Origin of the sequence: Inquilinus limosus DSM 16000, assembly GCF_000423185.1 — a bacterium.
Lineage (GTDB): Bacteria > Pseudomonadota > Alphaproteobacteria > DSM-16000 > Inquilinaceae > Inquilinus > Inquilinus limosus.
This window is the reverse complement of record NZ_AUHM01000002.1, coordinates 300,478-355,001: the sequence shown is the minus strand read 5'-3', so window position 1 is coordinate 355,001 and position 54,524 is coordinate 300,478. Positions and strand designations below refer to the sequence as shown.

Sequence of the window (54,524 nt, the reverse complement as noted above, 5' to 3'; positions counted from 1 at the left end):
GGATGTGGCCGCAGATGACCCCGTCCACGTTGCGCCGCTTGGCCTCCTCCACCAGCGCGAGCTCGAAGCGGCCGACATATTCGACCGCCCGCTTCGCGCGCTGCTTCATATAAGCCGAGAGCGACCAGTAGGAGAAGCCGAGACGGCGGCGCACCAGGTTGAGCAGGGTGTTGGTGTGCAGCAGCAGCTCGTAGGCCTTGTCGCCGACATGGGCCAGCCACTTGGCGTAGCGCACCACCACGTCGAACTGGTCGCCGTGGATGACCAGGAAGCGGCGGCCGTCGGCGGTCTCGTGGATGCAGTCGTCGGCGACGTCGACCTCGCCGAAGCTCTGGCCGACGAACTGCCGCGCGGCCTCGTCGTGGTTGCCGGGGATGTACAGCACCCGCGTGCCCTTGCGGGCCTTGCGCAGCAGCTTCTGGATCACGTCGTTGTGCTGCTGCGGCCAGTACCAGCTCTTCTTCAGCCGCCAGCCGTCGACGATGTCGCCGACCAGGTACAGCGTGTCGGAATCGGTGTGCTTCAGGAAATCGAGCAGGAGGGTGGCGTTGCAGGCCCGGGTGCCGAGATGGACGTCCGAGATCCAGATGGTGCGATAGCGCGTCACCTGTTCCATGGGCGTCGGTCCTTCGGCGGTCATATACCGTCCGTATAACCGAGCCGCCTTTTGCAAACAACATGTTGATGTCGTCTGCCATCTCGCAGGTGCAAAACTTAATAAAACGGTCACGGATGCTTCGGCTCTTCGCCGTTCGGCCGCCGTTGTTCGGTCCTGCCGCGGCCGGAATGTGACTTTTTTCTGAAAAGGCCGGCCCGGGTCCGCAGGTAGAAAGCCCGCCCTCCCCTGGTTGCGGACAAGGGAGAGCGGGCCCGCCGGCGGCGCTGTGGCTGGAGGCCTGCGGCCGCCGGCGTCTGGCGACATCGCCGGGTCCAGGCTTGACGAAAGATTGCGCAAAATCCGTGGCGGTTCGAGGGCGTTCCCGCGTCGCGGCGAAGAACGCAAGAAAGCGCACAGGCCGATGCAACTAAGTTTCCCGCGATCCGTATCGGTTCATCGGTCAGAACCGGCGGCCGCTCCGGCCTACCGCCCCGCCACCATCATGCCGTCGATCCGCACCGTCGGCGCGTCCATGCCGTAGCGCAGCACCAGGTCGTTCGCCGGCACCAGCGCCCGGTACATCTCCTTGAGGTTGCCGGCGATGGTGACCTCGTTGACCGGGTGGGCGATGCGGCCGCGCTCGATCCAGAAGCCATGGGCGCCGCGGCTGTAGTCGCCGGTGACGCCGTTGACCGACGACCCCATCAGCCCGGTGACGTAGAGACCCTCCTGGATGTCGGCCATCAGCTCCGCCGGCGTGACCGTGCCCGGGGCGAGATAGAGGTTCGACGGGGCGGCGCCGGGCGGGCCGCTGGTGCCGCGCACCGCATGGCCGGTCGGGGCCAGGCCGAGCTGCCGGGCCGAGCGCAGGTCGAGCAGCCAGGTGGTCAGGCGGCCGTCCTCGATCACGGCGCGGCGGGTGCAGGCCACGCCCTCGCTGTCGCAGGGGCGGGAGCGCAGGCCGCGGCGGATATGCGGGTCGTCGATCACCGCGATGCCCGGGGCGAACACAGCCTCGCCCATCTTCTCCTTCAGGAAGCTGGTGCCGCGGGCGATGGCGGCGCCGTTGACGGCGCCGGCCAGATGGCCCAGCAGGCTGCGCGCGGCGCGCGGATCGAACACCACCGGCACCCGCGCCGTCGCCGCCTTGCGCGCGCCCAGCCGGGCGACGGCGCGCTCGCCGGCGCTGCGGCCGACCGTCTCCGGCGCCTGCAGGTCCCCGGCGTGCACGGCGCTGGAATGGTCGTAGTCGGTCTCCATCCCGGTGCCTTCGCCGGCGATGGCGGAGACCGAGACGCTGCTGCCGGTCGAGCCGGTGATCCGGGCGAAGCCGTTGCTGGCCACCATCGCCGCCAGGCTGCGGCCGAAGCCGGCGCTGGCGCCTTCCGAATTGGTCACGCCCGCGACCGCCAGCGCCGCCTCCTCGGCCGCCCGGGCGCGGTCGGCCAGCACCTCGGTCGACGGCTCGACCGGGTCGATCAGGTCGAGGTCCGGCAGCTCGGTGGCCAGCTCGGAGGGATCGGCGATGCCGCAATACGGGTCCTCCGGCACCAGCTTGGCCATGGCGACGGCGCGCTCGACGATCTCGTCCAGCGCCGCTTGCCGGCGGTCGGAGGAGGAGACGATCGCCATGCGTTTGCCGATGAAGACGCGCAGGCCGAGATCGCCGCCCTCGGACCGCTCGACATGCTCGAGCTTGCCGAGCCGGTAGCTGATCGAGATCGAGGTGCTGTCGAACAGCACCGCGTCGGCGGCATCGGCCCCGGCGCGCCGGGCGCGGTCGATCAGGCCGGACAGCAGGTCGAGGGTCTCGTCATGGGAATCGGGCATCGTCCGGTCCGTCGGTTCCTGGGCTTCGACTGATGTAGCGACGCCGCCCCCGCCGCGGCAAGGACGAAGGGCGGATGGCCGCAGCCGCAACAGGCTTCATCTCCGGCGCCGACAGGCGCATTCTGGCGGAGCGAGTCGGGGGCACGGAGGGGTGCATGATCGGGACACGGATCGGGGCGGCGCTGGCCGCCGCCTGGCTGCTGCTGGGGGCCGCGGGCTCGGCCGGGGCGGGGGAGGAGGATCTTCCCTGGGCCCATGTCCGGCTGCCGACGCAGGGCCCGGCGCAGGTGGTGGGCACCTATTCCAACGGCTGCATCGCCGGGGCGGTGCAGCTGCCGCCGGAAGGGCCCGGCTATCAGATCATCCGCCTCAGCCGCAACCGCAACTGGGGCCATCCGAACCTGGTCGCGACGCTCCTCGATCTCGGCCGACGGGCCGAGGCCGCAGGCCTGCCGCCGCTGCTGATCGCCGATATGGGCCAGCCGCGCGGCGGCCCGATCACCGACCATGCGGCGCATGAGAACGGGCTCGACGCCGACATCTGGCTGCGGCTCGACCTGCCGCTGCTGGCGCGGGACCAGCGCGAGTCGCTGAAGCCGGTCTTCGTCACCGGGGCCTGGACCGACTTCGTGCCGCGCGGCGGGCTGACGCCGCAGCAGGCGCAGCTGATCCGACTGGCGGCGACCGAGCCGCGGGTGGAGCGGATCTTCATCCACCCGGCGATCAAGCGCGAGCTGTGCGCGATGTCCTGGGACGACCGCTCCTGGCTGCACAAGGTGCGGCCCTGGACCGGCCACAACGAGCATCTGCACCTGCGCATCGGCTGCCCGGCCGACAGCCCGCTGTGCCGCGAGCAGGACCCGGCGCCGCCCGGCGACGGCTGCGGCGCCGACCTGATGTCCTGGTTCCCGATGCGGGCGCCGGTGCCGCGGAAGTCGGACAGGCCGGCGAAGCCCTATGTCCCGCCGCCGATGCCGGCCGCCTGCACGGCGGTGCTGAACGCGCCGGCGATGGTGGCGCAGCCTTAGGGGCGAGGCCGGTCGGCGCCCGGGCGCAGCTCCGCTCTGCTCTGCTATAATCATGCTCATCCGCTTCGATGGAGGCGTCCATGAGCGTGACCTTTCCGAATGAAAGTCCGGAGTATCGCGCCGCTCGCGACAGGCTGCTGCGGCGCGAAGTCGCCCTGAGGCGCGAGATGGAGTCCGTGGCCGCGGAGATCCGGGCGCTGCCGTCGGGCGGGGCCGTTCCGGAGGATTATGAATTCGACCATATCGATGCCGAAGGGACCGCGGCGAAGGTGCGGCTGTCCGAACTGTTCCGGCCCGGCACCGAGGCGTTGATCCTCTACCACTACATGTTCCCCCGGCACCGCGGCGACGACCGGCGGGGGCCGGGCAGCGGGCCGACGGCGGAGCTGCCGATCGAGGAGGGGCCATGCCCGTCCTGCACCGCCCTGCTCGACAACTGGGAGGGGGCGGTCCCGCATGTCGAGGGCCTGGGCGTGAACATCGCTGCCGTGGCCAAGGCGCCGATCGAACGCGTCGCGGCCTTCGCGGCGCATCGGGGCTGGCGCCATCTGAAGCTGCTGTCCGCCGCCAACAACAGCTTCAAACGCGACTATCACGGCGAGGACGAGGAGGGGCAGCAGGTGCCGATCCTCACCGTGTTCCACAAGGGCGCCGACGGCGTCGTCAGGCTGAGCTGGGCCTCCGAGCTGCTGTTCCAGCCGCCCGAGCCGGGGCAGGACCCACGCCATGTCGGCACGGTCGAGCCGATGTGGACCCTCCTGGACCTCACGCCCGGCGGGCGGCCGGACGCCACCGAGCAGTTCGATTACGACTGCTGCCGGCCCGGCACAGCCGGGGGTTACAGGCTCGCATAGACCGCCGGCCCCTCGAAATCCTGCTTGCCGAGCTCGACGCCGGCGTGGCGCAGGATGGCGTAGGCCATGGCCACGTGGAAATGCAGGTTCGGCAGGGCGTAGTGCAGCAGGAAGGGCAGGCCGGCAAAGCGGCGGGTGCGGCCGCCCATGGCGACGTCGATCACCCGCTCCTCCGACCCGTCGATCTGCTCCGGCCGCAGCGCCTGCAGATAGGCGAGGGCGGCGTCGATCCGCGCGGCCAGATCCGGCAGGCTCGCGGCGCTTGACCCGAAGCGGTGCTGGAAGCCGCGGTTGAACACGGCGAAATCCTCCGCCTCCGGCCCGGGCAGCGCCTGGCCGGCCAGGCGGGCCGCGGCGCCACGGGCACCGTCCGCCGCGATCTGGACCTGGCGGTGCAGCGGGAACATGTCGGGCGCCAGCCGGCTTTCCAACAGGATCGCGGGATCGAAACCCCTGGCCGCGGCATGCGCCTCCGCCTTCCTCAGGATGCCGGCGCAGCTGGTCAGCATGCGCACGAAGGCCGGCACCGAGGCCTGGTACATCGAGATCGTCATGGTCGTGCCCTCCGGCCCTCTGATATCAGCGAGCCCGCAAAGAGATCGTCATTGCGAGCGCAGCGAAGCAATCCAGGGCGGCAAGAGCGGAAGCATGGATTGCTTCGTCGGCTTCGCCTCCTCGCAATGACGGTTCTTTTTTGTTCCGCCTTGTCCGCCTAGCGTGGCCTGAGCGCCACGGCGTAGACCAGGCTGTCGGCCTCGGCGCCGCGCAGATGGGGGGCTCGGTCGTCCTCGTCGGTGACGACCGCGGTCTCGCCTTCGGTCACCGCCAGATGGCGGCCGATGTCGATCACCGCGGTGCCGCGCAGGACGTAGAACAGCCAGACCGGCGCCGGCTCCAGCATCGCATCGGCGTCGTCCAGCGCGGCGACGCGATGGTCGATCTGCAGCGACCGGTCGGCGATGACGTTGAGGTCGCGCACCGGCCCGGCGATCAGCTTGCAGCTGGTCGCGGCCTCGCCGTCGAAGTCGAAGGGCTCGTGCGGCCGGTCGAGGCGGACCGTGCGGGGCGGGGCGCCGGGCTCGGCGATGGTGAGGTCCATGCCGCGGCCGGACAGCAGCATGATGGTGCGGAAGCAGCCCGGGAAGGCGGAGAAGGGGCCGTCCGCCTCGACCTCGGCCAGGCTCAGCCGCCAGAGGAAGCCGCACGGCGTGTCGCCCGGCTCGACCGCGATCTCGGCCGTCCGTCCCCCGCCGTTGCGCCAGGGCATCAGGCGGTGCTGGGCGGGCGGGATGATGCGGGTCGGCATGGGCGGCGCAGTCTCGAACGGCAGGAACCGAACGATAGCACAGGACGGCCCGGGTCCACCCGTGCTTGCAGCGTCACCTGCCGTCGCGGGCGCAGCCGTCCGGGCGGGGCCTGGGGCCGCGGCGGTCGGGCGGTACCTTGCAGTTGTCCACCCGCTGCTCGTCGCTGGCCTTGTCGCCCAGGCGCTCCTTGCCGGTCTTGACGGGGGCCGCCCCTGCGCGGCGTGCTCTGCGCACAGGCGCCGGCAGCGCACAGCGCCAGGCCTGCCGCCACGATGCCGCGAAGGATCCGGGTCATCCGACCCTCCCTCACCGGGCGTCGTGGAAGATGATGCCGAGCGTGTGCCGGCGGCCGCTGCGCAGCCGGCTGACGCCGTGCCGCAGATTGACGCGGTAGTCGCCGCGCGTGCCCGCGACCGGCCGGTGATGGACGGCGAAGGCCACGCCGTCGCCCTGGCCCAGCGGCACCACCTCCGGCCGCGACTGCATGCGCGGGCGCTGCTCGGTCAGCACGAACTCGCCGCCGGTGAAGTCGCGGCCCGGCTCGGACAGCAGGATCGCGACCTGCAGCGGGAAGGCGAGGTCGCCGTACAGATCCTGGTGCAGGCAGTTGTAGTCGCCCGGCTCGTATCGCAGCAGCAGCGGCGTCGGCCGGGTCTGGCCGGCCTCGTGGCAGGCCTTCAGGAAGGCCTCGTGCTGCGCCGGGTAGCGGGTGGAGATGCCCATGCGCCGGTTCCACTCATTGGCGACCGGCGCCAGCCGGGGATAGAGGGCGGCGCGCAGCCCGGCGATGGGTTCGGGCAGCGGGTAGCCGAAATACTTGTACTCGCCCTGGCCGAAGCCGTGCCGGGCCATCACCACCCGGCTGCGGAACGGCTCGTCTCGCGGGTAGAGCGCGGCGATGGCGCGGCATTCCTCCGGCGTCAGCAGGGCGGGCAGAACCGCCGCGCCGTACCGGTCCAGCTCCGCGGCGGCTTCGTCCCAGTCGAGCCGGGCGACCCGCTCGGCGGGGGTGGGGCTGGTGTCGTCGCGGCGGAGGAGAGTGCTGCGGGGCATCGGGAGGCCCTCCCTGGTCATCGCTGTCATGACAACAAGGTGGCCTTTCGGGTTCCGGCGTACACTCCGGCCCTTGCTTTCAAATTGCGGCGAGACGCATTCTCAAACTCCCTCCCTGTTCCATAGCTGTCATGCCCGGGCTTGACCCGGGCATCCAGGAATCTCGATGCCGCTCTGGGTGGCCCCTGGATCGCCGGGTCAAGCCCGGCGATGACAGGAAAGGGGTATCGAGGTGCCTTCTAGCCCTTCGGCACGGGAGTGTAGGTCACCAAGCGCAGGTCGGGCGCGCCCTCGACCAGGAAGGTGGCGTGGGCGAATTCGAGCTCGCCCAGGGTATCGTGCCGGATCCGCTTCAGGCCCTCGCTGCGCTCCGCCACGTCCTGGCGCGGCCACCAGCGGCGGAATTCGGGGCTGGCCGCCTTCAGCCGGTCGACCAGCCCGGCGAAGGCCGGGTCGCCGCCGGCACGGCCGTGGTCCAGGCGGAACTTGGCCAGGACGCGGCGGGCGCCCTCCTCCCAGTCGGGCATCATCCGGCGGTAGCGCGGATCGGTGAAGATCAGCCACAGGCTGTTGCGCTGGTCCGGCGGGATCAGCGCGTAGTCGCCGAACAGCGCGGTGGTGGCGGCGTTCCAGGCCACGATGTCCCAGCGCGCGGTCTTGATGTAGGCGGGGTTGGGCAGGCTGTCCAACAGCGCCTGCAGGATCGGCGACACCGTCGGCAGGCCCGGCGCCGCATGCGGCGGCGGCCGGTGCTGCGCCAGGGCGTAGAGATGCGCCCGCTCGGCCTCGCTCAGCCGCAGCGCCCGGCACACCCGCTCCAGGAAATCGGCGGAGACCTGGATGGCGCGGCCCTGCTCGAACCAGGTGTACCAGGTGACGCCGATGCCGGCGAGCTGGGCAACCTCCTCGCGCCGCAGCCCGGGCGTGCGGCGGCGCGGGCCGGCGGGCAGCCCGACCGCCTCCGGTGCGATCCGGGCGCGGCGGTCACGCACGAAGTCGGACAGGGCGCGGCGATCCTCGACGCGCTGCAGGCTGGACACGGCCATAGGCTGTTACCGCTACTAATAGGATAAGAACTTATCTTTTCCTATTATAGGCCCGCACCCAATCTCTGTCGCGTGCGAACGGACCCGCCGTTCCGCGATGGAGATCCCGCATGACCGATGTGACCTGTCCCGCCGGGGCCGCCCGCCCGGCGATCCCGGCGCGACTCCGGCTCGCCCTGGCCGTGATGCTGGCGGGCCCCTTCATGACCGTGATGGACGTGATGATCGTCAACGTGGCGACCCCCAGCATCCGGCGGGGGCTCGGCGCCAGCTACGCCGAGGCCGAGCTGGTGGTGGCCGGGTACGGCCTGGCCTATGCGGTGGCGCTGATCACCGGCGGTCGCCTCGGCGACCTCCATGGCCGGCGGCGGATGTTCGTCGCCGGCCTCGCCGGCTTCACCCTGACCTCGGCCCTGTGCGGCCTGGCGCCGACGGCAGAGACGCTGATCCTGTCCCGGCTGCTGCAGGGCGTCGCCGCGGCGCTGCTGTTCCCGCAGGTGTTCTCGCTGATCCGGCTCACCTTCCCCGAGCCGCGGGCCTGCGCCAGGGCCTTCGCCGCGCTCGGCGTCGTGCTGGGGCTGGCCTCGATCGCCGGCCAGGTGCTGGGCGGCGTGCTGGTGGCGGCCGACCTCTGGGGCCTCTCCTGGCGACCGGTCTTCCTGGTCAACGTCCCGATCGGCCTCCTGGCCGTGGTGGCGGCGTCGAGGCTGATCCCGGCGGACCGCGTGTCGCCCGGGCGGCGGCTCGATCTCGCCGGCGTCGCCCTGAGCGCGCTCGGCCTCGGCCTCCTGCTGTATCCGCTGGTCGAGGGGCGCGAGGCCGGCTGGCCCGGCTGGTCGCTGGCCCTGCTCGCCGCCGCGGTGCCGGTGCTCGCGGTGTTCGCCCTGCACCAGCACGGCAAGTCCCGCCGCGGCGCCGGGCCGCTGCTCGAGACCGCGCTGTTCCGCGACCGCGCCTTCACGGTCGGCGTGCTGCTGGTGCTGGTGCTCTATTCGACCCTGAACTCGGTCTATCTCTCCTACGCCTTCCTGGTGCAGCTCGGGCTCGGCCGGTCGCCGCTGGTCTCGGGGCTGGTCTTCGTTCCGGCCGGGATCATCTTCATGGCCGCCTCGATCGCCGCGGGCCGGGTCGCCCCCGAGCGCCGGCGGGCGGTGCTCGCCGCCGGCGCCGTGATCGCGGCCGCCGGCAACCTCGCCGCGGCGGCCACGGCCCTCCTGGCCGACCCGCTGCGGGCGGAGGCGCTGATCCCGGCTCTGGCGCTGCTCGGGCTCGGCCAGGGATTCCTGATGACGCCGCTGCTGAACACGGTGCTCGGCGGCATCCGCGACGGCGACATCGGCTCGGCCTCCGGCGTGCTCAGCACCATGCAGCAGGTCGGCGGCGCGTTCGGCGTGGCGCTGGTCGGAATCCTGTTCGCCGCGGTGCTCGACCGGGCGCGCGCCGCCGGGGTGGGCGAGGCCGTGGCCTATGCCCGCGCCTTCGCCGCCGCGGCGGGCTATGGGGCGCTGGCCAGCCTCGCCATCCTCGGGCTGCTGTCGGCCCTGCCGAGAATTGCACCGCGGCAAGGGTGACGATTCCGCGCTTTGGGCCGGCGGCCGGCTGTGGCATGACTTTCCGGCTGACTCCCCTTTGGCCTCCTCGAGCACAGCCGCCGCCATGCAGCCCTTCACCACGCTCACCGCCGTCGCCGCGCCGCTGCCGATCGTCAATGTCGACACCGACATGATCATCCCGAAGCAGTTCCTGAAGACGATCAAGCGCACCGGCCTCGCCGCCGGCCTGTTCTACGAGCTGCGCACCGACGAGCAGGGCAACCCGAAGGATTTCGTGCTCGACCGGCCGGCCTATCAGAAGGCCCAGATCCTGGTCGCCGGCGACAATTTCGGCTGCGGCTCGTCGCGCGAGCACGCGCCCTGGGCGCTGCTGGACTTCGGCATCCGCTGCGTCATCGCGCCCAGCTTCGCCGACATCTTCTACAACAACTGCTTCAAGAACGGCATCCTGCCGATCGCCCTGCCGCAGGAGCAGGTCGACCTGCTGATGCAGGACGCCGAGAACGGCGCCAACTCGACCCTGACGGTCGATCTGGAGAAGCAGGAGATCACCCGGCCGGACGGCCAGACCATCCGCTTCGAGCTGGACCCGTTCCGCAAGCACTGCCTCCTGAACGGGCTCGACGACATCGGCCTCACCCTGCAGCAGGCGAGCGAGATCGACGCCTTCGAGGCCAAGCGGAAGTCGGCCCAGCCCTGGCTCGCGGCTTGACCCGCCGCTCTCAGCACCGAAGAACGAAGAGGAACCGACGTGTCCAAGAACAAGAAGCTCCTCGTCCTGGCCGGTGACGGCATCGGCCCGGAGGTGATGGGCGAGGTCAAGCGCGCCGCCGAATGGCTGGGCAGCCACCGCGCCGTCGGCTTCGATATCGAGGAGGAGCTGGTCGGCGGCTGCTCGATCGACGCCAACGGCGTGCCGGTCACCGACGCGACCATGGAGAAGGCGCTGGCGGTGGACGCCGTGCTGCTGGGCGCGGTCGGCGGGCCGAAATGGGACGGCGTCGACTTCTCGATCCGGCCCGAGGCCGGCCTGCTGCGCCTGCGCAAGGATCTGGAGCTGTTCGCCAACCTCCGCCCGGCGCTGGTCTACCCGGCCCTGGCCGACGCCTCGACCCTGAAGCGGGAGGTGGTCGAGGGGCTCGACATCCTGATCGTGCGCGAGCTGACCGGCGGCGTCTATTTCGGCGAGCCGCGCGGCATCACCGACCTCGGCAACGGCGAGCGCCGCGGCGTCAACACCCAGGTCTACACCACCTCGGAGATCCGCCGCGTCGCCGCCGTGGCCTTCGAGCTGGCGCGCAAGCGCGGCAACAAGGTCTGCTCGGTCGAGAAGATGAACGTCATGGAATCGGGCCGGCTGTGGCGCGAGGAGGTGACGAAGCTGCACCAGGAGCAGTATTCGGACGTCCAGCTCAGCCACATGCTGGCCGACAACTGCGCCATGCAGCTGGTGCGCAACCCCAAGCAGTTCGACGTCATCGTCACCGACAACCTGTTCGGCGACATGCTGTCGGACGAGGCGGCGATGCTGACCGGCAGCTTGGGCATGCTGCCCTCGGCCTCGCTCGGCGCGCCCGACGCCACCGGCCGCCGCAAGGCGCTGTACGAGCCGGTGCACGGCTCGGCCCCGGACATCGCCGGCCAGGGCAAGGCCAACCCGATCGCGACGCTGCTCAGCTTCGGCATGATGCTGCGCTATAGCTTCGACCTCGGCGCCGAGGCCGACCTGCTGGAGGCGGCAGTGTCGGACGTGCTGGACCGCGGCATCCGCACCGCCGACATCGCCGGCACCGGCGCCACCCAGGTGGTGTCGACCGGCGACATGGGGACCGCGATCCTGGAGGCGATGGCCGCGCGGTCTCGTTGAGAGCCGCGATCGCGCCTCCAAAGACCGTCATGGCGAGGCGCGGAGCGCCGTGGCCATCCAGGGTCGGTGCCGCTGGGGATGGCCGCGCCCCTTCGGGGCTCGCCATGACGGTTTTTTGTTTGCGCCGTTGGCTCTGAACCATCCAGTAATTTGTGCAGTGCGAAGGGGCGGGGCCGCGGGTCCCGCCCCTTTTGTCTGGCATTTCGCCAGTCCCGGTGCATAACCGAATCAATTTTGCGCGATTCGCGTCCACCGCCGGACCCGACAGTTGCCGACTGTTCTGTCCGGCGGCGCTTCTTTCGGCCGGTTGACGTAGCGTCCGGCTGGTCTTCGACCCGGCGCAGGGATTCAATCTCATCGAGACCTTGAACAGTGCTTGACGGCGTGCCGCTTGCGCGTTGACCTAATGTTACAAACGCAACATTGCGCAACATAGGTCGACGACCAGGGGGGATACGTCGAGATGAAGCAGGGGATCATCGGGACCGTTTCGCGCTTCGCGCTCGCGGTGGCGGGCCTCTCCGCCGCGGCGGGGCTCGGGGCCGGATCGGCGCAGGCGGCCGGCTTCTACATCCAGGAGCAGAGCGTGACCGGCCTCGGCCGCGCCTTCGCCGGCAGTGCCGCCGCGGCCGACGACGCCAGCACCATCTACTTCAACCCGGCCGGCATGGGCTTCCTGAAATCCGGCGAGATCATGATCGGCGGCAGCCTGCTGATCCCGGATTCCCGGCTGAAGGACGACGGCTCGACCATCGACTACCCGGCCTTCCGCACGCCGCTCGGCATCCTCAACCCGCCGGCCGCCGCCATCTCCGGCGACAGCAAGAGCGGCAATCCGTACGATCCGACGCTGGTGCCCAGCGGCTATGTCGCCGTGCCGGTGCCGAACACCGAGAACCGCCTCTGGTTCGGCATCGGCCTCGGCGCGCCCTTCGGCCTGGAGAGCGACTATGGCGGCGACTGGTTCGGCCGCTACGACGCGACCAAGACCGAGCTGCAGGTGTTCAACTTCGCGCCGTCGGTGGCCTATCGGGTGAACGACTGGCTGTCGATCGGCGGCGGCATCGACATCTCCTATGCCTGGGCCAAGCTCGAGAGCAAGGTGCCGAACCCAGTTGCCCCCATCGCGCCGGCCTTCGCCGACGACGGCGACCTGACGATCAAGGGCGACAGCTGGGCCATCGGCTACAACATCGGCGCCATCGTCCAGCCGATGGAGGGCACCCGGATCGGCGTGCATTTCCGCTCCGGCGTCGACCACATGCTGGACGGGCGGGCCAAGCTCGACGGCATCGACTTCCCGCCCCTGCCGGGCCTGCCGGCGACGGCCGACTTCGCCACCGGCGGCCGCGCCAAGCTGAACCTGCCGCCGATCCTGTCCTTCGGCATCCGGCAGGAGGTCACGCCGCAGATCGCGCTGCTGGGCGGCGTCACCTGGTACGGCTGGTCGTCCTTCAAGGAGATCCGGGTCAAGCGCTCGGACGGCGGCGACGACCTGGTGAACGAACAGCGCTACCAGGACACGGTCGGCCTGTCGATCGGCGGCGAATACTACTGGAACGAGGACCTGACGCTGCGCGCCGGCTTCCAGTACGACCCGACGCCGACCAAGGCCGGCTTCCGTTCCAGCCGCACCCCGGACGGCGACCGCTACTGGCTGTCCGCCGGCCTCAGCTACGACGTGATGGAGAACCTGTCGGTCGACTTCGCCTACACCCACATCTTCATCGACGCCCGCAAGATGGACGCCGAGCGCGACTTCTATATCGGCACGCCTCTGGAGACCCATGTGGACTACGACGCCAAGAACGAAGGCAGCGTCGACATCGTGGCGCTGGGGCTGCGGTATAGGTTTTAAGGGCCATTCCCTCGGTTCCAACTGTCATGCCCGGGCCTGACCCGGGCATCCAGACGGTCGCGACGCTCTCTGGATTGCCGGGTCAAGCCCGGCAATGACAGCAAAAGGGAACCTTGTTCCTTTTCTACGAGCCTACCCCCGCCCGGCGCAGCTCGTCGCCGAGCCGGCCGGTGACCCAGAGACCGTACATGCGGAAGTCGCTGACCAGCGACCACAGCGGATAGGTGAAGGTGGCCGGGCGGTTGCGCTCGACGAAGAAATGGCCGATCCAGGCGAAGAGATAGCCGGAGACCACGGCCGCCAGCAGCCACCACCAGCTGCCGGTCACGATCAGCAGGAGAAGGCAGAGCAGCGCCAGGGTGGTGCCCAGGAAATGCAGCGCCCGGGTCCGCGGCTGCGCGTGTTCGCGCAGGTAGTAGGGCCAGAAAGCAGAGTAGCTGGGCAGCGTTTCGGCCATTCCTGATCCCCCCTTGTCCAGCCGCCAGCCGGCACCTGGCGGCATGCTCGCCGCGCGCTCGACGCATGGCTGTGCCATTGCGCCCGGATCGGCATACATTCTACCGAGTGCGTCCCCAACAGCAATCGAACAGCCGGATCATCGTCATGGGCTATCGGGTCGCGGTCATCGGAGCCACCGGCAATGTCGGTCGCGAGATGCTCTCCATCCTCGCCGAGCGGAACTTCCCGGTCGACGAGGTCGTCGCGCTCGCCTCCGAGCGGTCGGTCGGGCGCCAGGTCTCCTTCGGCGAGGACGATGTCCTCGACGTGCAGGACCTCGCCAAATTCGACTTCAAGGGCATCGACATCGTGCTGTCCTCGCCGGGCGCCAAGGTCTCGGCGGTGCATGGGCCCCGCGCGGCCAAGGCCGGGGCGGTGGTGATCGACAACACCTCGCATTTCCGGATGGATCCGGACGTGCCGCTGGTGGTGCCGGAGGTCAACCCGGAGGCGATCGCCCAGTTCCGCAAGAAGGGCATCATCGCCAACCCGAACTGCTCCACCATCCAGATGGTGGTGGCGCTGAAGCCGCTGCACGCGCTGGCGAAGATCCGCCGCGTCGTGGTCTCGACCTACCAGTCGGTGTCCGGCGCCGGCAAGGAGGCGATGGACGAGCTGTTCAACCAGACCCGCGCCGTCTATGTGAACGACCCGATCGTCAAGGAACGCTTCACCAAGCAGATCGCCTTCAACGTCATCCCGCATATCGACGTCTTCATGGACGACGGGTCGACGAAGGAGGAGTGGAAGATGGTGGCCGAGACCAAGAAGATTCTCGACCCGGCCATCAAGGTCGTCTCGCATTGCGTGCGGGTGCCGGTCTTCATCGGCCATTCCGAGATGGTGAACATCGAGTGCGAGAACCCGATCTCGGCCGAGGAGGCGCGGGCCGCGCTGAAGCGGGCGCCGGGGATCTCGGTGGTCGACCACCGCGCCAATGAGGGCTACGTCACCCCGGTCGAATGCGCCGGCGAGGACCTGGTCTATGTCAGCCGCATCCGCGAGGACAGCACGGTCGAGAACGGCCTGTCCTTCTGGGTGGTCGCCGACAATCTCCGCAAAGGCGCGGCGCTGAACGCGGTCCAGATCGCCGAAGTCCTGGTCAAGGACGGCCATCTGCGCAACGCCGCCTGATACGTCCGACTATTGCCGAGGAAGGGGATCCCGGTCGGTATCCCCTTTCGCTTTGCTGGCGCGGACGTGTCCTAATCGATTTTGGCTTAGGTCCGTTTCGATATAGACAATTTTATCTAATCTTCATAGATAGGGGTGTCGTCCCCCCTTCCGGATCGGCGCATGAGCTGCCTGACCGCCTGTGAGATTGAACGCTCGGCCCGCATCCTGCTGCGCCGGCACGGCCCGGCCGCGCCGCAGGAGGCGCGGCGGCAGGCGGAGACATGCGCCGGCGGCGGCCAGCGCCACTGGGTGGCGACGTGGCTGCTGATCGCGGAGATCTGCGAGGAGCTGCTGTCCTCCGGCGCCGGGCCGGTCACGCATCCGGCAGGGTGAAGACGGCGCAGGGCGCCGCGATGCCGCGCAGCGCGTGCTGGCCCAGCGGCACCAACGGCGCCGCGGTCTCGGCGGCGACCGCGCCCGAGACCAGCACCGGCCGGCCGAGCGGCCGGCACAGCCCCTCCAGCCGGCTGACCAGGTTGACGGCGGGGCCGATGGCGGTGAAGTCCAGCCGGTCGGCGGCGCCGATATTGCCCCAGGTCACCTCGCCGAGATGCAGCGCCGCGCCGAAGGGCAGGGGCGGAAGCCCCTGGGCCTGCCGCGCCGTGTCGAGATGGGCCATGCCGGCGCGGGCGGCGGCGACCGCGCGCAGCGCCGCGTCGCAGGCCTCGGCCGGCGTGCCGGTGACCGGGAAGATCGCCAGCACGCCGTCGCCCATGAACTTCAGCACCTCGCCGCCGAAGGCGTGCACCGCCCCGGCGACGCGGTCGAACCAGGCGTCGAGCGCGGCGATCACCTCGGCCGGCGCCGCCGCCTCGGACAGGGCGGTGAAATCGCGCAGATCGGCGCAGAGCAGGGCGGCGCGGATGGTCTCGCCGGCGCCGCGGCGCAGCGCCCCCGCCTGCACCCGGGCGGCGCTGCGCCGGCCGAGATAGGCCTCCAGCAGGGCCGCCAGCCCCGCCCGCGACGCCAGCGCCGCCAGCGGCGCCGCGGCGAAACGCGCGGCCTGGCGCAGCCGGCCGGCCTCCTCGCGATCGAACGGCCGGGTCCCGGCCCAGGCCAGCACCGCCGGCCCGGCGGTCTGCTCCTGCACCGGGCCCGGCCCCAGCCCGGACAGCCAGTCGCGGCCGCCCCGGCCGGGCGGGCCGGCCGCCGCCAGCGGCATGCCGGCGAAGCCCAGCGCCTCGATCACTGCCCCGGTTCCGGCCCGCCACAGCCAGGTGCGGCGGGCGACGATCGGGTGCGGCACGGCGAGCGTCAGGGCGCCGCCGGCCAGCGGCAGACCGTCGGCCGCGAGGCGGCCGCCGAGCTCGGCCAGGAAACGGTCCGGTCCGGGTGCGGCGGCGGCATCGTCCACCAGCCAGGCGAGGGGCGCGGGCAGGTCCATGCCGCGATCATGCCGCCGCGGCCCCGGCCCTGTCATCCGCGGCGGTGGAGACGCCCGGCCGCGTGCCGTGCTATTTTGCCGGGATCGGCGGCAGGGGGAGGCACGATGGACGACACGACCGTCTTCCGGCGCGAGATCCGCGTTCCGGCGCCGCCCGCCACCATCTTCGCCTTCCTGACCGACCCGCAGCAGATCCTGCGCTGGATGGGCCGGACCGCGACGCTGGAGCCGCAGCCCGGCGGGCTCTACCTGCTCGACGTCGACGGCATCAACATCGTGCGCGGCGCCTTCCGCGAGGTGGTGCCGGTGCACCGGCTGGTCTACAGCTTCGGCTGGGAGGGCAATGCCGAGGTGCCGCCGGGGTCGAGCCTGATCGAGATCGACCTGATCGAACAGCCGGACGGCACGCTGATGCGGATGACCCACAGCGGCCTGCCGCCGTCGGCCGTGCCGGCCCATGCCAGGGGCTGGATGCATTATCTCGAACGGCTGGCGGCCGTGGTGGCCGGCGGCGATCCGGGCCCCGACCCGCTGCCGCCCTGCGACCACCGCGAATCCTGACCCTCCCGCCCGCCGCCGCAACCGTGGAGGAGACCGAATGCCAGACGATCTCGTCGTCCGTCGCGAGACCCACATCCCGGCGCCGCCCGCGGCGGTGTTCGCCCTGCTGACCGATCCGGAGAAGATCCTGCGCTGGATGGGCACCGAGGCGCAGATCGAACCGCAGCCGGGCGGCCTCTATCTCGTCAACGTCACCGGCGCCCGCTTCGCCCGCGGCGCCTTCCGCGAGGTGGTGCCGGTGCACCGCCTGGCCTACAGCTTCGGCTGGGAGGGCAGCGAGGTGGTACCGCCGGGGTCGAGCCTGGTCGAGATCGACCTGATCGAGCAGCCGGACGGCACGCTGCTGCGCCTGACCCACACCGGCCTGCCGAGCGCCGAGCAATGCGCCGGCCATGCCGAGGGCTGGGCCCACTATCTCGACCGCCTGGCCGCGCATGCCGGTGGCCGCGACCTGGGTCCGGACCCGTGGCTCGGGCGGGACGGGGGGCAGGACTAGCCCGCCCCTCCGCCGCTGCCGCTTCCGCGGCTTCCCGCGGGCTCAGCGCCATCCCTGCAGGCGAGCCGGACTTCCTGCGGAGGACCAGCCGCGCGTGGAGCCGGGCCGGGATTGCGTGAGGTTGTGGAGCTTGTAGGCGACCTCCGTGCGGTTCCGGGCCTGCAGCTTCTTCATGATGCTGCGGATATGCACCTTCACCGTGCTCTCGCAGAGATTCAGCTCATAGGCGATGATCTTGTTGGCCTTGCCTCTGGCGACCGCCTCGGCGACGGCCGCCTGCCGCTCGGTGAGCAGAGTCTCCAGGGGCGCGACGCCCTGAGGCGGTTCCGAGGAAAGCCGCTGGACCTGCATCAGGCTGCCGGCCGGCACGAACAGGCCGCCGGCCCGGGCCAGCGAGATCGCCTCGACGGCGACGGAGAGGCTGACGCTGGTCGGGATGTACCCGCGGGCGCCGTGGCCCAGGATCCTGAGCACATGGGACGGGTCCTCGATGTCCCCTATCACGATCGTGGGGATATGGCCGAACTCCCGCGCCAGGAGCTGGAGGTCCGCCGCCAGGCCTTCGTCGTCCGCATCCATCGCCCCGATGCCCAGCAGGATTGCGGCCGTGCCCTCGCGGACCGGCCCGTCCTGCAGCCATTCGTCGAGGCGGGCGAAGCAGTGGTTACGGAACCGGCATTCGGTCGCCTCGAGCGCCCGCGCCAGGCTGTCGCGGCCGAGGGTGCGGGGATCGATGATCGCGATCAGCGGTGTGCGTGCGTCCGACGGCGGCGAGCTCACGGCCGCGGCAGCATCCACAGGATGGTCGATGCCATGGGCCGGCTGGGCGGAAGCCATCTCTCCGGAAGTGGTGTCGTCGATCGCGTCGAACGGAGTTGCCTTATAAGCAATCATGATAATTCCTGCTAATTTTGTGAGTCTCTGTAATTTTTCGGCAGTTTCGTCTTTCTTATTATAGGTGCTTTTCTTGTTTTGGGTTCTGGAGGTTCGTGTCGTTTCACTATTTTGGTGGATCCTGACCATTCATGAGGATGGGAGGATCAGCCGCTGGGAAAATTAAAACATGACAACGCCGGGGAGAGTCAAACGTATTTATAAAATTTTATATACAATTTAGACTAATCGGATCTAGCCCGTTTGGGTAGGTCGTTTCCGCGAAAGGCTGTCGTCCGGCCACCATTGCGTGAGTGCAGCAGGGGCGCCTGAATCGCGGGGAGCGACGTTGTTCCCGACCGGGGACGGCCATATCGCACCGGGCGGCGCCGGTCTCGCATCCGGTTCTCGACGCGGTCAGTCCTCGCCCTTGCGGGCCAGGCGTCCCTCGCGGGCATCGTTGATGTACTGGGCGGCGACCAGCCAGCCCTTCAGCGGCCGCAGCAGCGCCAGGCAGCCGCCGATCAGCATCGGTGCCGAGGTCAGGAGATGCACCCAGAACGGCGGCTCATAGGTCAGCTCCAGCCAGGCGGCGAAGGCGATGATCGGGAAGCTGACGATCGACATGACGAAGAAGGCCGGGCCGTCCGCCGGGTCGGCGAAGCCGTAGTCGAGGCCGCAAACCTCGCAGCGCGGCGCCAGGGTCAGGAAGCCGCGGAACAGATGGCCCCTGCCGCAGCGCGGGCAGCGCGCCCGGATGCCGACCTCGAAGGGCTTCAGAGTCGGGTGGCTGGGCTGGGCCATGGCGAGTCCTCGGCGATTATTGTATGGTCTTCATGATCTGATATTTCCATACACTATTGAGAAGTGTATGGTGATGCGATGGACCGTCGCACCACCGAGCCCGTTCCGAAATACCTGGCCATCGCCGCCGGATTTGTGGATCTCATTCGATTCGGCGACCTTCCGGCGGGCACGCGGCTGCCGCCGCAGCGGCGGCTGGCTGCGGAGCGGGGTGTCGACCTCACCACAGTGACACGGGCATACGATGAGCTGAAGCGTATGGGGCTGGTCGAGGGCCGCCCCGGCAGCGGCAGCTTCGTTCGCGCCGCCGCGCCCGGCGGGGCGGCGGGCTTCGATCTCAGCATGAACGTGCCGCCGCAGCCCGCGGGCCTGGGCGACCGGGTCGCGAAAGGGATCGCCGATCTGCTGGCGGCGCCCGGCGGCGCCGCCGGCCTCACCTACCAGCCCGCCGGCGGCGTGCCGCAGGACCGCGCCGCCGGGGCCGGATGGCTGGCGCGCCGCCTCGGCCGGTTGCCGCCGGAGCGGGTGATCGTGGCCGCAGGGGTGCAGAGCACCCTCTTCGCCCTGCTCGATCTGCTGCTGCGCCCCGGCGAGACCCTGGCCTGCGCCGCGCTGACCTATCCCGGCATGAAGACGATCGCCGCGCAGCGGGGCTTCGATCTCGTCGGATTGGCGCATGATGCCGAGGGGCTCGACCCCGACGCCTTCGCGGATCTGTGCCGGGCGGCCCCGCCGAAGGCGCTCTATCTGGTGCCGACGATCGGCAACCCGACCACCGCCACGCTGCCGCCGCCGCGGCGACAGGCGATCGCGGCCACCGCACGGCGGTACGGCGTGGCGCTGATCGAGGACGACGCCTATGGCGCGCTGCCGGAGGCCGGACCGCCGCCGCTGGCGGCCCTGGCGCCGGAGATCACCTGGCATCTCGCCACCCTGTCGAAATGCGCCACCCCGGCGCTGCGCATCGCCTATGTCGCGGCGCCGGATGCCCGTCAGGCGTCGCGGCTGGCCGCCGGGCTGCGGGCCGTCAGCCTGATGGCGTCGCCCCTGACCGCCGCGCTGGCGACACGCTGGATCGGCGACGGCACCCTGGACGGGCTGGCGGCGGCGATCCGGGCGGAGAACCGGGCGCGGCAGCAGCTCGCGCGCGAGATCCTGGGGGAGGCGTCGATCGCGGCGCAGCCGGACGGCAATCACCTCTGGCTCGGCCTGCCGGCCGGCCGGGGGCGCGCCGGGCTGGTCGCCGCCGCCCGCGAGTCCGGGCTGCTGGTGGTGGCGAGCGATGCCTTCGACGTCTCCGGCTCGCCGCCGGAGGCGGTCCGCCTCTCGCTCGGCGGGGTGCCGGACCGGGCGCGGCTCCGCCAGGCCCTAACCCTCCTCGCCGGCCTCCTGGCCGACCCCGGCGCCGTGCCTGCGATCGTCTGAGCCCGCTCACCCCGCCGGCAGCGCCTGCCGGCTGGCGACGGCTCACTGTCCGGCGGAACTCCCGGCATCGCGGCCCCCGACATCCCTCACGGCGTCGATGAAGGCGCGCAGCGCCGGCGCCATCTGCCGCTGCTGCGGGTAGCACAGGAACAGGCCCGGGAACGGCGCGGACCATTGCTCCAGCAGAGGGACGAGGCGGCCGGCGGCGATATCGCCGGTGACCGTCTGCTCGACGGCGAAGCCGATGCCGATGCCCCGCAGGGCCGCGCGTCGCGCCATCTCCTTGTCGTCGACGATGAGCGGGCCGTCGACCGCGACGGAAAACCAGCGGCCGTCCTCGCAGAACTCCCAGGCATAGGGCGCGGCATGCCCGGGCCAGCGCCAGCGGACGCAGCGGTGATGCACGAGATCGCGCGGATGCTCCGGCCGGCCGCAGGCGGCCAGGTATTCGGGCGAAGCCACCGCGATCTGGCGCATTTCGGGCCCGAGGCGCACAGCGATCATGTCGCGCTCGATCACCTCTCCGATGCGGATCGCCGCATCGAAGCCGCCGGCGACGATGTCGACCACCTCGTCATCGAGCGTTATGTCGAGCACGACATCCGGGTAGGACCGCACGAAATCGGGCAGAATCGGCTCGATATAGCTCTCGGCGGCCGAGCGGAAGGCGTGGATGCGGACGGTGCCGGCCGGCCGCTCGCGATAGCGCCGCACCTGCCCGATCGCTTCGCCGAGCTCCGACACGACGGGCCGCACGCGACGGAACAGGTTCTCGCCTGCCTCCGTCAGCGCCACGCTGCGGGTCGTGCGGTTCAGCAGCCGCACCCCGACGCGCTCCTCGAAACCGCGAACCATCTGGCTCAGCGCCGATGGCGACACGCCGAGCACCTCCGCCGCGCGGCTGAAGCTGAGCAACTCGCCCACGGCGACGAAGGCCCGCAGCTGATTGTAGTCGCTGCCCGACAGAAGGGAGACCATGGCGCCATCGCAGCATTTTTTAGCTGAACTCACAAGTTCTGTCAGAATCGCAACCATTCTGAACCTGGTCGGCCGGGCCTATCTCGGGGTTCGCAACGGAGACCCCATGAAGGAGACCCCATGACGACGTGGTTCATCACCGGCATCTCACGCGGCCTCGGGCTCGCCCTGGCCAGGGCGGCGCTCGCCGAGGGCGACACCGTGATCGGCACGGTGCGGAGCGGCACGCCCGATCTCGACCCCGGACCCGGAACACTGCACGTCCTGACCCTCGACCTCGCGGACGGCGCCGCCATCGACGTTACGGTCGAGCGGGCCTTCGCGCTGGCCGGGGCGATCGACGTCATCGTCAACAACGCCGGCTACGGCCTGCTCGGCGCCGTCGAGAAGGCGACGGACGCCGAGGTGGCGCGGCTGTTCCAGGTGGACGTGTTCGGCCCCTTCGCCATCATCCGCGCGGCGCTGCCCCGGCTCCGGGCGCAGGGGGCCGGACATATCGTCAACATCACGTCGATCGCCGGGCGCGCGCCGACGATCGGCACGGCGCTGTATTCCGCGGCGAAATACGCCCTCGAGGGCCTGTCGGCGAGCTTGGCCCAGGAGATCGCGCCGCTCGGCATCAAGGTGACGGCGGTGGCGCCGGGCGCCTTCCGCACCGACTTCCTCTCCGCTCATTCGATCCGCAAGAGCGAGGTGGGGGACGAGGCCTATGCGGCCGGCGTCCGGCGCAGCGCCGCGGCTTTCGATGACATGGCCGGCAAGCAGCTCGGCGATCCGGACCGCGCCGCCCGGGCGATCATCGCGACCGTTCGCGCGGACGAGCCGCCGCTCCACCTGCTGCTCGGCACCGATGCCCTGCGCCGCGCCAGGGAGAAGCTCGACGCGGTCATCGCGGAAATGGACCGCTGGGAGGATGTGACCCGCAGCACCGATTTCCCCGCGGCCGCGTCCGTCTGACTCGGCGGGTCCGTGGAGTTCCAGGCGGCACGGACCCGTTCCGGCCTTCGATGGGAGATCGCGAACGCGCGCGAGCGAGTGCCGACGGCGCCCGCCGGTTCACCCCGCCGGCAGCGCCTGCCAGCGGCCCTTCACCTTCTCGAAGCTCTGCGCCGGCATCGGGGTGAAGCCGGCGCCGTCCCAGCGCCGCGGCTCCAGCGTCAGCCGGTCGCCCTCGATCAGGATGCGGTTGTAGGCGTTCGGCTCGTTGCGCCGCCGGCTGGAGGTCGCGGTCGCCGCCTGCGCCACCAGGATCGGGCGGCGCACCTTGCCGTGATAAGTGGTGACCTCGCCGTAGAAGCCCCGGTGCAGGTGGCCGGTCAGGATCAGGTCGACCCCGGCGGTGGCGAAGAAGCGCAGCGCCGTCTCCGCCCGCCCGATCAGCTTGGTCCCGGGGGCGTCGGGCGGCGGCAGGAAGGGATGATGCGCCACCACCACCTTCAGCATGCTGCGGGGCAGGGCGCGCAGCGTCTCCCGCACCCGCTCGATCTGCCCCAGGCTGATCGATCCGTGCGACCAGTTCCAGTGCGCCACCAGCCGCCGGGCGGTATTGACGCCGATCAGCACGATCCCGTCCTCGACCAGCAGCGGGGCGGTGTCCGGGGTGATGTAGCGGCGGTAGCGCGAGAACGGCTTGGTGAAGCGCGACAGCAGGTTGTGCCGCGGGATGTCGTGATTGCCGGGGACCACGATGTAGGGGGCCGGCAGCCGGTCCAGGAAATCCCGCGCGGCCGCGAATTCGGCGCTGCGCGCATCCTGGGTCAGGTCGCCGGAGACGGCGACGACCGAGGGGGCGAGCGCCTTCAGCTCGGCCAGCAGGGCCTCGACCAGCGCCGGCTCGGTGCGGCCGAAATGCAGGTCGGAGATGTGGGCGACGCTCTTCATCACTCCGGCGCTTCGGGCGTGTCGGGATCGGCGCGCGGCACCAGCACGGTCAGCGCCTTGGGCAGGATGCGATAGCGCAGGGGCGTCGCCAAGAGGTGGTTCTCGCCGTCATTCGCGACCCACAGCCGCGCCCGGCGCGAGATCACGGTCACCCGGCGCGCCTGCAGCGCCGCCGCCGCCGGGTCCTGCTGCCAGGTGCCGGCGACGATGCGCGCGATCAGGCGCCACAAGTCGAGCCGGCGGCCGATCCGCGCGGCGTAGACGCCCAGCGTGCCGCCGTCCAGCCCGGTGCGGCTGTGGATCGCGGCGAAGCCTTCGGCCAGCGGGTTGTTGGTGACCGCGAGGGTGCGGGTGATCAGCCGCAGCGGCCGCCCGTCGGCCTGCAGCACGACATGCAGCCGCGGCCCGCGGTCGTAGCCGCGGAGGAAGGCGCGCACCAGCCGCAGCCATTTCATCGGTCCCGGATCGTGCCGCATTCGTTCCCGCTGCAGCACCATCCGCGGGGCGATGCCGGGCAGCGAGCTGTTCAGGAAGATCCGGTCGTTGACCAGGCCGACATCGATCCGCCGGGGCGTGCCGGCCAGGAGGGTCGCCACGGCGGCCTCGGGCGACAGCGGGAGGCCGAGGTCGCGGGCCAGCAGGTTGGCGGTGCCGAGCGGCACGATGCCGAGCGGCCGGGCGGCGCCGGACCGGTTCTCCGGCAAGAGACGTTCGGCCGCGGCGATGATGGTGCCGTCGCCGCCGCCGACCAGGATCGCCTCCGCGTCGGAGGCGACGGCGGCGTCCAGCGCCCGGCACAGCGCGATCCCTTCGGCCACGGCCACCAGCGGCTCGGCCCCGGCCTCGGCCAGGATGCCTTCGAGCCGGGCCGCGATCGCCTCGGGAGGCTGGCCGAGAAGCGCGCCCGCGGCGCCGTTCAGCACCAGCGCGACACGCATCCGGCAATCCTCAGCGGGCGGTGCCGGTGACGCCGCCCTCGCAGGTGCAGGCGGTGCTGGGGATCGTGCCGCCCGGAAGCGGGCAGCTGCCGACCATCGTGACGCAGCGATAGGCGGCGCCGACCGACGGCGCCGGCAGCAGCGGCGTGCTGGGCACCTTGCGGCTCAGGCTCTCCGCCTCGCGCGGCGCCGGAACCGGCTGCGGCCGGAACGGCGCCAGCTGCGGCGGCCTGAGCTGCCCGGGCGGCGTGATCGGCTGCGGGGCCAGGCGCTGGCCCCCCCGGATCGGCGGCGATCCGACGCCGCCGGCGCAGGGGCTGCTGATCTGCGACGGGTTGACGATGCATTGCGCCATGGTGGGCACCGTGGCGGCGGGGGCGGCCGCCACGGCGAGGCCGGCGGCGAGCGCCAGGCGGATCAGCGGGCTCATGCTGATGACATGTGCGGGGGGCCGGTTTCTTCAATGGCCGGAGGGCGCGATGTTTCGCTGCGCGACCTTCGCGTTTCGTTCTAAGCTGTGGCGAGAATCGGAAGTCGGGCGCGGTGTCGGGCCATTGCCGGCCGGCGGAGCGCAGCCGAGCTTCGAACACGTCGTAGATCCTGTCGATAGACGGAACCGGCCGCCCAGCGCGGCCGGCCGCGTCCCATAAGCCCCAGCCACCCGAGAGGCAGCCATGGCTTTCACCCTCAAGATCAACGGCACCCCGCACGAGGTCGATGTCGACGGCGACACCCCGCTGCTGTGGGTGCTGCGCGACGTGCTCGGCATGACCGGCACCAAGTTCGGCTGCGGCCTGGCCCTGTGCGGCGCCTGCACCGTGCATGTCGACGGCCAGGCCGTGCGCTCCTGCCAGACCCCGGTCGACAGCATCGGCGACAGCGCCGTCACCACCATCGAGGCGATCGGCGAGACGCCGCAGGGCAAGGCGCTGCAGCAGGCCTGGCTGGAGCTGGAGGTGGTGCAGTGCGGCTACTGCCAGTCCGGCCAGATCATGTCGGCGGCGGCGCTGCTGGCGGAGACGCCGAAGCCGACCGATGCCGATATCGACGCCGCCATGTCCGGCAATGTCTGCCGCTGCGGCACCTATCAGCGGATCCGCGCCGCGATCCACAAGGCCGCGGCCTGAGGGGAGGAACAGACCATGCCTGATGGTTCGCAGACCCTCGACCGCCGCGGGTTCCTCAAGGTCGGCGCCGCCATCGGCGGCGGCCTGGCCCTCACCGTCGCCCTGCCGCCGGCGCTGCGCCCGGCCCTGGCGGAGACCCAGGTGTCGCACCGCTTCGTGCCGAACGCCTTCATCCGCATGGATCCCAAGGGGCTCGTGACCCTGGTCATGCCCTCGGCCGAGATGGGGCAGGGCATCTACACCGCCGAGGCCATGCTGCTGGCGGAGGAGCTGGAGGTCGGGCTCGACCAGGTCCGGCTCGAGCATTCGCCGCCGGACGACGCGGCCTATGGCAACGCGCTGCTGGGCAGCCAGGCGACCGGCGGCTCGACCTCGATCCGGGCCTTCTGGACGCCGCTGCGCCAGGCCGGCGCAGTCGCCCGCACCATGCTGATCGCGGCCGCGGCCCAGCAATGGAACGTCGATCCGAAGACCCTGAAGGCCGAGCGCGGCGCGGTCACCGACGGCAAGCGCAGCCTGAGCTATGGCGAGCTGGTCGACCTGGCCGCGACCCTGCCGGTGCCGGATCCGAAGGACGTGCCTCTGAAGGACCCGAAGGACTTCACCCTGCTGGGCACCCCGGCCAGGCGCATCGACTCGCCGGACAAGGTCAACGGCAAGGCCGAGTTCGGCATCGACGTGAAGCTGCCGGGCATGAAGGTCGCGGCGATCGCGATCTCGCCGGTCACCGGCGGCAAGCCGAAGACGGTCGACGAGGCCGCGGCGATGGCGGTCAAGGGCGTGCGCCAGGTGGTGAAGACCGACGCGGCCGTGGCCGTGGTCGCCGACCATATGGGCGCGGCCAAGAAGGGGCTGGAGGCGGCGGCGGTGCAGTGGGACGACGGCCCCAATGCCAATGTCAGCAGCGCCGACATCGTCCGCCAGCTCGAGGAGGAATCGAAGAAGCCCGGCGCCGTGGCCCGCAACGAGGGTGACACGGAGAAGGCGCTGGCCGGCGCGGCGCAGCGGCTGGAGGCGATCTACCAGGTGCCGTTCCTGGCCCATGCGACCATGGAGCCGATGAACTGCACCGTCCATGTGCGCAAGGACGGCTGCGACATCTGGGTCGGCACCCAGGTGCCGACCATGGCCCAGGGCGTCGCCGCCGAGATCACCGGCCTGCCGAAGGAGAAGGTGCGGGTCCACAACCACCTCCTGGGCGGCGGCTTCGGCCGGCGGCTCGAGGTCGACGGCGTCGCCCATGCGGTCAAGGTGGCGCAGCATGTGGACGGCCCGGTGAAGGTGGTGTGGAGCCGCGAGGAGGACACCCAGCACGACATGTACCGGCCGTACTACTACGACCGGTTCGCGGCCGGCCTCGACGCGCAGGGCAAGCCGGTGGCCTGGACGCACCGCATCGCCGGCTCGTCGATCATGGCGCGCTACTTCCCGCCGGGCTTCCAGAACGGGATCGATCCGGACGCGGTCGACGCCGCGGCCGAGCCGCCCTACGCCTTCCCGTCGATCCGGGTCGAATATGTCCGGGTCGAGCCGCAGGGCGTGCCGACCTCCTGGTGGCGCGGCGTCGGCCCGACCCACAACGTCTTCGTGGTCGAGAGCTTCCTCGACGAGCTGGCGGCGGCGGCCAAGCAGGACCCGGTCGCGTACCGCAAGGCGCTGCTCGGCCACAACCCGCGCGCTCTCGGCGTGCTGACGCTGGCGGCCGAGAAGGCGGGCTGGGGCCAGCCGATGCCGAAGGGGCACGGCCGCGGCGTCATGGTGCAGTTCGCCTTCGGCAGCTACGTCTCGATGGTGGCGGAGGTCGAGGTGGCCGGCGACGGGTCGATCAAGGTCCGTCGCCTCGTCTGCGCCGTCGATTGCGGCCTGACGGTGAACCCGGACACGATCGAGGCGCAGGTGCAGGGCGGCGCGATCTTCGGCCTGACCGCGGCGCTGCACGGCAACATCACCTTCGCGAACGGGCGGGTCGAGCAGGGCAATTTCGACACCTACCTGCCGATGCGGATCGACGAGGTGCCGGTGGTCGAGACCCATCTGGTCGAGAGTGCCGAGGCGCCGGGCGGCATCGGCGAAACCGCGACCGCCGCCGTCGCCCCGGCGGTGGCGAACGCGATCTTCGCCGCCACCGGCAAGCGCCTGCGCAGCCTGCCCTTCGATACCGATCAGCTGAAGTCGTCGTCGTGAGCGACATGCGCCGGCATGGCCGTCAGATGGCGGCGGTGCCGGCGCTTCGGTCCCCTCACCGAGCCCGGGCGAAGGCGAGCCAGACCCCGCCGCCGATCAGGCAGACGCCGCCGGTGCGCGACACCAGCCGCACATGCCGGCGCGACAGCATGGTGCCGGCCCGCCCGGTCAAGAGGGCGTACATCCCGTCCGACAGCGCCGCGACGACCAGGGCGGTGGCGCCCAGCAGCAGCACCTGGCCGGACTGGTCGCCGCCGGGCTGGACGAATTGCGGGATGAAGGCGCCGAAGAACAGCAGCATCTTCGGGTTGCTCAGCGCCACCAGCAGGCCCTGCAGCACGAAGCCGCCGCGCGGCGGGCGCAGGGCGCCCGGTTCGGCCAGCGCGTCCGGGGCGCGCAGCAGCTTCCAGCCGATCCAGACCAGATAGGCGGCGCCGGCCAGGCGCAGCCAGTCGAACCAGTGGCCCATGGCCTCCACCACCGCGGCGAGGCCGACGACCAGGACGCCGAGCATCAGGACGAGGCCGATCTGGCCGCCGAGGATGTTGAGCAGGCCGGCGCGGGTGCCGTGGGTCAGGCTGTTGGCGACGATCAGCGTCACCGACGGCCCCGGGATGATCGCGACCAGGATGCAGGCGGCAATATAGGCGAGATAGACCTCGACGGTCATGGGCGGCCTCCTCCGAACCGAAGCGCAACACGGTGTCACGGCTGGGGGCTGGGGGGAAGATCCTATCCCTTGGCCGCGGCGGCCATCGCCTGCTCGGCGATGATCCCCATCGAGGCGGCGGCGCCGCCCAGCGACCAGCCGCCGTCGACCGGCAGCACCGCGCCGGTGATGAAGGCGGCCAGCGGCGAGGACAGCAGGCGGCAGGCGGCGGCGATGTCCTCGGCCGCGCCCATCCGGCCCAGCGGCACGCTGCGCTGGACCATGGCGCGGGCCTGCGGCGTCGGCGCCAGCCGGGCCATGCCTTCGGTGTCGTCGATCGGGCCAGGGATGACGGAGTTCACGCGGATGCCGTCGCGGCCCCATTCCATCGCCAGCACCCGGGTCAGCATGTCGACCCCGGCCTTGGCGGCGCAGACATGGGCCTGCATCGCCATCGGCGCCGCCGCCTGCGGGGCGGAGATGTTGATCACCGACGCGCCCGGCTTGCGCAGGAAAGGATGCGCCGCCCGCAGCACGTTGAAGCTGCCCAGCAGGTCGATGTCGACCACCGACTTGAAGCCGTTCGCCGACATGCCGAGAGCCGTCGCCGGGAAGTTCCCGGCGGCGCCGGAGACCAGCACGTCGAAATCGCCATAGGCGTCGTGCGCGGCTTTCAACGCGGCCTCGGTGGCGGCGTAGTCGCGGACATCGGCCGCCGTGCCCATGGCCTCGGCCCCGGCCTCTTGGAGGCGGGCGACCGCCGCCTCGACCTTCTCGGGGCTGCGGCTCATCACCGCGACGCGGGCCCCGGCCCGGGCGAAGCCGAGGGCGATGCCGAAATTGATGCCGCTGGTGCCGCCGGCGACGAAGACCGCCTTGCCGGCGAAGTCGATGGTCTCGGCCATGGTCTGGCTCCTTATTCGCGCGATGACGACGGAGAGGCCATCATCGAGCGTCTTGCCGAAAGAGAGCCGTCATGGCGAGCCCCGCAGGGGCGTGGCCATCCAGGGTCCGGTGCCGCTGGATGGCCACGCCGGCTTCGCCGGCTCGCCATGACGATGAGACGGTGGATGTCATCGGGCAAATCAATGCGCCTCGGCCCAGCTGCGGCCGATGCCGGCTTCGGCGATCAGCGGGACCTCGAGCGTCGCCGCCGACTGCATCACCGCCTGGGCCACCTCGGCGGTGCGCTGCGCCTCCGCCTCTGGCGCCTCGAACAGCAGCTCGTCATGCACCTGCAGCAGCATGCGGGCGCGCAGCCCCTCTGCCGCGAGCGCCCGCGGCAGCCGGCCCATGGCGCGCTTGATGATGTCGGCGGCGGTGCCCTGGATCGGGGCGTTGATCGCCTGGCGTTCGGCGAAGGCGCGGCGGGCCGGGTTCGGGTCCTTGATCCCGGGCACGTGGCATTTGCGGCCGAACAGGGTCTCGACCCAGCCGCGCTCGCGCGCCGTGCGCTTGGTCTCGTCCATCCAGGCCTTCAGCTCCGGCAGCCGGTCGAGATAGGCGCGGATGAAGGCCGTGGCCTCGGCCTGCGGGATGCCCAGCTGCGCCGCCAGGCCGAAGCCGGAGATGCCGTAGATGATGCCGAAATTGATCGCCTTGGCTTTGCGCCGGATCTCCCCCGTCATCTCCTGGAGCGGCACGCCGAACACCTGGCTCGCGGTCATGGCGTGGATGTCGGTGCCGTCCTGGAAGGCCTGCTTCAGCAGGGCGACGTCGGCGATCTGCGCCACCAGCCGCAGCTCGATCTGGCTGTAGTCGACCGAGACCAGCCGGTGCCCTTCCTCCGCCACGAAGGCGTAGCGGATCTTGCGCCCCTCCTCGGTGCGGATCGGGATGTTCTGCAGGTTCGGCTCGTTCGAGGACAGCCGACCGGTGTTGGTCGCGGCCAGCGAGAAGGAGGTGTGCACCCGCCCCGTGCGCGGGTTGATCTGGCCCTGCAGCGCGTCGGTGTAGGTGCCCTTCAGCTTGGCCAGCTGGCGCCATTCCAGGATCTGCGTCGCGATCGCGTGGCCCTGCGCCGCCAGCTGCTCCAGCACGCTGGAATCGGTCGAGTACGCTCCGGTCTTGCTGCTCTTCTTGCCGCCGGGGATGCCCAGCCGCTCGAACAGCACCTCGCCCAGCTGCTTCGGGCTGCCGACGTTGAAGGGGCCGCCGGCCAGGACGTGGATCTCCGCCTCCAGCGCCGTCATGCGCTCGGCGAACTCCATCGACAGCCGGGCCAGGGCGGCGCGGTCGACCTTGATGCCCGCCATCTCCATGTCGGAGATGACGCCGACCAGCGGCCGCTCGATGGTCTCGTAGACCGTCGTCATCCGCTCCGCCACCAGCCGCGGCTTCAGCAGCATGTGTAGGCGCAGCGTGATGTCGGCGTCCTCGGCGGCATAGGCCAGGGCCTTGTCCAGCGGCACCTTGTCGAAGGTGATGGCGTTCCTGCCGGTGCCGCAGACCGAGGAATAGGGGATGGTGCGGTGCTGCAGATGCAGCTCCGACAGCTCGTCCATGCCGTGGCCGTGTGCCCCGCCGTCGAGGGTGTAGGAGATCAGCATGGTGTCGTCCCAGGGCGTGATCGGCATGCCGATGTCGGGACGGCTCAGCACATGGTCGTCGTATTTCAGATTGTGCCCGACCTTCAGCACCGACGGGTCGGTCAGCACCGGCCCGAGGATGCGGCGGACCTCCCCGATCGGGATCTGCTTCAGCGCGGTGCCCTCGAGGTTCAGCCCGTCGCCGCCCGGAGGCACATGGCCGATCGGGATGTAGCAGGCCTTGCCCGGGGCGACCGCCAGCGAGATGCCGCACAGCATCGCCGCCTCGGCGTCCAGCGAGTTGGTCTCGGTGTCGATCGCCAGCACCCCGGCCTCGACCGCCGCATCGGCCCAGCGCTGCAGCGCCGCCACGTCCTGCACCAGCTCGTAGTCCTGGGCGATCGCCTCGGGCTTGCCCGGGGCGGCCAGGTCCGGCTCGCCGTCGGCCGTGGTACCCAGCTTCTCGAAGGAGGCCTCGACCCGGGTGATGGTCGAGCGGAACTCCATCTCCTCCAGGAAGCCGACCAGCTTCTGCCGGTTCGGCGGCCGCACCACGATGCCGTCCAGGCCGACCGGCACCGGCGCGTCGCTGCGCAGCTTCACCAGCTCACGGCTGATCCGCGCCTGCTCGGCGTACTGGATCAGGGATTCGCGCCGCTTCGGCTGCTTGATTTCGCCCGCCCGGGCCAGAAGGGTGTCGAGGTCGCCGAATTCGGTGATCAGCTGCGCCGCGGTCTTGATGCCGATGCCGGGCACGCCCGGCACGTTGTCGACGCTGTCGCCGGCCAGGGCCTGGACGTCGATCACCCGGTCCGGCGCGACGCCGAACTTCTCCATCACCTCGGCCGCGTCGATCGGCTTGTTCTTGATCGGGTCCAGCATGGTCACGCCGTCGCCGACCAGCTGCATCATGTCCTTGTCGGAGGAGACGATGACGACGCGGGAGCCTTCCTCCTTCGCCATCCGGCAATAGGTCGCGATGATGTCGTCGGCCTCGAAGCCCTCGACCTCGATGCCCGGCAGGTTGAAGGCCTCGCTGGTGGCGCGGATCAGCGGGAACTGCGGCACCAGCTCCTCCGGCGGGTCGGGCCGCTGCGCCTTGTAGGCGGGGTAGATCTCCTTGCGGAAGCTGCGTTCCGACTTGTCGTAGATCACCGCCAGATGGTCGGCGTCGAGATCGGCCAGCAGGCGGATCAGCATGTTGGTGAAGCCGTAGACGGCGTTCACCGGCAGCCCGTCCGACTTGCGCATCATCATCGGCAGCGCGTGGAAGGCGCGGAAGATGTAGCCGGAGCCGTCGATCAGGTAATAGGTCTTCATGGTGGCCTCGGGCGGAACAGAGCGCGACCATGCCGCGCCGGAGGGCGGGTGTCCACCCGGTCGGGTGAAGGCTCAGGCGGGCTGGAACAGCTCGACCACGTTGCCGGACGGGTCCTCGCACAGGATCTGCCGGCCGCCGGGGCCGGTGACGATGTCGTTGCGGAACCGGACGCCGTTCTGTCGCAGCGAGGCGACCAGGGCTTCGAGATCGTCGACCTGCAGCACGAATCGATTCCAGCCGCCGGGCTCGGGCTTACGCCCGTCCGGCATCGGCCGGCTGGCCGAGGCGCCGGGACCCGCGGTCCAGAGGATCAGCCCGTCCCGTTCCAGGATCGCCATGTTCGGCCCGAACTGCTGCTGCAGCCGGAAGCCCAGATGCTGCGTGTAGAACGCGACCGCCTGGTCCACGTCGTGGACGATGTAGCGGACCGACGCCATGGCGCTGCCTCCCCCGGTGATTTTGGCCGAGAGGATAGCCCGGGAGCCGGTCTTGCAGAAACTGATTGCGAAATATAACTGGTTAAAATATGAAATCAGAATCAAGCCTCACCGGAAAGGAAACGCACCATGTCCAAGCTCGTTGTCCGCGCCTTCTCCATCTCCCTGGACGGCTACGGCGCGGGGCCGGCGCAGAGCCGCGAGGACCCGCTCGGCAAGGGCGGCGAAGCGCTGCACGAATGGTTCTTCCCCACCCGCACCTTCCGGGCCATGTCCGGCCAGGAGGGCGGCGAGGCCGGGGTCGACGAGGATTTCGCCGCCCGCAGCTTCGAGAATGTCGGGGCGTGGATCCTGGGCCGGAACATGTTCGGGCCGGTGCGCGGCCCCTGGCCGGACCACGGCTGGAAGGGCTGGTGGGGCGACAACCCGCCCTATCACGTGCCGGTCTTCGTCCTGACCCACCATGCCCGGCCCTCGCTGGAGATGGAGGGCGGCACGACCTTCCATTTCGTCACCGACGGCATCGAGGCCGCGCTGGAGCGCGCGAGGGACGCCGCGGGCGGCAAGGATGTGCGGGTCGGCGGCGGGGTCGCCACGGTCCGGCAGTATCTGCGCCGGCGGCTGATCGACGAGATGCACCTCGTCGTCTCGCCGATCCTGCTGGGCAGCGGCGAGGCCCTGTTCGCCGGGATCGACCTGCCCGCCCTGGGCTACGGCATCGGCGAGCGCGTCGCCACCGCCGCCGCCACGCATTTCACCGTGACGAAGCAGGGCTGACGCCGCACGCCGGCAGCCTCCTAACCGTCACCCCGGCGTCGCCGCCGTCCGGCCGCGACGATGATGCGGCGCCGCCAGCGGCGCAGGCGCGGAACGTCCATCGACAGGAGGGAGACGGCCCCCGACAGCAGGAGGGGGCTCGTCGGGCTCGGGATCAGGCCGCGGACCAGCATGAGGAGGGCGAGCCCGATGCGGACGCCCCTGCGCCTGGGCACGCGAAGCCTCCAGCGTCCGAACGACAGATAGGCGGGTGGGCTATTCGTCATCGGCGGGGACGGCGCCGGCGAGGAGGGATCGCGCCATGCGCTCGGCCTCTTCGCGTCCGGGCACGATCTTCAGGGTCAGGCCGAAGGCCAGCGCCAGGGCGGCGCCCTGGGTGCGCTTCAGCAGCCGCATCGCCTTGTCCGGCTCGATCGAGACGATGCCCCGGCACCGGGTCGCCAGCGGCTTCTTGTGCTGCTTCAGCCACAGCATGCGAAGCTTCCGGTCCTCCTGCGCCTCGTCCTCGACGGTGTCGAGGAAGACGAGCACGAACGGCGTGTCCTGGCGGAGGAGGGCCTCCATCTCCGCCGCCCATTGCGGGCCGTAGCCCCGCGGCAGGCCGCGGCCGCTCAGGCGCACGATCGGGAAGTCGGCCAGGTCGTGCAGGGTGAACGCCGCGGGATCCATCACCTGGTCTCCGTCTGCGTCCGGTCGGGGCCGATCAGGCCCAGGATGCAGTCGATGAAGGCGTCGTCCGTGGGCGGCTCGGCCCCGGTCACCGCCAGCGCGTCGCGGATCTCGGTCTGGCTGTGCAGCCAGAACTGGATCAGGCTGCCGCCGATGATCATGGCCAGCCCGGGCGGCATGTCGCTGCGGATGAAGCCCGCCTGATGGGCCCGCTCGAAGACGGGGACGGCGCGGGCGTTGAGCGTGGCCGACCGGGTCTTCCGTTCCCCCGCCGGTCCTTCCAGCAGCCGCCAGAGATTGAAGCGGAAGGCGGCCGGGTGCTCCTTCCAATAGGCCATGTAGCTGCGCAGCGCCCGCGGCACGCTCTCCGCCGCAGGGACATCCGGCGCGATCGCCTCCGCCATGTAGTCCAGGAAATCGGCCGAGATGCGCTCGCCGACCAGGTTCCACAGCGCTTCCTTGGTGCCGAAATGGTGGTGCAGCAGGCTCTGGGACACGCCGGCGCGGGCGGCGATGTCGCGCATGCCGGCGCCGTGGAAGCCGCGCTCGGCGAAGGCGGCCAGGGCCGCCTCCAGGATCAGGTCCCTGGCATCGGGCAATGAGAAGACGGGCTTGAGCTCCGGCATCGGGGTATCTCCGGGCGCTGATCAACAGAACTGTTGACTGATCGCATGATCAGTATGGATATTGCAAGTCATTCGCATGCCTGGAGCCAGCCGCAGATCGCGCCGAGATCTCGCCGCACGCCAGCCACGGGAGCGATGGTCCGCGTGTGAAGGGGGGTCCCGTGCCTGTTTTCCGAAGAGCTCCGGTCCGGTGCGGCGGCGTCCCGCTCCTCGCCCTCGTTTCGCTTCCGGCGCTGCTGACCCCGGCGGAGGCGCCGGCCCAGGACGACACCCTGGTGCTCGAGCCGATCGTCGTCACCGCCCGCAAGCGCGAGGAAGACCTGCAGCAGGTGCCGATCAGCGCGACCGTGCTCGAAGGCGACCGGCTCGACATCTCGCCGATCGCCTCGAATGCGGACCTCGCCCGCTCGGTGCCGAACTTCAGCTTCGTCGATGTCGGCGGCCAGTCCTCGAACTTCGGCAATATCCGCGGCATCGGCTCGTTCTCGCCGGTCTCGGGCGACGACACCTCGGTGGTCTTCTATGTCGACGAGATGCCGCAATCGGTCTTCGGCGTCGCCCCGAACCTGGTGGATGTCGACCAGGTCGCGGTGCTGCGCGGTCCCCAGGGCACACTGTTCGGCCGCAACAGCCAGGGCGGCGCGGTCAGCATCGTGCCGCGGCGGCCCGCCCTGGACCGGGAATTCTCCCTGACCGGCGAGATCGGCACCGACGGCTATGCGCTCGGCCAGATGGTTGCCAACGGCGCCCTCGTCCCCGACAGGCTGGCCGGCCGGCTGGCGCTGAGCTGGTCGCATTTCGGCGGCGACATTCCCAACCTCGCCGCCGGCGGCGACGACGGCGGGCTCGACATCGGCGCCGCGCGCGGGGCCCTGCGCTTCACGCCCGACGACCGCAGCGAGGCGCTGCTGACCTTCTCCTACGGCCGCGACGACACGCATTCGCCGCGGTTCCTGCTGCGCGACACTCCGGATTTCCCGGTCAGCGAGACCGACCCGCGGAACCATGTCGACACCGAGACCACTGGCGTCAGCCTCAGGATCCGGCACGAGTTCGAGGGCTTCGCCTTCACCTCGCTGACCGGCGCCCAGCGCGACCGGTCGAGCCAGCGGATGGACCTGACCGACGGGCTGGTCTTCGCCCGGATGACCGGCCTGCCCTCCTCGGTCTTCGACGTCCCCGGTGCCGACATCGCCGATATCGACTTCGACCAGACGAGCATCCTTCAGGAGTTCCGCCTGACCTCGCTGCCGGACAGCGCCGTCGCCTGGACCGCCGGCGTCAACTTCTACCGCTCCGCGTTCTCGTCGGATCGCAACGGCCGGGCCGTCACGCCGGCCTTCCTTTCGGTCAACGGCGCCCAGGCCAATGACGTCGTCACCAACAGCTACGCCGTCTTCGGCGAGGTCACCGTGCCGGTGGCCGACCGGCTGAAGGCGACCTTCGGCCTGCGGGCGACGCATGAGCACAAATCGGCCACCTATCGGTTCGACGGCGACGGGCTGCCGGGAGTCGTGCCGTCCTTTGGCGACGAGCAGGATCTCGACGACAACTTCCTGACCGGCCGCGCGGCGCTGAGCTACGACTGGACGCCCGGGCTCATGACCTATACCTCGATTTCGCGCGGCTATGTCTCCGCGGGCTTTCCGGCGATCGCGGTCAACAGCGGCCTCGGCCGGCCGGAGGATGCGTTCCCGGCCTCGGAGAGCTGGACCTACGAGGTCGGCTTCAAATCCACGCTGTTCGGCGACCGGCTGAGGCTGGACGGGGCGCTGTTTTACAACGACGTGAGGAACGGCCATCTCGTCGTCTTCGACGCGGCCCAGGCGCTGTTCACCACGACGGCGCTCGATTATTCGAGCTATGGCGGCGAGATCGAGCTGACCGCGCGCCTCGCCCCCGATCTCGACCTCTTCGGCGGCGTCGGCGCCACCCATGCCGAGCTTGGGCGGGTGCCGGCGGGCAGCCTGACCGGGGCCAGGTCCGGCGGCGATGTCCCGAACGTCCCGGCGCTGACCGCCAATCTCGGCATCGAGTACCGCTGGGCGACGGATTCCGTCGGGTTGCCCGGCGATCTCGTCGGACGGCTCACCTATCAGCATGTCGGCGCCCGGGCCGCCGACGTGGCCAACACCTTCGACCTCTCCGCCTATGACATCGTCAACGCCCGGCTGAGCTGGGAGGGCGACGGGCTGCGCCTCTACGCCTTCGCCACCAACCTGACGGATGAGCGTTACGAGAGCTGGGGCCAGAGCTTCGGCGGCATCCCCACGATGCGCGTCGGCCAGGGCCGGGTGGTCGGGGGCGGCGTATCGGTCGAGTTCTAGGGCGTTCAGCCCAAAAGCGCCGCCAGCACGGCATCCAGGCGCTGGCGGCCGGCCGGGGTGGCGGCGAGGCGGGTCTCGTCCTCGGCCAGGAAGCCGCCGGCGACCAGCCGGTCCAGCTTGCGGCGGTCGATCGCCCGATCGAAGGGCAGGCCGGTCTCGTCGGCGATGCGGGATTTCGGCACGCCCTCGGCCAAGCGCAGCCCCATCATCAGCATCTCGTCGCGCCGGGCCTCGGGCGGCACCGGCTCGCGCTCGTGCTCGGCATGGCCGGCCGCCTCCACACGTTCCAGCCAGACCTCCGGCGCCCGGTGGGTGCGGGTGGCCCATTTGCCCTCGTTCAGCGTCAGCCTGCCATGCGCCCCGGGGCCGATGCCGACGTAGTCGCCATAGCGCCAATAGGTCAGGTTGTGGCGCGATTCCTCGCCCGGCCGGGCGTGGTTCGAGATCTCGTAGCCGGGCAGGCCGGCGGCGCCCAGCACCTCGGCCGTGGCCTCGTACAGCGCGGCCTGGGTGTCCTCGTCCGGCAGCACCAGCTCGCCGCGCGAGTAGAGGGTGTGGAAGCGCGTGCCCTGCTCGATCGTCAGCTGATAGGCCGAGATGTGGCCGACCGCATGGTCCAGCGCACGGCGCAGCTCGGCCGTCCAGCCGGCCACGGTCTGGCCCGGCCGGGCGTAGATCAGGTCGAAGGAGAAGCGGCCGAAGTGCCGGGCGGCCAGGCCGACGGCGGCCAGCGCCTCCTCGGCCGAATGGTTGCGGCCCAGGAAGCGCAGCGACGCCTCGTCCAGCGCCTGGACGCCGAGCGACACCCGGTTCACCCCGGCGGTGCGGAAGCCGGCGAAGAGATGGGATTCGACCGAGGTCGGATTCGCCTCCAGCGTGATCTCGACATCGGGCGCCAGGCCCCAGCGCTCCGCCGCGCGGTCGATCACCGCCGCCGCCGTGGCCGGCTGCATCAGCGACGGGGTGCCGCCGCCGAAGAAGATCGAGGTCAGCGTCCGCCCCGGCGTCAGGTCGGCGAAATGGTCCAGCTCCGCCACCAGCGCCCGGCGCCAGCGCTCATGCTCCACCTGCTCCCGGACATGCGAGTTGAAGTCGCAATACGGGCATTTCGACCGGCAGAACGGCCAATGGACATAGAGGGCGAAGCCGGGGGCGGTCATGGGCGGCACCCCTTTTCTTGTCCCCCCTCCCTCGCGAGAGGGGAGGGGGGACTCAAATGGATCGGGGGGTGAGATGCTGTGCTGTTCATCACCCCTCAAAACACCGGGCCACCAGCTTGCGGAAGGCGTCGGCGCGGTGGCTCATGGCGTGCTTCTCCTCCGACTCCATCTCGCCGAAGGTGCGGTCGTGGCCGTCCGGGACGAAGATCGGGTCGTAGCCGAAGCCCTTGCTTCCCCGCGCGGGCCAGACCAGTTGGCCACGGATCTCGCCCTCCACCGTCTCGCAATGGCCGTCCGGCCAGCACAGCGACAGGGCGCAGACGAAGCGGGCGCTGCGGTCCGGATTGTCGCCCAGCTTCAGCCGCACCTGCTCCATCGCATAGGCGAAGTCGCGGCCGCTGCCGTCCGGCTTCTCGGCCCAGCGGGCGGAATAGATGCCGGGCGCGCCGCCCAGGCCGGAGACGGAAACGCCGCTGTCGTCGGCCAGCGCCGGCAGGCCGGTGGCGGCGGCGACGAAGCGGGCCTTCAGCTCGGCATTGGCGATGAAGCTGTCGCCGGTCTCCTCCGGCTCCGGCACGCCGTGCTCGGCGGCCGAGGTCAGGCGCGGCACGCGGCCTTCCAGCAGGGCGGCGATCTCGGGGATCTTGCCCTTGTTGTGGCTGGCGATGACCAGGTGGTCGCCGGCGAAGCGGCGGGCGGCGGGGGTTTGCATCGTCATGATGGGCATCAGATACGCGCGCCGGAGGCTGGAATCAAAGGCGGCGGTTGGTGCACTGTGTCGCCTCCAACGCATGGCGGTGAGGGGCGAGGACGATGAAGGTCGCATTCCTGGGCATGGGCGTGATGGGCGCGCCGATGGCGGGGCATCTGGTCAAGGCGGGGCACGAGGTCACCGTGTTCAACCGCACCGCGGCGAAGGCCGAGGCCTGGGCCGAGCGCCATGGCGGCCGATGGGCCGCGACCCCGGCCGAGGCGGCGAAGGACGCCGCGATCGTGTTCATGTGCGTCGGCAACGACGACGACGTCCGCGCCGTGGCCAAGGGGCCGGACGGCGCCTTCGCCGGCATGTCCGGCAGCGCCATCCTGGTCGACCACACCACCGCCTCGGCCGATGTCGCCCGCGAGCTGGAGGCGGAGGCCGACAGGCTCGGCTTCGGCTTCCTCGACGCGCCGGTCTCGGGCGGCCAGGCGGGGGCCGAGAACGGCGTGCTGACGGTGATGTGCGGCGGGCGCGAGGAAGTCTTCGCCATCGCCAGGCCGGTGATCGACAGCTATGCCCGCGCCTGCACCCTGATGGGCCCGGCGGGCGCCGGCCAGCTGACCAAGATGGTCAACCAGATCTGCATCGCCGGTCTGGTCCAGGCCCTGGCCGAGGGGCTGAACTTCGCCCAGAAGGCGGGGCTGGACGGCAACCTGGTGCTCGACGTCATCTCCAAGGGCGCGGCGCAGAGCTGGCAGATGGAGAATCGCGGCCGCACCATGCTGCAGGGCAAGTTCGATTTCGGCTTCGCCATCGACTGGATGCGCAAGGACCTCGGCATCTGCTTGCAGGAGGCCAAGCACAACGGCGCCCGGCTGCCGGTGACGGCGCTGGTCGACCAGTTCTACGCCGCGGTCCAGGCCAAGGCCGGCGGCCGGGTCGACACCTCCAGCCTGCTTCTGGCGCTGCAGGATTGAGCCGGGCCTCCGGACTGCCTGACGGCACCGTCCGCACCCCCTCACCCTCCCGCCGCCTTCGGCGTCGGGCTCCTCCCTCTCCCCGAGGACAGGGGCGTTTCACCTCTCCTCGGGGAGAGGTCGAAATCGCGTCGGCGATTTCGGGTGAGGGGCGGCTCCGGCCCATCCGCCAGCACTCGCGTCTCGCGTGAATCCCGCCCTGGGTTTATTCTCCTGGCGGGGAGGATCGCGCATGGCCTCGGATCTGTTCGATCGCCAGATGGCGATGTACATCAGCTTCCATCGCGACGGGCGCAACCGGCTGACCCATTTCTTCGGCATTCCGGCGATCATCCTGGCGGTGCTGATCGCGCTGGCGACCGTCCCGCTCGGCGTCGTCGCCGGCTGGCCGGTGACGCTGGCCGAGCTCGTCGCCCTGCTGGTCTGGCTGCTGTGGATCGCGCTCGATCTCGGGCTCGGCCTGGCGATGGCGGCGGTGGTGATCCCGGGGCTGATCGTCGCCCATGCCGTGGTCGACGGCGGCTCGGCCCGGGCTACATGGATCGTCGCCGGCGCGCTGTTCGTCGGCGGCTGGGCGCTGCAGCTGGTCGGCCACGCCTATGAGGGCAGGCGGCCGGCCTTCCTGTCGAACCTGTTCCAGCTCCTGATCGGCCCGATGTTCCTGATGGCCGAGACCGCCTTCGCCCTCGGCCTGCGCCCCGGGCTGAAGCATCGGGTCGAGGCCGCGGCGGCCGCCCGCGGCGCCGGCGCTCAGAGGCCGTCTTGAAACTCGCTGCGACGAGTCAGCTGGCGTGGTTTTCGAGAACCGGAGCGCAGCGGACATGAAGGTCCGTGAGCGCCGGAAGCGCAGAAAACCGCGTCACATGGCCGTCGCAGTAGAGTTTCGAGGCGGCCACTCAGTCCAGATAGGTCCAGGTATCCGCGCCATCGAAGCGCCGCACCGGCGCGTCGGGTGATACCGGAAGGGCTACGGCCCGACCACGCCCGGCAGCTCGGCGCCGATGGCGCAGGAATCGAGCCCGCCCAGGCCCTCGACCAGGCCGGCGGCGTCGATGCTCAGCGTCTCGTCCGGAACCGGCCGGCCGCCGCGGACCGCGGTGAAGCGCAGAGTCGCCTCCTCGGCGTCGAGCGCCTCGTGCAGCGCCGGCGTGTCCTCCAGCGTGAAGCGCCAGGTCGGCAGGCCGGGTGAGGCGACCGGGACCGCGACGGGGCGGCCGTCCAGCTGCAGCTCGGCCGTGCCCTCGGGCTCGAAGCGCCCGCCGCCCCGGGCCAGGCCGGGGGCGGAGACGATGATCTCGATCCGGCCCTGGTCGCCGCGCCGGATCCACTCGGTCTGGCCGGCCTGCCGCGCCAGGCGCAGGAAGCAGACATTGCCGGGCAGCCGGTACAGGACCGGGCCGCCGCCTTCGGGGGCGTAGTCGATCAGCTTCTCGGCGTAGGGCAGGGTGGCGAAGGTCTGGAAGGCCGTCGCCGCGCCGTCGCCGATCTGCGGCAGGCCCGGTATCAGGACGGCGGCGAACAGCGCCAGCAGGCCGAGCATCACCCCTCTCCCGCGTGGTGAGGCCGCAGGATTTCACGGCCCCGGCCGCGGCTCAAGGGCCGGGCCGCCGCATCAGTCCGGTTTGCGCTGATCGGAACTCTCATTCCTTATCGTCATGGCGAGCCCCGAAGGGGCGTGGCCATCCAGCGGCACCGCCCTCCTGGATGGCCACGGCGCTGCGCGCCTCGCCATGACGATTTTGGAACGGCATGAACGCTATCGAGCGGCCAGCGTCAGCCCTCGCCCAGCGCCGCCTTCTGGATCGCCGCCAGCTCGGCCGTGCCCTTCTCGGCCAGCGCCAGCAGCGCCTCGAACTCGGCCCGGGCGAAGGGGGTCTGCTCCGCCGTCGCCTGCACCTCGACCAGCCCGCCCTTGCCGGTGATGACGAAGTTGGCGTCGGCCTGGGCGGTCGAGTCCTCGGCATAGTCGAGGTCCAGCACCGCCTGGCCCTGATAGAGGCCGCAGGAGATGGCGGCGACGCTGTCGGTCAGCGGCAGCGCCTTCAGCTTGCGGATCTGCACCAGATGGCGCAGCGCCAGCACCAGCGCGACATAGCCGCCGGTGATCGCGGCGGTGCGGGTGCCGCCATCGGCCTGCAGCACGTCGCAATCGACCTTGATCTGGATCTCGCCCAGCGCCTTCAGGTCGGTGACCGCGCGCAGCGACCGGCCGATCAGGCGCTGGATCTCCTGGGTCCGGCCGCTCTGCTTGCCGCGGGCGGCCTCGCGGTCGGTGCGCTGGTCGGTGGCGCGCGGCAGCATGCCGTATTCCGCCGTCACCCAGCCCTTGCCGCCGCCCTTCAGCCAGGACGGCACCCGGTCCTCGACCGAGGCGGTGCACAGCACATGGGTGTCGCCGAACTTCGCCAGGCACGAGCCTTCGGCGTATTTGTTGACGTCGGTCTCGAGGCGGATGGCGCGCAGGGCGTCGAAGGCGCGTCCGGACGGTCGCATGGGGTCGCTTTCTGTTCTCGGCGAGGGTCGCGCACGCTATCCTCGCGGCCCCGGTCCGTAAAGCCCGGGAGACGTTGATTCGGTTGGATCGGTGCTTACATAGCGTGGCGACGGCCATGACAGTCTTGAGCGATTTCACCATCCGGCCCGGCGGCCAGGCGTTCCGGGACCTCGACGAGCGGTCGCGGGAGATCTTCCGCCAGATCGTCGACGCCTATGTCCAGTCCGGCGAACCGGTGGGCAGCCGCACCCTGTCGCGCCGGCTCGGCATGTCGCTGTCGCCGGCGACGATCCGCAACGTGATGGCGGATCTCGAGGAGGCCGGGCTGCTCTACGCGCCGCACACCTCGGCCGGGCGGCTGCCGACCGATGCGGGGCTGCGCCTGTTCGTGCACGGGCTGATGCAGCTGGGCGATGTCGGCGAGAACGAGCGCGCCTCGATCGAGGCGCTGTGCGCCCAGGCCGGGCGCGGCGTCGCCGAGATGCTGGAGGAGGCGACCTCCGCCCTGTCAGGCCTGTCCGCCTGCGCCGGGCTGGTCCTGGCGCCGAAGACCGACCGGCCGCTGAAGCACATCGAATTCGTCAACCTGGCGCCGGGCCGCGCCCTGGTCGTGCTGGTGACCGAGGACGGCATGGTCGAGAACCGCGTGGTCGAGGTGCCGCTCGGCCTGCCGGCCTCGACCTTCATCCATGTCACCAACTATCTCAACGCCCGCATCATCGGCCGCACCATCGGCGAAGCCCGGGCCGGGGTGCTGGCCGAGATCGAGGCGCAGAAGAGCCAGCTCGACAGCCTCGCCGCCAAGGTGATCCAGGCCGGCCTCGCCACCTGGAGCGACGGCGGCGGCGGCACGCTGATCGTCAAGGGCCAGTCCCGCCTCCTCAGCGACGTCACCGCGCTGGAGGATCTGGAGCGCATCCGCGGCCTGTTCCAGGCGCTGGAGACCAAGGAGGCGATGCTGAAGATGCTCGACGCGGCCAACGCCGCGGAGGGCGTGCAGATCTTCATCGGCGCGGAGAACCAGCTGTTCAGCCACACCGGCTGCTCGATGATCATCGCCCCCTACAAGGGCGGCGACCAGCGCGTGGTCGGCGCCATCGGCGTGATCGGGCCGACCCGGCTGAACTATGCCCGCATCATCCCGATGGTGGACTACACCGCGAAGATGATAGGCCGTCTGCTCCGGACCCACGAGACCACGAACCAGGTAGCATGATGCACAACAAGACGATGTCCGCCGAGCCCCGCCCCGACGCGACGGAGCCGGAGACCGGGGCCGCCGGGCCCGAGGTCGAGGGTGTCGCCGAAACCGAGACCGCGGCCGAGGGCGCGGATGCCATGACCGCCTCCGATCCCGGCGGCGATGCGGCGCTGGCCGGGGCGGTGGAGCGCATCGCCGCGCTCGAGGCCGAGAACGCCAAGCTGAAGGACCAAGCGCTGCGCGCCCTGGCGGAGACCGAGAACATCCGCCGCCGGTCGGAGCGCGAGCGCGAGGACACGGCGAAATACGCCATCTCCGGCTTCGCCAAGTCGCTGCTCGACGCCGCCGACAATCTGCGCCGCGCCATCGACGCCGTGCCGGCCGAGGCGGTGGAGACGGATCCGGCGCTGAAGACCCTGGTCGACGGCGTCGCCGCCACCGAGCGCCAGCTGCTGGCCGCCTTCGAGCGCCACGGCGTGACCCGGATCGAGCCGGTCGACGAAGCCTTCGACCCGAACTTCCACCAGGCCATGTTCGAGCTGCCGGGCACCGGCAAGCCGGCGGGCACGGTGGTCCAGGTGGTCCAGGCCGGCTATGTGCTGCACGGGCGGCTGCTGCGCCCGGCCCTGGTCGGCGTGGCCAAGGGCGAATGATGCGGCGGCTGGGCCTGGTCGCGGCGCTGCTGGCGGTGGCGGTCGGCGCCGCCGCCTGCGAACGCTCGGAGAGGCCGGCCCGCGGCCCCTATGTCGGCATCGGCGCGGGAATGTCCGCGCCGGGCTGATCCGTATCGCGCCTTGCCGCAGCGGACGACACGAAACTGTCACCGAGCGCGGGTAGCGTCGCCGTCCTTCCGCGAAACTGCGGTATTGTAAGGCTCGCTGCTCGAGGCGCGTGTGCATGGCCGGTCCGATCTATCGTCATCTGCTCGGCATCGCGGTGATCGCCGCCCTGGCGCTTGCGCTCGTGCTTCTGGCGGCCCAGGCCGACGGCACCGGCGTCTGGCTGGCGGCGGCCGGGATGCTGGCGCTGTTCGGCATCGCCGGCGTCTTCGCTTGGCGCCTGCTGCGCGATCTCGACCTGCTGCGCCGCCATATCGAGGCCTCGACGGCCGAGGCCCCGGACCGGCCGCCGCGGCCTTCCACCGAGCTCGGCCAGATCCTGTTCCTGCATCTGCAGCGGCTGCAGCGCCACGCCCGCGGGCGCGAGCGCACCCTGGCGGTCGAGCTGCAGACCGCGTCCGAGATCCTGGAGGCGCAGGAGGACCCGATCCTGGTGCTGGCCGGCGACCGCAGCGTGCTGCGCGCCAACGGCGCCGCCCAGCGGCTGTTCGGTGACCGCCTGCTCGACCGTGACCTGGCCGATGCGATCCGCCATCCCGAGGTCATCGCCGCGGTCGACGCCGTCCTCGCCGGCGGCCCGATGCAGACCGTGCCGCTGAACCTGCCGGTGCCGATCGAGCGTGAGTTCGAGGTGCGGATCCAGCGCTTCGAGCGGCGCGGCGACCCCGGGGAGCGGGAGACCGGGCCCGAGCCGGCGCTGCTGGTCACCTTCTACGACCTCACCGCCTCCAAGCGGGTCGAGCAGATGCGCGCCGACTTCGTGGCCAATGCCAGCCACGAGCTGCGCACGCCGCTGTCCAGCCTGATGGGCTTCATCGAGACGCTGCGCGGGCCGGCGCGGGACGACGCGGCGGCGCGCGAGCGCTTCCTCGGCATCATGCAGCAGCAGGCCGAGCGGATGTCGCGGCTGGTCAACGACCTGCTGTCGCTGTCGCGGATCGAGCTGGACGAGCACGTGCCGCCGACCGGCCGGGTCGCGGTCGGCCCGCTGCTGCAGTCGGTGGCCGACGCGCTCGAGCTCAAGGCCCAGCGCAAGGCGCAGCGGCTCGAGCTCGACCTGGCGCCCGACCTGCCCGAGGTGATCGGGGATTCGGACCAGCTCTATCAGGTGTTCCAGAACCTGGTGTCGAACGCGATCAACTACGGCCGGCAGGGGGGCGTCGTCGGCATCTCCGCCCGGACATCGGTGGAAGGGCAGCGCGCGGGTCTCGTCGTCAGCGTCAGCGACCAGGGCGATGGCATCGCGAGGGAGCACCTGCCGCGCCTGACCGAGCGGTTCTACCGGGTCGACCCGGCGCGCAGCCGCGCCGTCGGCGGCACCGGGCTCGGCCTCGCCATCGTCAAGCACATCGTCAGCCGCCATCGCGGCCGGCTGGAGATCGACAGCGAGGTCGGCCGCGGCAGCGTCTTCTCCGTCCAGCTTCCCGCCGCGCCGGGCGGCCGGTCGGGCGGGCGGGGGCTTCATAAAACTGTAACTGAACTGTCTTAAAAGCGTCGGTGGCGGCGTCTATAGCCTGCTTCCGAAACGGCTGACGCTGTTCGATCGCAGGCCCCCGCCTTGCGGTTTCTGCCAATCTGCGTGGAAAGGCTTTCCCATGAAGAAGACCCTCGCCCTGGCCGTCCTCGCCCTGGCGGCCACCGCCGGCGCGGCCCAGGCGCGCGACCAGATCCAGGTCGCCGGCTCCTCGACCGTCCTGCCCTTCGCCAATGTCGTGGCCGAGTCCTTCGGCCAGGCCTTCTCCGGCAAGTTCAAGGCGCCGATCGTGGAATCGGGCGGCACCGGCGGCGGCCTGAAGTCGTTCTGCTCGGGCGTGGGCGAGAACACCATCGACATCGCCAACGCCTCGCGCGCGATCAACAAGACCGAGTTCGAGACCTGCGCCAAGAACGGCGTCAAGGACATCATCCAGGTCAAGATCGGCTACGACGGCATCGTCTTCGCCTCGATCGTCAACGGCCCGACCTTCGCCCTGACCACCAACCAGCTGTGGAAGGCGATCGCCGCCCAGGTGGTGGTCGACGGCAAGGTCGTCGACAACCCGTACAAGACCTGGAAGCAGATCGACCCGAGCCTGCCGGACCAGGCGATCCAGACCTTCATCCCGGCCGAGAACCACGGCACCCGCGAAGTCTTCGTCGAGAAGGTGCTGACCGGCGGCTGCGAGCAGGAGGCGGCTGTCAAGGCGCTGGGCAAGGACGAGCAGAAGGCCGTCTGCACCAAGGTCCGCAAGGACGGCCTGGCGGTCGACATCGCCGGCGACTACACCGAGACCCTGGCGCGGATCCAGAGCACCCAGAACGCGGTCGGCGTGTTCGGCCTGAGCTTCTATGAAGAGAACAAGGACAAGGTGAAGGTCGCGACCGTCAACGGCGTCACCCCGACCGCCGAGACCATCGCCTCGGGCGAGTATCCGGTGTCGCGGCCGCTGTTCTTCTACGTCAAGAAGGCCCATCTCGGCGCGATCCCGGGCCTGAAGGAGTACGTCACCTTCTTCCTCAGCGACCAGATGGTCGGCGACGAGGGCGCCCTGGTCGAGAAGGGCCTGATCCCGATGCCGGAGAATGAGCTGAAGGATCAGCGCAACGCCGCCAACGCCGGCACCACGCTGAGCATGTGATCGTCCCGGCGGGGCCGCATCCTGCGGCCCCGCCAGTCCTCTCAGGCGCGAGACAGACATGTCCCTGCCCGTGATCTTCGCCGTCATCCTGATCCTGATGGCGGCCGGCTATCAGATCGGGCTTCGCCGCTCGGTGGCGGTGGCCGGCGGCCGCCCCGGCGAACTGCATTCCCGGCCGAGCGCCTACGGCGCCTATGTCGCTTTGTGGGCCGGGCTGCCGGCCCTGATCCTGCTCGCGCTCTGGCTGATCTTTCAGCCCGTCATCATCTCCGCGATCGTCGACGGCACGCTGCCCGACAGCGTGCGCAACCTGCCGGCCGACCAGCTCGGCCTGATCAAGGGCACGATCGAGAACCTGGCGGCCGGCGGTGCCGCCGGCGACGCCGAGCCCTATATGCGCGCCGCGGCGGACGAGATGGTCCGGCTGCAGTCGACCGGGCGGACGTTCATGATCTCCGCCGTCCTGGTCCTCGCCGCGATCGGCCTGTTCTTCGCGGTCAGCCGGGTCTCCAAGGATTTCCGGGCCCGCAACCGGGTCGAGGCCGCCACGCTCGGCCTCCTCGTCGTCTGCTCGGGCATCGCCATCGTCACCACGATCGGCATCGTGCTGTCGATGCTGTTCGAGGCGCTGCACTTCTTCACCATGGTGCCGCCGCAGGACTTCTTCTTCGGCCTGGTCTGGGACCCGGGCTTCGCCGGGGCCGGCAGCGAGGGCGGCGGCGGCCGCTTCGGGCTGATCCCGGTGCTGTGGGGCACCATCTTCATCTCCGCCATCGCCATGGCAGTGGCGGTGCCGATCGGCCTGCTGGCCGCGATCTACCTGTCGGAATACGCCGACCGTCGCATCCGCGCCTGGATCAAGCCGGTGCTGGAGATCCTGGCCGGCATCCCGACGGTGGTCTACGGCTTCTTCGCCCTGACCACGGTCGGCCCGTTCCTGCGCGACGCCGGCGCCGCGATCGGGCTCGATGTCTCGGCCACCAGCGCGCTCAACGCCGGTCTGGTGATGGGGATCATGATCATCCCCTTCGTCTCCTCGCTGTCCGACGACATCATCAACGCGGTGCCGCAGCGCCTGCGCGACGGGTCCTACGGCCTCGGCGCGACGAAGTCGGAGACCATCCGCCAGGTGGTGCTGCCGGCGGCCCTGCCCGGGATCGTCGGCGCCGTCCTGCTGGCGGTCAGCCGCGCCATCGGCGAGACCATGATCGTGGTCATGGCGGCGGGCCTGGCCGCCAACCTGACGCTGAACCCCTTCGAATCCGTGACCACGGTCACGGTCAAGATCGTCAAGCAGCTGACCGGCGACCTGGCCTTCAACAGCCCGCAGGCGCTTGTCGCCTTCGCGCTGGGGCTTACCCTCTTCGTGGTCACGCTGTGCCTCAACATCGTCGCCCTGCACATCGTGCGCAAATATCGGGAACACTATGAGTGAGGCCGATCTGATGAACGGCGCCCAGCCCCGTTCGGTGACCCACGTCACCAAGCAGGCCGGCTTCACGGCGAAGCTGAAGCGCCGGCACGCGGCGGAGGCACGCTTCCGCTTCTACGGCATCGCCGCGATCGCGGTGGCGATCTGCTTCCTGGTGGTCCTGTTCGTCTCGATCATCAGCCAGGGCTACACCGCCTTCACGCAGTCGATGATCCGGCTGGAGGCGACCTTCGATCCGGAGGTGATCGATCCGTCCGGCCAGCGCGATCCGACTGCGCTGATGACCGCCGACTACGACCAGATCGCGCGCGACGCCCTGCGCAAGCAGATCACCGTCGGCAGCGCGGCCGAGCGCCGGAAGTCGAACGCCCTGCTCAGCCGCGGCGCCCCGATCGAGCTGCGCGACATGGTGCTGGCCGACCCGTCGATCATCGGCACCACCCGCACCGTCTGGGTCCCGGCGCATGGCGATGTCGACGCCCTGATCAAGGGGCAGATCTCCCGCGACCTGCCGCAGGAGCAGCGCCGGCTGGACGATCAGCAGACCGCCTGGGTCGATCAGCTCGCCGCCTCCGGCGCGCTGGAGCGCCGGTTCAACTGGGCGCTGTTCACCTCCGGCGCCTCGAGCAATCCGGAGCTGGCCGGCATCGGCGTCGCCATCGTCGGCTCGGCCTACATGATGCTGATCGTGCTGCTGCTGGCGCTGCCGATCGGCGTGCTGGCGGCGGTCTATCTCGAGGAATTCGCCAAGAGGAACCGCTGGACCGACCTGATCGAGGTCAACATCAACAACCTGGCCGCGGTCCCGTCCATCGTGTTCGGCCTGCTGGGCCTCGCGGTGTTCATCAACTTCTTCGGCCTGCCGCGGTCGGCGCCGCTGGTCGGCGGCCTGGTGCTGACGCTCCTGACCCTGCCGACCATCATCATCAGCACCCGCGCCTCGATCCGGGCGGTGCCGCCCTCGATCAAGCAGGCGGCGCTCGGCCTCGGCGCCTCGCGCATGCAGGCGATGTTCCACCACACCCTGCCGCTCGCGGCGCCCGGCATCCTGACCGGCACGATCCTCGGCCTGGCCCATGCGCTGGGCGAGACCGCGCCGCTGCTGATGATCGGCATGGTCGCCTTCGTGGTCGGCTACCCGGCCACGCCGGTGGACCCGGCCACGGCCCTGCCGGTGCAGATCTACATGTGGTCCGGCGCGGCGGAGCGCGGCTTCGTTGAACGGACCTCGGCCGGCATCATCGTCCTGCTGGTCTTCCTGATCATCATGAACAGCGCCGCCGTCTGGCTGCGCCGCAAATTCGAACGCCGGTGGTGAGCCCCATGACCGTGATCCAGACGATCGTTCCGCATGCCGCCAACCCGGCGGCCGCGGCCGAGAGGCCCTCGAAGATGGTGGCGCGCGGCGTCAAGGTCTTCTACGGCGAGAAGGAAGCCCTGCACGGCATCGACGTCGACCTGCTGGAGAACGAGGTGCTGGCCCTGATCGGCCCCTCGGGCTGCGGCAAGTCGACTTTCCTGCGCTGCCTCAACCGCATGAACGACACCATCGAGGGTGCCCGGGTCGAGGGCACCATCACCCTCGACAGCGAGGACATCTACGACAAGCGGCTGGACGTGGTGCAGCTGCGCGCCCGGGTCGGCATGGTGTTCCAGAAGCCGAACCCGTTCCCGAAGTCGATCTTCGACAACGTCGCCTACGGCCCGCGGATCCACGGCTTCGCCAGCCGCCGCGACGAGCTGGAGGCGATCGTCGAGAAGAGCCTGATCGGCGCCGGGCTGTGGAAGGAGGTCCGCGACCGGCTGAACGAGCCGGGCACCGGCCTGTCCGGCGGCCAGCAGCAGCGCCTGTGCATCGCCCGGGCCATCGCCTGCAGCCCGGAGGTGATCCTGATGGACGAGCCCTGCTCGGCCCTGGACCCGATCGCGACCGCGCATATCGAGGAGCTGATCGACGAGCTGCGGCGGGAATACACGATCGCGATCGTCACCCACAACATGCAGCAGGCGGCGCGCGTCAGCCAGCGCACCGCCTTCTTCCATCTCGGCGACCTGGTCGAGGTCGGGCACACCGAAGAGATCTTCACCAATCCGCGGGACGAGCGGACCCAGGGCTACATCACCGGCCGCTTCGGCTGAGCCCCGCCCCGACCGACCGCCACCCCAGAGAACCGGAACCACCGCCCATGTCCAGCGAGCACATCGTCAAATCCTTCGACCAGGAACTGGAGACGCTGCGCCGCACCATCGTGCAGATGGGCGGGCTGGCGGAGAGCCAGCTCGAGCTCGCCATCCAGGCCGTGGTCCGGCGCGACGCCGACCTCGCCGACCGGGTGATGCGCAGCGACGAGCAGATGGACGCCTACGAGGCCTCCATCGACGCCGTGGCGATCCGGTCGCTGGCGCTGCGCCAGCCGATGGCGGTCGATCTGCGCGAGGTGGTGTCGGCGCTGCGCATCGCTTCGGATCTGGAGCGGATCGGCGACTACGCGGCCAACATCGCCAAGCGGTCCCTGGCCCTGGTCCAGGTGCCGGTGGTCCGGCCGGTGATGGCGCTGCCGCGCATGGGCCGGATGGTGCAGCAGATCATCAAGGACGTGCTCGACGCCTATACCGAGCGCGACCTGGAGAAGGCGCTGTCGGCCTGGCGCCAGGACGAATCGGTCGACGACCTCTACACCAGCCTGTTCCGCGAGACCCTCACCTACATGATGGAGGATCCGCGCAACATCACCCCCTGCACCCATCTCCTGTTCATCGCGAAGAACATCGAGCGGATCGGCGACCACGCGACCAACATCGCCGAGCTGATCCACTTCCTGCTGACAGGCAAGCCGGTGACGGATGTGCGGCCGAAGGGCGACGCCACCTCCTTCACCGTCGTCACCCCCGAGGCAAAGCCGGAGGAGAACGCATGAGGGCCGGCATCCAGCCGCTGGTTCTGGTGGTCGAGGACGAGGTCGATCTCGTCACGCTGTTGACCTACAACCTGGAGCGCGAGGGCTTCCGCGTCCTCGCCGCCTATGACGGCGAGGAAGCCTTGCTCCTGGCCAGCGAGCAGCGCCCGGATCTGGTGCTGCTCGACTGGATGCTGCCGCATCTTTCGGGCATCGAGGTCTGCCGCCAGCTGCGCCGCGGCACCAAGACCCGCGACATCCCGGTGATCATGCTGACCGCGCGGGGCGAGGAGGGGGACCGCGTCCGCGGCCTCGATTCCGGCGCCGACGACTATGTCGCCAAGCCGTTCTCGACGCCGGAGCTGATGGCCCGGATCAAGGCGGTGCTGCGCCGCACCTCGCCCTCCAGCGCCGGCGACATCCTCAGCTACGCCGATCTCAGCATGGATCTCGGCGGCCACCGCGTGCGCCGCGGCAACCGCGACGTGCATCTCGGCCCGACCGAGTTCCGCCTGCTGCGGCACTTCATGCAGCATCCCGGCCGGGTGTTCAGCCGCGAGCAGCTGCTCGACATCGTCTGGGGCCACGACGTCTATGTCGAGCCGCGCACGGTCGACGTGCATATCCGCCGCCTGCGCAAGGCGCTGAACGACGACAGCGACGTCGACCTGATCCGCACCGTGCGGTCCGCCGGCTACTCGCTGGATGTTCAGGCGCAGGCCTGATTCTCCTCTCGGGAACTCTCTGCCAAGACTGGCGTTTGTCTTAGCAAACGGCACGGAGATGTCGCGTGAGCAAAGATTCGTGGCTGTTCTTCCGCATCTGGGCCCGATCGCCGCTGAAGGTCGCGGCCTGGGCGCCGTCCAGCCCGGCCGTGGCGCGCGCCTTCGCCCGGCATGTCGATCCCCGCTGCAGCGATCCGGTGCTGGAGCTCGGCGCCGGCACCGGCAGCCTGACCGAGGGGCTGCTGGCGACGGGGCTGCCGCCCGAGAAGCTGATCGTCGTCGAGAAGATGCCCGAATTCTGCGCCGTGCTGCGCCAGCGCTTCCCCGGCGTCACGGTGCTGGAGGGCGATGTGGCCGAGATCGGCCGGATGCTGGATGACGTCGGGGTCAAGCGGCTGTCCGTGGTGGTGTCCAGCCTGCCGATCATCTGGTTCCCGCTCGACCTGCAGCGGCAGATCGTCGACGCCGCCTTCGCCCGCATGGGCCGGTCCGGCCGGTTCCTGCAGCTGACCAACCAGATCCTGTCGCCGCTGCCGCGGCGCAAGCTGGGGCTGCAGGGCCGGATGGTCGATTTCGTCTGGCGCAACCTGCCGCCGCTCGGCGCCTGGAGCTATCGGCGCCCCATGGGCGTGCCCGACGCCGCCTGAGCGGCATCGTTCCGATCGCAAAGAGAAAGCCCGCGCCGCCGGTCAGGCAGCGCGGGCCTTTTCGTTGCGGGGGCGGCGCCGGCTACTTGACCGGCGCGCTCGGCACGAACCAGCCGGCGGGCAGGCCGTTGGACTGGCGGCGCGGCTCGCTGGCGTCGGCGACCTGCTGGAGGGGTAGCGCGCGGCCGGTCTTGGCCGAGGCCACACGGGCCGGCGGCGCGTCGGGAATCGGCGCCATGCGGGTCGGCGCCACGGCGGTGCGGGCGGCGGGGACCGGGGCCGGCGTGACGGCCGCCACCTGCATCTCGGCCTGGGGCCGCGCCGCGGGGGCATCCGGGATCGGCGCCATCCGCACCGGCGCCGGCGCAGCCGGACGGGCGGCCGGGGCGGCGTCGGCGACCTGGGTGCTGCCGTCGGGGATCGGGGCCATGCGCACCGGTGCCGGCGCGGCCGGGCGCGCCACCGGGGCCGCCGCGGCCAGCTGGGTGGTGCCGCCGTCCGGGATCGGGCGCATCTGCACCGGGCCGGGCTGCACCACGCGGACCGGCGGCAGCGCCGACGCCGTGCTCGACCCGTCCGGGATCGGCTGCATCGCCGCGACGACGGTGGTGCCGCGGGTCGAGGACCCGTCCGGGATCGGCTTCATTGCCGCGACGACGGTGGTGTTCCGGGTCGAGGACCCGTCCGGGATCGGCTTCATCGCGGCGACCACGGTCGTGTTCCGGGTCGAGGAGCCGTCGGGAATCGGGGCCATGCGGATCGCCGCCGGCGCCTTCTGCTGAATCTGGTTGGCGGCGTACTGGGTCATCCGGTCGCTGCCGCCGTCCCGGCCCGGCAGGATGCCGGCGATCTGCGGCGCGATGATGTCCATGTAGCGCCGCGTCTCGCGCGGCAGCGGCCGGCCTTCCTCGACATACTGCCGGTACCGCTCCGGCCCGGCGTTGTAGGCGCCGAGGAAGCCGGGATAGCCGTACAGGTCGTACATCTCGCGGATATAGGCGGCGCCCGCCATGATGTTGTCGCGCGGCTCGTAAGGATCGCCGCCCAGCCCATGGGCCCAGCGCAGCTCCTCATAGGTGCCGGGCATGACCTGCATCAGCCCCATGGCGCCGGCGTGGCTGGTGATCGGCTGGCCGCCCTTCCAATGGGTCTGGCCGCCGCTCTCCACCTGCATCACCGCGCGGATCCATTCCTCGGGGATGTTGAAGCGGCGCGAGGCCTCGTGGATCTCGGCGCCCCATTCACCCCGGTAGGCGACCTGAGGCTTCGGCTTCGGCGTCTCGGCGCAGGCGGCGAGCAGGCCCGCGAGCAAGGCCGTGGCCGCAACCGTCCTGGTCCAGCGGTTCGTCCCTGGCATCTTCCCCTCCACCCCCAAATACCAAAGGCCGGCAGCGTCCCTGCCGCGGGCCCTACGAATTCATGCAGACCCTCAACTTATACGCACAAGTGTTTCATTCAAAGAAGAAAAACACGACCACCCATCCCCTGGGCGGCAGCATCTACAAGGAATGCTGACTTAGATCGGGCAAATCGTCGAGCGAAATCGTCACATGAATGAGACCGGGTTCATCCGGCACGTCTTCGCGGGCGAATCCCAGCTCCTCGGCCATGCGCAGCATGGTGACGTTCTCGCGCAGCACCTCGCCGAAGATCTGCTTCAGCCCGCGGCTGCGGGCATAGCCGATGATCTCGGTCATCAGCCGGTGGCCGAGGCCCAGGCCCTTGAGGTCGGAGCGCACCATGATGCCGTATTCCGCGGTCTCGCCGTCCGGGTCGGCGATGATGCGCACGGCGCCCAGCAGGACCCGCCGCCCGTCCTCCGCGCCTTCGGCGACCAGCGCCATCTCGCGGTCGTAGTCGATCTGGGTCAGCCGGGCGGCGAATTCGTGGCTGAAGCTGCGCATGGCGCTGAAGAATCGCAGCCGCACATCCTCCGGGCTCGACCGCTGCAGCATCTCGCGGATCGCCGGCTCGTCCTCCGGCCGGATCGGCCGCAGCGTGATCTCACGCCCGTCGCGCAGCGCCAGGCGCTGCGCCAGCCGCTGCGGATAGGGCCGGATGGCGAAGCGCGGCGTCCCGGGCGGCAGCGGCGGCCGCACCCGGATGCCGGCGCCGGGCGCCAGCACGCCCCCGGCGCCGGCGTGGAGCGGGTTGATCCGCAGCGCCGTGACCTCCGACAGG

56 protein-coding genes (2 of these 56 only partly in view) are annotated in these 54,524 nt (G+C 70.5%); 29 read left to right on the top strand and 27 right to left on the bottom strand.

All coding sequences use genetic code 11. The features are described 5' to 3' along the window. Positions 1-616: the 5' portion of a UDP-2,3-diacylglucosamine diphosphatase gene (locus G537_RS0105600; RefSeq protein ID WP_026869264.1), read on the bottom strand. Its footprint begins 188 nt before the window's first position; 616 of the gene's 804 nt are visible here — the first part of the coding sequence; its start codon is at positions 614-616; the stop codon falls past the left edge of the window. A 465-nt stretch (positions 617-1,081) separates the two neighbouring features. Then, positions 1,082-2,428: a TldD/PmbA family protein gene (locus G537_RS0105595; RefSeq protein WP_026869263.1), complete on the bottom strand. Its 1,347-nt coding sequence runs from the start codon at positions 2,426-2,428 to the stop codon at positions 1,082-1,084. Positions 2,429-2,583: 155 nt separating this feature from the next. Here G537_RS0105595 and mepA point away from each other — a divergent pair, with 155 nt between their 5' ends. Further along, positions 2,584-3,456, top strand: a complete 873-nt coding sequence (mepA, locus tag G537_RS0105590) for a penicillin-insensitive murein endopeptidase (protein WP_026869262.1) — start codon at positions 2,584-2,586, stop codon at positions 3,454-3,456. Between the two features lie 80 nt (positions 3,457-3,536). Further along, on the top strand, positions 3,537-4,310 hold the full coding sequence (locus tag G537_RS36615; protein WP_051247943.1) for a DUF899 family protein: 774 nt from the start codon (positions 3,537-3,539) through the stop codon (positions 4,308-4,310). On the opposite strand, the gene G537_RS0105580 is transcribed toward G537_RS36615, so the two are convergent. From G537_RS0105580 to G537_RS36605, 4 genes are all read right to left on the bottom strand, one after another. Next, positions 4,295-4,864: a DUF1993 domain-containing protein gene (locus G537_RS0105580; RefSeq protein WP_026869261.1), complete on the bottom strand. Its 570-nt coding sequence runs from the start codon at positions 4,862-4,864 to the stop codon at positions 4,295-4,297. The genes G537_RS36615 and G537_RS0105580 overlap by 16 nt on opposite strands. Positions 4,865-5,022: 158 nt before the next feature. Further along, positions 5,023-5,616 (bottom strand): HutD/Ves family protein, encoded by a 594-nt coding sequence (locus G537_RS41930; protein WP_051247941.1) that lies wholly within the window; start codon positions 5,614-5,616, stop codon positions 5,023-5,025. 307 nt (positions 5,617-5,923) lie between these two features. After that, positions 5,924-6,670, bottom strand: coding sequence for a 2OG-Fe(II) oxygenase (locus tag G537_RS0105570; RefSeq protein WP_034850680.1), 747 nt, complete (start codon positions 6,668-6,670; stop codon positions 5,924-5,926). 239 nt (positions 6,671-6,909) lie between these two features. Then, positions 6,910-7,716 (bottom strand): helix-turn-helix transcriptional regulator, encoded by an 807-nt coding sequence (locus G537_RS36605; RefSeq protein WP_051247939.1) that lies wholly within the window; start codon positions 7,714-7,716, stop codon positions 6,910-6,912. Between the two features lie 110 nt (positions 7,717-7,826). Here G537_RS36605 and G537_RS0105560 point away from each other — a divergent pair, with 110 nt between their 5' ends. From G537_RS0105560 to G537_RS0105545, 4 genes are all read left to right on the top strand, one after another. Beyond that, positions 7,827-9,287, top strand: a complete 1,461-nt coding sequence (locus tag G537_RS0105560) for an MFS transporter (RefSeq protein WP_026869259.1) — start codon at positions 7,827-7,829, stop codon at positions 9,285-9,287. A gap of 85 nt (positions 9,288-9,372) precedes the next feature. Further along, entirely contained in the window at positions 9,373-9,981 is a 609-nt protein-coding gene (leuD, locus tag G537_RS0105555; protein WP_026869258.1) for a 3-isopropylmalate dehydratase small subunit, read from the top strand. A gap of 39 nt (positions 9,982-10,020) precedes the next feature. After that, on the top strand, positions 10,021-11,136 hold the full coding sequence (gene leuB, locus G537_RS0105550; RefSeq protein ID WP_026869257.1) for a 3-isopropylmalate dehydrogenase: 1,116 nt from the start codon (positions 10,021-10,023) through the stop codon (positions 11,134-11,136). A gap of 463 nt (positions 11,137-11,599) precedes the next feature. Next, positions 11,600-12,994, top strand: coding sequence for an OmpP1/FadL family transporter (locus G537_RS0105545; RefSeq protein WP_034850677.1), 1,395 nt, complete (start codon positions 11,600-11,602; stop codon positions 12,992-12,994). 124 nt (positions 12,995-13,118) lie between these two features. On the opposite strand, the gene G537_RS0105540 is transcribed toward G537_RS0105545, so the two are convergent. After that, positions 13,119-13,451 (bottom strand): Mpo1-like protein, encoded by a 333-nt coding sequence (locus tag G537_RS0105540; protein WP_026869255.1) that lies wholly within the window; start codon positions 13,449-13,451, stop codon positions 13,119-13,121. Between the two features lie 146 nt (positions 13,452-13,597). Here G537_RS0105540 and G537_RS0105535 point away from each other — a divergent pair, with 146 nt between their 5' ends. Together G537_RS0105535 and G537_RS0105530 are read left to right on the top strand one after the other, a co-directional pair. Then, positions 13,598-14,626, top strand: coding sequence for an aspartate-semialdehyde dehydrogenase (locus G537_RS0105535; RefSeq protein WP_026869254.1), 1,029 nt, complete (start codon positions 13,598-13,600; stop codon positions 14,624-14,626). A gap of 162 nt (positions 14,627-14,788) precedes the next feature. After that, on the top strand, positions 14,789-15,001 hold the full coding sequence (locus G537_RS0105530) for a hypothetical protein (RefSeq protein ID WP_026869253.1): 213 nt from the start codon (positions 14,789-14,791) through the stop codon (positions 14,999-15,001). Here the strand turns inward: G537_RS0105530 and G537_RS0105525 are convergent. Further along, positions 14,982-16,052, bottom strand: a complete 1,071-nt coding sequence (locus G537_RS0105525; RefSeq protein ID WP_026869252.1) for an adenylate/guanylate cyclase domain-containing protein — start codon at positions 16,050-16,052, stop codon at positions 14,982-14,984. The two genes, G537_RS0105530 and G537_RS0105525, sit on opposite strands and share 20 nt — an antisense overlap. Before the next feature lie 105 nt (positions 16,053-16,157). Here G537_RS0105525 and G537_RS0105520 point away from each other — a divergent pair, with 105 nt between their 5' ends. Both G537_RS0105520 and G537_RS0105515 read left to right on the top strand, forming a co-directional pair. Further along, on the top strand, positions 16,158-16,613 hold the full coding sequence (locus tag G537_RS0105520; protein ID WP_026869251.1) for an SRPBCC family protein: 456 nt from the start codon (positions 16,158-16,160) through the stop codon (positions 16,611-16,613). A gap of 37 nt (positions 16,614-16,650) precedes the next feature. Then, a complete protein-coding gene (locus G537_RS0105515) occupies positions 16,651-17,109 on the top strand; it encodes an SRPBCC family protein (protein WP_026869250.1) in 459 nt (152 codons plus the stop codon). Between the two features lie 42 nt (positions 17,110-17,151). Here G537_RS0105515 and G537_RS36600 read toward each other — a convergent pair whose 3' ends face one another. Both G537_RS36600 and G537_RS0105505 read right to left on the bottom strand, forming a co-directional pair. Then, positions 17,152-18,132 (bottom strand): LuxR C-terminal-related transcriptional regulator, encoded by a 981-nt coding sequence (locus G537_RS36600; RefSeq protein WP_211230296.1) that lies wholly within the window; start codon positions 18,130-18,132, stop codon positions 17,152-17,154. Between the two features lie 267 nt (positions 18,133-18,399). After that, positions 18,400-18,786 (bottom strand): DUF983 domain-containing protein, encoded by a 387-nt coding sequence (locus tag G537_RS0105505; protein ID WP_026869249.1) that lies wholly within the window; start codon positions 18,784-18,786, stop codon positions 18,400-18,402. Positions 18,787-18,864: 78 nt separating this feature from the next. Between G537_RS0105505 and G537_RS0105500 the strand changes: the two genes are divergently transcribed. Then, positions 18,865-20,211 (top strand): aminotransferase-like domain-containing protein, encoded by a 1,347-nt coding sequence (locus G537_RS0105500; RefSeq protein WP_026869248.1) that lies wholly within the window; start codon positions 18,865-18,867, stop codon positions 20,209-20,211. A gap of 42 nt (positions 20,212-20,253) precedes the next feature. Here G537_RS0105500 and G537_RS0105495 read toward each other — a convergent pair whose 3' ends face one another. Beyond that, positions 20,254-21,246: a LysR family transcriptional regulator gene (locus G537_RS0105495; protein ID WP_245578940.1), complete on the bottom strand. Its 993-nt coding sequence runs from the start codon at positions 21,244-21,246 to the stop codon at positions 20,254-20,256. 63 nt (positions 21,247-21,309) lie between these two features. Between G537_RS0105495 and G537_RS0105490 the strand changes: the two genes are divergently transcribed. Then, a complete protein-coding gene (locus G537_RS0105490; RefSeq protein ID WP_026869246.1) occupies positions 21,310-22,146 on the top strand; it encodes an oxidoreductase in 837 nt (278 codons plus the stop codon). Between the two features lie 99 nt (positions 22,147-22,245). Here the strand turns inward: G537_RS0105490 and G537_RS36595 are convergent, their stop codons facing one another. From G537_RS36595 to G537_RS0105475, 3 genes are read right to left on the bottom strand one after another with little or no spacing between them, the layout of a single operon-like run. Next, complete coding sequence (locus tag G537_RS36595; protein ID WP_051247935.1) at positions 22,246-23,070, bottom strand: metallophosphoesterase family protein; 825 nt, start codon at positions 23,068-23,070, stop codon at positions 22,246-22,248. Beyond that, positions 23,070-24,008 (bottom strand): diacylglycerol/lipid kinase family protein, encoded by a 939-nt coding sequence (locus tag G537_RS0105480; RefSeq protein ID WP_026869245.1) that lies wholly within the window; start codon positions 24,006-24,008, stop codon positions 23,070-23,072. The genes G537_RS36595 and G537_RS0105480 overlap by 1 nt, the downstream gene beginning before the upstream one ends. Before the next feature lie 10 nt (positions 24,009-24,018). Continuing rightward, positions 24,019-24,438 (bottom strand): hypothetical protein, encoded by a 420-nt coding sequence (locus G537_RS0105475; RefSeq protein WP_026869244.1) that lies wholly within the window; start codon positions 24,436-24,438, stop codon positions 24,019-24,021. A gap of 244 nt (positions 24,439-24,682) precedes the next feature. On the opposite strand from G537_RS0105475, the gene G537_RS0105470 reads away from it, so the two are divergent. Further along, complete coding sequence (locus G537_RS0105470; RefSeq protein ID WP_026869243.1) at positions 24,683-25,135, top strand: (2Fe-2S)-binding protein; 453 nt, start codon at positions 24,683-24,685, stop codon at positions 25,133-25,135. Positions 25,136-25,150: 15 nt separating this feature from the next. After that, positions 25,151-27,319: a xanthine dehydrogenase family protein molybdopterin-binding subunit gene (locus tag G537_RS0105465; RefSeq protein WP_026869242.1), complete on the top strand. Its 2,169-nt coding sequence runs from the start codon at positions 25,151-25,153 to the stop codon at positions 27,317-27,319. A gap of 55 nt (positions 27,320-27,374) precedes the next feature. Here G537_RS0105465 and G537_RS0105460 read toward each other — a convergent pair whose 3' ends face one another. From G537_RS0105460 to G537_RS0105445, 4 genes are all read right to left on the bottom strand, one after another. Next, positions 27,375-27,989, bottom strand: coding sequence for a LysE family translocator (locus G537_RS0105460; protein WP_026869241.1), 615 nt, complete (start codon positions 27,987-27,989; stop codon positions 27,375-27,377). A gap of 62 nt (positions 27,990-28,051) precedes the next feature. Beyond that, positions 28,052-28,873, bottom strand: coding sequence for an SDR family oxidoreductase (locus tag G537_RS0105455; RefSeq protein WP_026869240.1), 822 nt, complete (start codon positions 28,871-28,873; stop codon positions 28,052-28,054). Positions 28,874-29,053: 180 nt separating this feature from the next. Then, entirely contained in the window at positions 29,054-31,816 is a 2,763-nt protein-coding gene (gene polA, locus G537_RS0105450; protein WP_026869239.1) for a DNA polymerase I, read from the bottom strand. A gap of 72 nt (positions 31,817-31,888) precedes the next feature. After that, entirely contained in the window at positions 31,889-32,254 is a 366-nt protein-coding gene (locus G537_RS0105445; RefSeq protein ID WP_026869238.1) for a VOC family protein, read from the bottom strand. A gap of 129 nt (positions 32,255-32,383) precedes the next feature. On the opposite strand from G537_RS0105445, the gene G537_RS0105440 reads away from it, so the two are divergent. Next, the gene (locus G537_RS0105440) at positions 32,384-33,031 is read left to right on the top strand and encodes a dihydrofolate reductase family protein (RefSeq protein WP_026869237.1); all 648 of its coding nucleotides are present in this window, start codon (positions 32,384-32,386) and stop codon (positions 33,029-33,031) included. Positions 33,032-33,051: 20 nt separating this feature from the next. Here G537_RS0105440 and G537_RS0105435 read toward each other — a convergent pair whose 3' ends face one another. From G537_RS0105435 to G537_RS0105425, 3 genes are read right to left on the bottom strand one after another with little or no spacing between them, the layout of a single operon-like run. Then, positions 33,052-33,246 carry a hypothetical protein gene (locus G537_RS0105435; RefSeq protein ID WP_026869236.1) on the bottom strand — a complete coding sequence of 65 codons (195 nt, stop codon included), beginning with the start codon at positions 33,244-33,246 and terminating at the stop codon, positions 33,052-33,054. A gap of 40 nt (positions 33,247-33,286) precedes the next feature. Then, entirely contained in the window at positions 33,287-33,700 is a 414-nt protein-coding gene (locus tag G537_RS0105430; RefSeq protein WP_026869235.1) for a hypothetical protein, read from the bottom strand. Beyond that, on the bottom strand, positions 33,700-34,326 hold the full coding sequence (locus G537_RS0105425) for a TetR/AcrR family transcriptional regulator (RefSeq protein WP_026869234.1): 627 nt from the start codon (positions 34,324-34,326) through the stop codon (positions 33,700-33,702). Before G537_RS0105425 ends, G537_RS0105430 begins: the two co-directional genes overlap by 1 nt. Positions 34,327-34,487: 161 nt before the next feature. Between G537_RS0105425 and G537_RS0105420 the strand changes: the two genes are divergently transcribed. After that, positions 34,488-36,653 (top strand): TonB-dependent receptor, encoded by a 2,166-nt coding sequence (locus G537_RS0105420; RefSeq protein ID WP_051247933.1) that lies wholly within the window; start codon positions 34,488-34,490, stop codon positions 36,651-36,653. Positions 36,654-36,658: 5 nt separating this feature from the next. Here the strand turns inward: G537_RS0105420 and hemW are convergent, their stop codons facing one another. Together hemW and rdgB are read right to left on the bottom strand one after the other, a co-directional pair. Continuing rightward, a complete protein-coding gene (hemW, locus tag G537_RS0105415) occupies positions 36,659-37,813 on the bottom strand; it encodes a radical SAM family heme chaperone HemW (protein ID WP_026869232.1) in 1,155 nt (384 codons plus the stop codon). Positions 37,814-37,901: 88 nt separating this feature from the next. Next, the gene (rdgB, locus tag G537_RS0105410) at positions 37,902-38,531 is read right to left on the bottom strand and encodes an RdgB/HAM1 family non-canonical purine NTP pyrophosphatase (protein WP_026869231.1); all 630 of its coding nucleotides are present in this window, start codon (positions 38,529-38,531) and stop codon (positions 37,902-37,904) included. A 95-nt stretch (positions 38,532-38,626) separates the two neighbouring features. Here rdgB and G537_RS0105405 point away from each other — a divergent pair, with 95 nt between their 5' ends. Both G537_RS0105405 and G537_RS0105400 read left to right on the top strand, forming a co-directional pair. Then, entirely contained in the window at positions 38,627-39,490 is an 864-nt protein-coding gene (locus G537_RS0105405; protein ID WP_026869230.1) for an NAD(P)-dependent oxidoreductase, read from the top strand. A gap of 232 nt (positions 39,491-39,722) precedes the next feature. Beyond that, complete coding sequence (locus G537_RS0105400; protein ID WP_026869229.1) at positions 39,723-40,256, top strand: Mpo1 family 2-hydroxy fatty acid dioxygenase; 534 nt, start codon at positions 39,723-39,725, stop codon at positions 40,254-40,256. Between the two features lie 201 nt (positions 40,257-40,457). On the opposite strand, the gene G537_RS0105395 is transcribed toward G537_RS0105400, so the two are convergent. Next, the gene (locus G537_RS0105395; protein WP_026869228.1) at positions 40,458-41,030 is read right to left on the bottom strand and encodes a hypothetical protein; all 573 of its coding nucleotides are present in this window, start codon (positions 41,028-41,030) and stop codon (positions 40,458-40,460) included. A gap of 233 nt (positions 41,031-41,263) precedes the next feature. After that, positions 41,264-41,983, bottom strand: a complete 720-nt coding sequence (gene rph, locus G537_RS0105390; RefSeq protein ID WP_026869227.1) for a ribonuclease PH — start codon at positions 41,981-41,983, stop codon at positions 41,264-41,266. 116 nt (positions 41,984-42,099) lie between these two features. Here rph and hrcA point away from each other — a divergent pair, with 116 nt between their 5' ends. From hrcA to G537_RS36580, 11 genes are all read left to right on the top strand, one after another. Continuing rightward, positions 42,100-43,200: a heat-inducible transcriptional repressor HrcA gene (gene hrcA, locus G537_RS0105385; protein ID WP_051248083.1), complete on the top strand. Its 1,101-nt coding sequence runs from the start codon at positions 42,100-42,102 to the stop codon at positions 43,198-43,200. Continuing rightward, on the top strand, positions 43,197-43,838 hold the full coding sequence (grpE, locus tag G537_RS36590) for a nucleotide exchange factor GrpE (protein ID WP_245578933.1): 642 nt from the start codon (positions 43,197-43,199) through the stop codon (positions 43,836-43,838). Before hrcA ends, grpE begins: the two co-directional genes overlap by 4 nt. Continuing rightward, the gene (locus G537_RS45375) at positions 43,835-43,966 is read left to right on the top strand and encodes a hypothetical protein (RefSeq protein ID WP_281171440.1); all 132 of its coding nucleotides are present in this window, start codon (positions 43,835-43,837) and stop codon (positions 43,964-43,966) included. Before grpE ends, G537_RS45375 begins: the two co-directional genes overlap by 4 nt. A 116-nt stretch (positions 43,967-44,082) precedes the next feature. After that, entirely contained in the window at positions 44,083-45,513 is a 1,431-nt protein-coding gene (locus G537_RS36585) for an ATP-binding protein (protein ID WP_051247931.1), read from the top strand. Between the two features lie 106 nt (positions 45,514-45,619). After that, positions 45,620-46,642: a substrate-binding domain-containing protein gene (locus G537_RS0105365; RefSeq protein WP_026869225.1), complete on the top strand. Its 1,023-nt coding sequence runs from the start codon at positions 45,620-45,622 to the stop codon at positions 46,640-46,642. 58 nt (positions 46,643-46,700) lie between these two features. After that, positions 46,701-48,077 (top strand): phosphate ABC transporter permease subunit PstC, encoded by a 1,377-nt coding sequence (pstC, locus tag G537_RS0105360; RefSeq protein ID WP_026869224.1) that lies wholly within the window; start codon positions 46,701-46,703, stop codon positions 48,075-48,077. Next, positions 48,070-49,392, top strand: coding sequence for a phosphate ABC transporter permease PstA (gene pstA, locus G537_RS0105355; RefSeq protein WP_081688599.1), 1,323 nt, complete (start codon positions 48,070-48,072; stop codon positions 49,390-49,392). The genes pstC and pstA overlap by 8 nt, the downstream gene beginning before the upstream one ends. 5 nt (positions 49,393-49,397) lie before the next feature. Continuing rightward, on the top strand, positions 49,398-50,213 hold the full coding sequence (pstB, locus tag G537_RS0105350; RefSeq protein ID WP_026869222.1) for a phosphate ABC transporter ATP-binding protein PstB: 816 nt from the start codon (positions 49,398-49,400) through the stop codon (positions 50,211-50,213). Between the two features lie 47 nt (positions 50,214-50,260). Next, a complete protein-coding gene (gene phoU, locus G537_RS0105345; RefSeq protein WP_026869221.1) occupies positions 50,261-50,992 on the top strand; it encodes a phosphate signaling complex protein PhoU in 732 nt (243 codons plus the stop codon). After that, positions 50,989-51,696, top strand: a complete 708-nt coding sequence (phoB, locus tag G537_RS0105340) for a phosphate regulon transcriptional regulator PhoB (protein ID WP_026869220.1) — start codon at positions 50,989-50,991, stop codon at positions 51,694-51,696. The genes phoU and phoB overlap by 4 nt, the downstream gene beginning before the upstream one ends. A gap of 65 nt (positions 51,697-51,761) precedes the next feature. Beyond that, positions 51,762-52,343, top strand: a complete 582-nt coding sequence (locus G537_RS36580; protein ID WP_051247929.1) for a class I SAM-dependent methyltransferase — start codon at positions 51,762-51,764, stop codon at positions 52,341-52,343. 82 nt (positions 52,344-52,425) lie between these two features. On the opposite strand, the gene G537_RS41925 is transcribed toward G537_RS36580, so the two are convergent. Both G537_RS41925 and G537_RS0105325 read right to left on the bottom strand, forming a co-directional pair. Further along, positions 52,426-53,700, bottom strand: coding sequence for a transglycosylase SLT domain-containing protein (locus G537_RS41925; protein ID WP_081688598.1), 1,275 nt, complete (start codon positions 53,698-53,700; stop codon positions 52,426-52,428). 142 nt (positions 53,701-53,842) lie between these two features. Continuing rightward, a protein-coding gene (locus G537_RS0105325) for a bifunctional acetate--CoA ligase family protein/GNAT family N-acetyltransferase (RefSeq protein WP_026869219.1) crosses the window boundary here: on the bottom strand, positions 53,843-54,524 show its 3' portion. The gene runs 1,811 nt beyond the window's last position; only the last 682 of its 2,493 coding nucleotides appear in the window; its start codon lies off the right edge, out of view; its stop codon occupies positions 53,843-53,845.

Excerpts from the sequence above, each read along its gene's own strand:
- G537_RS36605 (WP_051247939.1), bottom strand. The coding sequence starts at position 7,716 with ATGGCCGTGTCCAGCCTGCAGCGCGTCGAGGATCGCCGCGCCCTGTCC.
- hemW (WP_026869232.1), bottom strand. The coding sequence starts at position 37,813 with ATGACCGCCCCCGGCTTCGCCCTCTATGTCCATTGGCCGTTCTGCCGG.
- G537_RS0105505 (WP_026869249.1), bottom strand. The coding sequence starts at position 18,786 with ATGGCCCAGCCCAGCCACCCGACTCTGAAGCCCTTCGAGGTCGGCATC.
- leuD (WP_026869258.1), top strand. The coding sequence starts at position 9,373 with ATGCAGCCCTTCACCACGCTCACCGCCGTCGCCGCGCCGCTGCCGATC.
- G537_RS41930 (WP_051247941.1), bottom strand. The coding sequence starts at position 5,616 with ATGCCGACCCGCATCATCCCGCCCGCCCAGCACCGCCTGATGCCCTGG.
- G537_RS36615 (WP_051247943.1), top strand. The coding sequence starts at position 3,537 with ATGAGCGTGACCTTTCCGAATGAAAGTCCGGAGTATCGCGCCGCTCGC.
- G537_RS36595 (WP_051247935.1), bottom strand. The coding sequence starts at position 23,070 with ATGAAGAGCGTCGCCCACATCTCCGACCTGCATTTCGGCCGCACCGAG.
- G537_RS0105470 (WP_026869243.1), top strand. The coding sequence starts at position 24,683 with ATGGCTTTCACCCTCAAGATCAACGGCACCCCGCACGAGGTCGATGTC.
- G537_RS0105465 (WP_026869242.1), top strand. The coding sequence starts at position 25,151 with ATGCCTGATGGTTCGCAGACCCTCGACCGCCGCGGGTTCCTCAAGGTC.
- G537_RS0105490 (WP_026869246.1), top strand. The coding sequence starts at position 21,310 with ATGACGACGTGGTTCATCACCGGCATCTCACGCGGCCTCGGGCTCGCC.
- phoB (WP_026869220.1), top strand. The coding sequence starts at position 50,989 with ATGAGGGCCGGCATCCAGCCGCTGGTTCTGGTGGTCGAGGACGAGGTC.
- G537_RS0105535 (WP_026869254.1), top strand. The coding sequence starts at position 13,598 with ATGGGCTATCGGGTCGCGGTCATCGGAGCCACCGGCAATGTCGGTCGC.
- G537_RS0105530 (WP_026869253.1), top strand. The coding sequence starts at position 14,789 with ATGAGCTGCCTGACCGCCTGTGAGATTGAACGCTCGGCCCGCATCCTG.
- G537_RS0105520 (WP_026869251.1), top strand. The coding sequence starts at position 16,158 with ATGGACGACACGACCGTCTTCCGGCGCGAGATCCGCGTTCCGGCGCCG.
- mepA (WP_026869262.1), top strand. The coding sequence starts at position 2,584 with ATGATCGGGACACGGATCGGGGCGGCGCTGGCCGCCGCCTGGCTGCTG.
- G537_RS0105495 (WP_245578940.1), bottom strand. The coding sequence starts at position 21,246 with ATGGTTGCGATTCTGACAGAACTTGTGAGTTCAGCTAAAAAATGCTGC.
- G537_RS0105455 (WP_026869240.1), bottom strand. The coding sequence starts at position 28,873 with ATGGCCGAGACCATCGACTTCGCCGGCAAGGCGGTCTTCGTCGCCGGC.
- G537_RS0105430 (WP_026869235.1), bottom strand. The coding sequence starts at position 33,700 with ATGGATCCCGCGGCGTTCACCCTGCACGACCTGGCCGACTTCCCGATC.
- G537_RS0105425 (WP_026869234.1), bottom strand. The coding sequence starts at position 34,326 with ATGCCGGAGCTCAAGCCCGTCTTCTCATTGCCCGATGCCAGGGACCTG.
- pstA (WP_081688599.1), top strand. The coding sequence starts at position 48,070 with ATGAGTGAGGCCGATCTGATGAACGGCGCCCAGCCCCGTTCGGTGACC.
- G537_RS0105395 (WP_026869228.1), bottom strand. The coding sequence starts at position 41,030 with ATGCTCGGCCTGCTGGCGCTGTTCGCCGCCGTCCTGATACCGGGCCTG.
- phoU (WP_026869221.1), top strand. The coding sequence starts at position 50,261 with ATGTCCAGCGAGCACATCGTCAAATCCTTCGACCAGGAACTGGAGACG.
- polA (WP_026869239.1), bottom strand. The coding sequence starts at position 31,816 with ATGAAGACCTATTACCTGATCGACGGCTCCGGCTACATCTTCCGCGCC.
- pstC (WP_026869224.1), top strand. The coding sequence starts at position 46,701 with ATGTCCCTGCCCGTGATCTTCGCCGTCATCCTGATCCTGATGGCGGCC.
- G537_RS0105515 (WP_026869250.1), top strand. The coding sequence starts at position 16,651 with ATGCCAGACGATCTCGTCGTCCGTCGCGAGACCCACATCCCGGCGCCG.
- G537_RS0105500 (WP_026869248.1), top strand. The coding sequence starts at position 18,865 with ATGGACCGTCGCACCACCGAGCCCGTTCCGAAATACCTGGCCATCGCC.
- G537_RS0105475 (WP_026869244.1), bottom strand. The coding sequence starts at position 24,438 with ATGAGCCCGCTGATCCGCCTGGCGCTCGCCGCCGGCCTCGCCGTGGCG.
- G537_RS0105445 (WP_026869238.1), bottom strand. The coding sequence starts at position 32,254 with ATGGCGTCGGTCCGCTACATCGTCCACGACGTGGACCAGGCGGTCGCG.
- G537_RS0105460 (WP_026869241.1), bottom strand. The coding sequence starts at position 27,989 with ATGACCGTCGAGGTCTATCTCGCCTATATTGCCGCCTGCATCCTGGTC.
- G537_RS0105405 (WP_026869230.1), top strand. The coding sequence starts at position 38,627 with ATGAAGGTCGCATTCCTGGGCATGGGCGTGATGGGCGCGCCGATGGCG.
- rdgB (WP_026869231.1), bottom strand. The coding sequence starts at position 38,531 with ATGACGATGCAAACCCCCGCCGCCCGCCGCTTCGCCGGCGACCACCTG.
- G537_RS0105545 (WP_034850677.1), top strand. The coding sequence starts at position 11,600 with ATGAAGCAGGGGATCATCGGGACCGTTTCGCGCTTCGCGCTCGCGGTG.
- G537_RS0105365 (WP_026869225.1), top strand. The coding sequence starts at position 45,620 with ATGAAGAAGACCCTCGCCCTGGCCGTCCTCGCCCTGGCGGCCACCGCC.
- G537_RS0105440 (WP_026869237.1), top strand. The coding sequence starts at position 32,384 with ATGTCCAAGCTCGTTGTCCGCGCCTTCTCCATCTCCCTGGACGGCTAC.
- grpE (WP_245578933.1), top strand. The coding sequence starts at position 43,197 with ATGATGCACAACAAGACGATGTCCGCCGAGCCCCGCCCCGACGCGACG.
- G537_RS41925 (WP_081688598.1), bottom strand. The coding sequence starts at position 53,700 with ATGCCAGGGACGAACCGCTGGACCAGGACGGTTGCGGCCACGGCCTTG.
- G537_RS0105595 (WP_026869263.1), bottom strand. The coding sequence starts at position 2,428 with ATGCCCGATTCCCATGACGAGACCCTCGACCTGCTGTCCGGCCTGATC.
- G537_RS0105400 (WP_026869229.1), top strand. The coding sequence starts at position 39,723 with ATGGCCTCGGATCTGTTCGATCGCCAGATGGCGATGTACATCAGCTTC.
- G537_RS0105540 (WP_026869255.1), bottom strand. The coding sequence starts at position 13,451 with ATGGCCGAAACGCTGCCCAGCTACTCTGCTTTCTGGCCCTACTACCTG.
- G537_RS36600 (WP_211230296.1), bottom strand. The coding sequence starts at position 18,132 with ATGGTCAGGATCCACCAAAATAGTGAAACGACACGAACCTCCAGAACC.
- G537_RS0105580 (WP_026869261.1), bottom strand. The coding sequence starts at position 4,864 with ATGACGATCTCGATGTACCAGGCCTCGGTGCCGGCCTTCGTGCGCATG.
- rph (WP_026869227.1), bottom strand. The coding sequence starts at position 41,983 with ATGCGACCGTCCGGACGCGCCTTCGACGCCCTGCGCGCCATCCGCCTC.
- G537_RS0105480 (WP_026869245.1), bottom strand. The coding sequence starts at position 24,008 with ATGCGTGTCGCGCTGGTGCTGAACGGCGCCGCGGGCGCGCTTCTCGGC.
- G537_RS36585 (WP_051247931.1), top strand. The coding sequence starts at position 44,083 with ATGGCCGGTCCGATCTATCGTCATCTGCTCGGCATCGCGGTGATCGCC.
- pstB (WP_026869222.1), top strand. The coding sequence starts at position 49,398 with ATGACCGTGATCCAGACGATCGTTCCGCATGCCGCCAACCCGGCGGCC.
- G537_RS0105525 (WP_026869252.1), bottom strand. The coding sequence starts at position 16,052 with ATGGACCTGCCCGCGCCCCTCGCCTGGCTGGTGGACGATGCCGCCGCC.
- hrcA (WP_051248083.1), top strand. The coding sequence starts at position 42,100 with ATGACAGTCTTGAGCGATTTCACCATCCGGCCCGGCGGCCAGGCGTTC.
- G537_RS0105570 (WP_034850680.1), bottom strand. The coding sequence starts at position 6,670 with ATGCCCCGCAGCACTCTCCTCCGCCGCGACGACACCAGCCCCACCCCC.
- G537_RS0105560 (WP_026869259.1), top strand. The coding sequence starts at position 7,827 with ATGACCGATGTGACCTGTCCCGCCGGGGCCGCCCGCCCGGCGATCCCG.
- G537_RS45375 (WP_281171440.1), top strand. The coding sequence starts at position 43,835 with ATGATGCGGCGGCTGGGCCTGGTCGCGGCGCTGCTGGCGGTGGCGGTC.